The following is a 57,671-nucleotide window of genomic DNA, read 5'->3' as shown; positions in this document are numbered from 1 at the left end:
TATCAGCCAAATCTATGATGCCAAAGGCGACTACGACACCGCCTTGCGCTATTTGGAACAAAGTCTGGCCATTCAGCAGCAAATTGGCAACCGTAAAGGCGAGGGCGCGACTTTGAATAATATCAGCCAAATCTATGATGCCAAAGGCGACTACGACACCGCCTTGCGCTATTTGGAACAAAGTCTGGCCATAAAGCAGCAAATCGGCGACCGTAAAGGCGAGAGTGTTACCCTTAACAATATTAGCTCAATCCTTTACGCAAGAGGAAGAGTAGAAGAAGCAATGGCATTTTCATATCGAGATTTACAAATATGCCAAGAAATCGGGGATATCAATGGAATGGCCACAACTATGACCAATATGGGTGCAAGGTTTTTTGAACAAGAAGGCTATGAGGACGCAATACCACTTATGGTGCAAGCATATGGCATTTTTCAAAAAATAGGCTCACCAAATGTAAAAGCAACAGAGAGTTATTTGGCAGCCATCATCGAACGCATCGGTGAAGCCAAATTCCAAGAAATTTTATCACAACTCAATCAAGAATAACCTATGCCACTTTTAGAAACCGCCCTCGACTACATCTTCTCCATCATCACCGAAAACGAAGCCGTCAAAAAATTCCCCAAAGACTTCGTAACCGCCTCCACCCAATGGATCCGCTCCTGGTTTTTAATCGACGACCCCAAAACCGCCGCCAAACTAGCCGAGCCTACACGCAGCGACGAAAGTAAAAAGACTCTCATTGAAGGAAAATTGGAAGACTTGCTGGAGAATGCGGATTTTGTAAAAGAACTGGAGGAGCATTTGGCCGCTTTTGAACAGCACAAAAGCCGCCTCAAAAACGTAGTCACCAATGCAAATATTGATGCCCAGGGCAATGTCCACATCGGCGACAAAGGCCATTCATCCGGCGATAATTACGATCAAAAGAACGTCATCCAGGGTGGCACCATCAAAGCGGGCGGCGATTTTCGATTAGGAGATGATGTGGTAAGTGGCAATGAAAACGTACAGATTGTACACAACTACTTCGGCGGCGGCAAAGGGAAAGGGCCCCTCCCCTCCTCCCCCGAAGAGAATTTAAAAGCAGAACTAAAAAACCTGTTGCGCAAAGAAAAAACCGAGGAAGTGATTGAACGTTTGTTGGACCTCAGCGAAGGCAAGGATGAAGAATTGAACAACAAGGTCATGCTGCTCTCTGCTCGTTTTACCCGCATCAACAACCAGGAGCACAAGAACGTCATCAACAATGCCGAAGCGGGTATTGAGCGGAATAAAATCAATGAGGCTTTGGTCCGTTTGATTGATGAGTTGGGGAAATAAAAAAGACCTGGAAATTCCAAGCCCGCTGTCAAATAGCTTGAACATACCTGTATATTTGGAAGTAGATAAGATTCAACATAGTAGAGATGAGTGAAACATCCAAAAATATCAACCACGGAGAAATAAATGCAGGTGGCGCTGTAATTATAGGGGATAACAATGAAGTCAAAATCCAGCACATCCTCGGCAACCTACAAGACTACCAAAACCTGGAGCAAGAAATAGAAGAGGCCCGCGAAGTTTTTAATGCCATAGGCCTGGATAAACAGGAAGTCAGGCTGAAACTTTCTGGCACCCTCGAAGCAAAAAAGGAAAAGCTCGAAAACATCAAAAAAGCCATAGTGCAGGCTTTTGAATACATCAATAAACTTACCATCAGCACCGACCGATTGGACCAGGCAAAAGCCTTATTCCTGGAAGGGGATATTCCTGGGGCACTGGGAATCCTCAAAGACGAAGCCATTCAAGCGGATTATCAAGCCCTACAAACTGCCAAAAAAAGCGAAGAAGAGCGACACAGTCGCAGAATGGAGGAAATTGCCCAAAAGACCAAAGGCATTGCGGAGGAATGGAAAATGAAGGCGGTTTTGATGGCAACAAGGTATGAGGATGGGGAGTGGTTTGAGAAGACGAAAGGGTATTACGAAAAGGCGTTGGAGGTGGATAGGGGTGTGAAGCATATTTTTGCTTATGCATTTTTTTTGCATAAACACAATCAATACACAGAAGCTACGCCTTTATATCGTGAAGCCCTGCAAATCTATCGAACCTTAGCCCAAAGTAACCCGGAAGTATTCCTGCAGTATGTGGCTGGAACCCTGAACAATTTGGGGCTTTTACACCGTGCTAAAAATGAGTTAGAGCTAGCCCAAGGTGAATATGAAGAAGCCCTGCAAATCTATCGGACCTTAGCCAAAAGCAACCCAGAAGCTTTCCTGAAGTATATGGCTCAGACCCTGAACAATTTGGCTATCGTACACAGTGCTAAAAATGAGTTAGAGCTAGCCCAAGGTGAATATGAAGAAGCCCTGCAAATCTATCGGATCTTAACTAAAAACACACCTGATGCCTTCCTGCCGGATGTCGCTGGAACCCTGAACAATTTGGCACTTTTACACCATGCTAAAAATGAGTTAGAGCTAGCCCAAGGTGAATATGAAGAATCCCTGCAAATCAGAAGGACCTTAGCCAAAAAACCTGATGCCTTCCTGCCAGATGTGGCTCAGACCCTGAACAATTTGGCTAATTTGCACAGTGATAAAAATGAGTTAGAGCTAGCCCAAGGTGAATATGAAGAAGCCCTGCAAATCAGAAGGGCCTTAGCCAAAAGTAATCCTAATGCCTTCCTGCCAGATGTGGCGCATACAGCATCCAATATGGCATTATTTTATCAGGATAATCAACCTGATCGGGAACGGTCGCTGGAGTTGGTGAAGGAGGCATTGCGGGCGGCTATGCCTTTTGGGGGGTATTTGAAGTTTGCACAGGATAGTATTGAAAGTGCTAAGTTAGTTATTGAAGAATGGGGACTAGATGTGGAGGCGTTTTTAAAAGAACTGGAAAAAGAAAACAAATAACAAAATACTCTTAAATTACTCAAAAAACATAAAAATGGAACCCATCACCACCACCGCCATGATTGGCACCATTGTCGGCTATCTGGCCAAAACGATCAAAGACAACAAGTCGGTACAGGATTTTTTTAAGGATTTTACTATAGCATCAGTGCAATTGCTGTGGCATTTGTTCATCAAAAGCGTAAATGAGTATGAGAATATCATTGCATAATTAAGCAGCTCTCGATGACCAAATCTTGTCCATTAAGGTTAAACACGCACCGCTGATATGGATAATTCCAATGCCCTATTTGAAGTTTTGAGCTTCTCTGAGGATAACCTCGCAAAGGCATTTTCGAACGAGCATACCTCCATTGAGTACATCAAAGGAGGTAAATACCATTTCAATTTCCTGTTTGATTATTTAAAATATCGGAACAGGCCCAGTTATAAAGTGAAAACCATTCTCATTGAGCACAAGTACATTAGCCAAACTTACCTAAGTGATTTGCCTACTGAATTTATTTTCAGCTCACAGGATCAATCCAAGCTTTGTAAACGCGTCCATTTTTTTTCCAGGTCATTTATCACTGTTGAAGAACTCCTCGCTGATCCAGAAAATGCTAATACGAAAAAGCTTTGGGATAGTTATAAAGGTTTTGCCACAGTAAAACCACTACCCAAATCCAGATTGGGCCCGGTTATTTTGTCGCCTTATCCCTCTAGCGGTAGTGCTGATCGAAAGTTTACGGCAATTCGCCCCTATAATATAAATCTTTTGGGGCGAAGTATCCATCTCAATTCATTAGCATTTATGGAGCAGGATGGTATTCTACATGGCTGTGCAACGGTGGCTCTTTGGAGTGCCATTCATAGGTTGCACAGTATGTTTAATGTGGGTATGCTCCACCCTATGGCCATCAATACCCTTGCCAAATACACTACCCGCAGCCAACTGGGGGCCATAACGGGAGTTGAAATGAATTTGCATCAGATTTGTGGGGTGATCGAGCAAATGGGGTTAAAGGCAGAGTTGCGAACCATGATTGGCAGCCTGGAACACAATGTAAATCACGATGAGAAGGAAGAAATTGGATACAAAACCTTCGTTTGTAAATTTATTTATTCCTATCTTAAAATGGGACTTCCCATATTGCTTGGCTTGGAGTTTGAAGACGGAGGTAAACATTTGATCACACTTATTGGATACAAAGCCATAAATGATCAAAAAGCTAATTTTACTAAGCATAATGATTGGCCCATTGCTTATGCCGATCAAATTCAGACCTTATATGCACACGACGACCTTGTAGGGCCTTTTTCAAAGCTTACCCTGATGGAAAATGGAAGCAAAGTAAAAGTCATCCCCTTAAAAGACCCAACTGGTAAAATTGCTAGGAGTGAAAGCAATGTGCATAGTATCATTGTGCCTTTGCCAAAAGAGATTCGCCTAACGTTCGAAGACATTTACCAACAAACCCTTTATTTTGAATCTCTTTTTTACGAGCTTATCGAAACAGATCAGAACTTCGTTTGGGATATTTATCTTCTCCCGTCAAGCGAGTACCGCAGAGATATAGTTAAAACTGAAAATACCTATAGCCAGGCCCAAAAGACCGAATTGTTGACAAGATTTCTGCCTCCATACTTGTGGGTTGCTAGAGCCAATGTTACTGGCTATCCTGAAATGGAATTTATTTTTGATGCTACTGCCGCCTATCCTTACAACGATTTTTGCATCGATGTAATGTTTTTTGATGAAGTATTGGAGAGATTAATCAAAATGGCGCTCACTATTCCAGAGCAATACGAAATAGATACATATTCCTTGATCTACAACGTCTACAAATTCATTGATGGTAATTTTAATTCCGCTTATGTTTGGTCTATAATAAAAAATAAATTGATTGGCAAAACTAAATTTGAAGGAAATGAACCCAAAGAAGATGAAGTTCGCAAAGATGAAGTAGAAAAACCCCAAGAATCCTCCTCTGACATCAATATTCCTTTTGAAGAAAATCAAATTACGGATGTTGAAGAGCACCCTATACTTGAAAAACTAAAGGAAAATTGGGTGGAAATGATCTCAAAAGATGAAGTTCGCAAAGATGAAGTAGAAAAACCCCAAGAATCCTCCTCTGACATCAATATTCCTTTTGAAGAAAATCAAATTAGGGATGTTGAAGAGCACCCTACACTTGAAAAACTAAAGGAAAATTGGGTGGAAATGATATCGAAAGCGGATCTTGATACCCCCCTCAATGAAATCAAAGTTTACTGTAAGAAATCTATAGAATCAAGAACCCGCGAAATCGTTCTATTACAATTTAGACGCAATTCTCTCAGAGAACGCGATATAATTGGAACCTTAACTTTCAAATCCTATTTAACTGAAAACAATAGAATTGCAGCAGCCTTAGTCGATTTCATAAAATCTTTGTAAAATATCTTGGCAATGTAGATCTAATTTATAACAAAAATTTTACGTGTGAAGTAATTTTAGGACCAGACAGACGAAACTCAATTGGGCGAGCTAATTTTATTTCACCGCAAACGGGCTGGTTTATCCCGCGAAGCTTTCGCCTTATTGGCTGGAGTGGGCAAAACTGTGGTGTACGACCTGGAGCATGGCAAGGAGACCATTCGTATGGATACCTTGCTTAAGATACTACAGGTCCTCAACATCAAAATGCAATTCAATAGTCCATTAATGGAAGAATACAAGCAGAAGCAAAGCAAGTATCTTGATTCATGATCCGCTAGCCTAAACGCTCCTCCTCTAAATCACTCTCCAAACTGCTCCCGAATCATCCCGAATTTTTCAGAAAACATAAAGCAATATTTTTTTAGCACAAAAAACACAAAGGCAGCACAAAGGACACAGAGGTGAGACGTTGACGAGGCTTTACATCCAAAATAAAAAAAAGTTCAGGCGTATTGCTTTGTCAAAATCGCGTCTTTGTGTCCTTTGTGCTGCCATTGAGTTCTTTGTGCTCATTTTTTCATGGTGATACTTGTAAATTCGGGATGACGAACTGCTACAATCCGGGACCCTGGGAATTTTGACCCGCCCAGCAGTACAACTTTCCCCCAAATTCACCCCTCACCTCACTTCCCCAAAACACTCAATTGCACCCGACGATTCAACCTCTTATTCGCCTCCGAATCATTCGGCACCAGGGGCTTCTCTTCGCCAAAACCCACTACAACGAGTTGCGTACTACTTATCCCTTTCGACAAGAGAAAAGCGCTCACCGCTTGAGCTCTTTTCAGGGAGAGCTCCTGATTGAATTTACTTTCCCCATTGCTACAGGTGTAGCCCGCTAGTTCAACAACGGTATCCGGGAATGCCTTCAATTGTGTTGCCAACGCTTCCAATGCGCTTTGGCTTTCGGGGATGATGACGGAGGAGCCCAATGCAAAGGTCACCTTAGTAATGTTCAGTTCCGACAGCACTTTGGGCGTTGGAGCTACCAGCACGGGTACAGGCTCAGGTTTTGGAGCAGGTGTTTGAACCGGTTCTGGGGCTTTAGCGGTTTTGTCTTCTACTTCCTGCTCTGGTTCTTTGGCCACCGTAAGCTCTTTAACCGCAACGTCGTTTTTATCCCATTTTTTCTTTTCATCATCTGAAATCGTAATGGGAGCCGCATTGGCCTTTTCATCCAGCAGCACTTCCACATCGTCGATGTAGGCAAAGTAGTGGTTGTACACCCGCGACTCTACTTTTGTGTCCGCATCCGAAAAGAAGTTACCGATGACAAAATGTTGATAAGGTTTTACGGCAACGAATTTGCCTTCCACCTGTTCCCATCGGCCTTTTTTGTACTTGCACACCTCTTTTTGGAACGCAACGGGAGTCAGGGCCAGAATTTCCCCTCTTTTGGTGGTGCTGATCGGTTTTTCCAAAAAGGCAATCCCGATGTTGTTGGCGCCTTCACAGTGGTAATGCACCCAAAAAGAAAAGGTATAGGTTTTGCCGACAGTCAAGGGTACATTTAGGGCACCTTGAATGTACTCCCGCGTAGGGTAGTCTCCACCACCATAAACATTGATTCCAGCCACATTTTTTCCGTTGTGGGCCATAAACGGCCAGTTGCCGCCATTGGGGTCGTAAACTTCCTGGCCACTGGTCGTGTACAACAAAGAACCTCCGCTAGTGGGGTCACTCCAATGCTGAGCCCGATTGATGACGTTGCGCAAGTTTAAGGCGAGGCCGTCATTTGAAGTTTCAAAGCTAGGATTCTGGACAAGATTCGCCGAAAGATTTTCGGTTTGAGCAAATAAGTGGAAAGAAACAATAGAAAGAATTAAGCTCAACCAAGTGATCTTGGCCAAAGCTTTAACAGGATTTGGTTTCATGATAATAGCTGTGTTTAGTTGTTAAATGTATTTTGTGAATATAAATATATGAAATTTTTTCTTGTGTTTGTGTAAAAAAATACCTTCTAATTGGAATACAAAAAAAACGACTGTTTAGTTCCCGGTCATATCGGCACATTCCTTTTAAACGCACTCCCAAAATCCACCAGCGACTCCGTTTTAATCACCCCCTTAATGTGGTCTATCTTTTCATACAACAACTTCCGCATGTGCTCGCTGCTCCTGGCTACAATCCGAATGTACAAAGCGTAACTCCCGGTGATGTAATAACACTCCGTCACCTCCGGAATTTTTTTCAGTTCCTCGATGATTTGTTGCGAATCTGAGTCATCCCGCAGCACCAATCCCGTGAAGGCACTCCACTCGAAGCCCAGTTTTTTTTCATCCAAAATGATGCTCACCTGCTTCAGCACCCCCAGGTCTTTGAGGCGGGCTACCCGTTGGTGTACCATGGTGTTGGAGATACCCAGGTCCTGGGCAATTTGGGCGTAGGCCCGGCGGCCATCCTGCTCAAGGGCTTTGAGGATTTGGCGGTCGTGCTCATCGAGGTAGGGTAACTCGTGCATAGGGAGGTTGTTTTAGTTAAGAAACACAGAGCGACACAATTTTTTAGCACAAAGAACACAAAGGAAAGCACAAAGGGCACAAAGGTGAGACTTTGACAAAGTGATTCCCCCGAATTTTGGTTTCTATCAACCCGAATTTTGAGCATAGATCCCCATTAACGTCTCATCGTTGTGCCCTTTGTGCTTTCCTTTGTGTTCTTTGTGCAAATTTTTTATTTGTGATCCTTAAACTTCGGGATCTCCAAACTACCTATTAATCACATTCTTAAACTTCGGCCTTCTCGGCGTCACATCCCCCAAACGTTCCTTTTTCAAACGTTCAAAGTCCGAGTAGTTCCCTTCAAAGAACTCCACCGTAGAGTCGCCCTCAAAAGACAGGATATGCGTTGCCAGGCGGTCGATGAACCAGCGGTCGTGACTGATCACCAGCACGCAACCCGCGAAGTTGTCCAAACCATCTTCCAGGGCCCGGAGCGTATTGATGTCGATGTCGTTGGTCGGTTCGTCCAGCAGCAGTACGTTGCCGCCCTCGCGCAGGGTCATGGCCAGGTGCACGCGGTTGCGCTCCCCGCCGGAGAGGATGCCGAGTTTCTTTTGTTGGGCATCGCCACTGAAGTTGAAGCGGCTGATGTAGGCGCGGGAGTTGACCACGGCTTTGCCCACCGTGATGTTGTCGTTGCCTGCCGAGATGGCGTCGTACACGGTTTTATCTGCGTTTTGCAATTGCTCATGCGATTGATCCACATAAGACAATTGTACGGTATCCCCGATGGTCACCTCGCCGGCATCCGGCTTTTCTTTGCCCATAATGATTTTGAACAAAGTGGATTTACCCACCCCGTTGGGGCCAATGATGCCCACCACGGCGTTTTTGGGGATGGACAAGTTGAGGTTCTCAAACAAGATCCGGTCCCCAAATGACTTGCTCACGTTCTGCAAATCGATCACCACATCGCCCAGGCGTGGCCCAGGGGGGATGAACAATTCCAGACGGGCTTCTTTTTCTTTTACTTCCTCGTCGGCCAGCTTTTCGTAAGCACTCAAACGAGCCTTCCCCTTGGCCTGGCGGGCTTTGGGGGCCAGGCGAATCCATTCCAATTCCCGCTCCAAAGTTTTGCGGCGCTTGGATTCGGATTTTTCTTCCTGCTCCAGGCGTTTGGCTTTTTGCTCCAACCAAGAAGAGTAATTGCCTTGCCAGGGAATACCTTCGCCGCGGTCGAGCTCCAGAATCCAGCCTGCCACGTTGTCCAGGAAGTAACGGTCGTGCGTCACGGCGATAACGGTGCCGGGGAAGTTTTTCAGGTATTGCTCCAACCAGTCTACCGATTCGGCATCCAGGTGGTTGGTCGGTTCGTCGAGCAAGAGGATGTCGGGATTGCTCAGCAGCAGGCGGCACAGGGCCACCCGGCGACGTTCCCCACCCGAAAGCACCTTGATGGGCGTGTCACCCTCGGGGCAACGCAGGGCATCCATAGCGGTCTCCAGCTTGTGATCGAGTTCCCAGGCGTTGGCGTGGTCAAGGTATTCCATCAGTTCGCCCTGGCGTTCGATGAGGCGCATCATTTCGTCGTCGTCCATGGGCTCGGCGAGTTTGAGGTTGATCTCCTCATACTCGGCCATTTTGGTCACGACTTCACTCACGGCTTCTTCTACTATTTGGCGCACCGTTTTGGACTCGTCCAGGTTGGGTTCCTGCTCCAGGTAGCCAATTTTGTAGTTGCCATCAAAGGTAATGCGGCCCTGGTAGTTGGAATCGAGTCCGGCGATCAGCTTCAGCAAGGTCGACTTACCGGAACCGTTGAGACCCAATACGCCAATTTTAGCGCCATAAAAAAAGGAGAGCCAAATGTTCTTCAACACTTGTTTTGTAGGGGGGAAGATTTTACTGACCCCTTCCATGGAAAAGATGATCTTTTCGCCTGCCATAGCTTGTTGTGGTTAAATTTTGGAGTGTAAAGATGGGAAAATTTGAGGGAAAAATAGTCACCCCACCAAATCCTCATCCCGATACCCCCTTTGCAATCTCCGGATGTATTCATTCCGAAAAGGAAAGCCCCGCACTGCCCCAAACACAAATCCCCCGATATGCGCCCAATACGCGATCCCGTCGGTTTCGGCGGTTTCGATCTGAAAGCTGCCCAGGCCATTCTGGAATTGGGAAAAAATCCAGAAACCCAAAAACAAGAGGGCTGGTACCCGGAAAGGAAAAATCAGGAACAGAACCTTCACCTGTGATTGGGGGAACATGATCATGTACGCACCCATCACCGCCGCAATGGCACCACTGGCGCCAACGGTAGGAATGGGACTATCTACATTGAAAAAAATATGTGCAGCATGGGCCACCAGGCCACCCGCCAGGTAAAAAATCAGGAAGCGTACGTTGCCGATCACCGCTTCGATGTTGTCGGCAAAAATCCAGAGGAAAAGCATATTGCCCACGACATGCCCGATGCTGCCATGCAGGAACATGCTGGTAAAGAGGGTGTACAAACGTTCACCATGCGTGATTTCCACTGGAATGGCCCCGTAGGTCGCGATGAACTGCCCGAGCCGCTCACCCTGATTCATTTCCAGGATAAAAACCAATATATTCAATGCCAGAAAGGTATAGCTGACAATGGGATAATGTCCACCTTTTACATTGTCGTCGCCAATAGGGAAAAGCATAATTGTTATTTTTGTCGTATGATGAGTGCCCGGTTAAAATTAAGGGTGTTTAATTACAACCGAGGGCTTAGGCAAGGTAAAGCTTTTCCACAGGAACACTACACCAAAAATCGATTTAATACTACAAAAAATAGACCTCAATATGTGGAGTCAAAGGATTAGTTGGAGTGTGCTGGGTGTTTTGCTGCTGGTTTCTTCTTTGCATGCTCAAATGCCAACGGGGGTAGATACCCTTTACGGTGCGGAGTGGATTGTACCAGGGCAGGTTTATTACAAAATCAAGATTACGGAGGATGGTGTTTACCGCATCAGCTACAGCACCCTACAAACGGCGGGCATTCCACTAAACAGTCCGGGCAGCCAATTCCAGCTTTTTCAACAAGGCAAAGAAGTGCCGCTGTTCGTTTCCACGGGCGCTTCCCCACTACAAAGCAATGCCTATCTGGAGTTTGTAGCCCAAAAAAATCGGGGCGAGTTGGATCGTTTTTTATTTGAAACAGCCGAGAGCGATCAGTTTAATCCTCGCTACAGCCTGGTTTCCGATACCGCAGTGTATTTCTTGACCATTGCCAAAACGGGTGCTCCAACCTTGCGCTACACGAATCACCTCAACGATTGGAACAACCTGCCCAGCAAAATACTGAGCTGCCGCAAAGTCAATAGCACAGTATTTTCCGAACAATTCAACCATACCCGCTACGATTTTGAAAATCTGGTGGCCTATTCCAGCTACGACATGGGCGAGGGTTTTGGCTCCGCCTTTAGTGGCAATCGCGAAGTAGATTTTAATTTGGATAAATTGCCCGCCACAGGTGCCACACCTGCTCAGGTTCGCCTGCGCCTTTGCACCAATCAAGTCAGCGTAGCGCAGCCCATCCGCCTGCGTTCCATCCGCAATGACGCACCCAATAATGCCGATGGCCAATGGCTCCTCAACGATACCCTGGGGCGTTACGAGGTTGCGGCTTACAGTGGGGCAATCGCCAGCAATGCCCTGGCCCGCAGTATGAAAATCCGGGTTGAAAACCTGGCTGCGGCTTCGGGAGGGTCCTCTACCCTAGCCTTTGTAGAGCTGGAATATTCCGCCGATTTTAGTTTCAATCAAAACACTGCGGCCCGCTTTTGGGTAGAAGCGCAGGCTCAGCGCAGTTATTACGAAATCACCGATTTTGACGGTGGCGATGCCCCAATTGTATACCTCCAAAACCCCCAATTGCGGGTACCCCTGGAAGCCATCGGCAGTGGACAATACCGTTTTACTTTGCCAGCCCTGGCTCAAAAAACGGAACTTTGGCTCATCAACCCCAGTAAAGCAGTCAAAGAAATCACCCAAATCAGCCCCCGAATTTTTGAAGATTACCGCAATGCCCGAGCCAACTTCATCATCATTTCCCACCAAAACCTGCGCAAAGATGCTCAGGGCCGCGACAATGTGGAGGAATACGCGGCCTACCGCCGTTCGAGTACGGGTGGAGGATACCAGGTATTGGTTGCCGATGTGCAGCAGATTTTTGATCAATTTGGGTACGGTGTCGCTGATCACCCTCAAGCCTTGCGCAACTTTGGCGCTTTTTTGAAAAAACACAGTCAGCCCAAATACATCTTGCTCATCGGGCATGGCATCGAATACAACCTTTTGCGGCAGCGCAATGCCGAGATGCGCCCAGAGCATTTTATTCCCACTTTTGGCACGCCAGGCTCGGACAACCTGTTGTTTGCCCCCAATGGAAAACTGGCATCCTTTGTGCCTATCGGGCGACTCGCCGTATTGGAACCCGGCCAAATCCGCGATTACCTCAATAAGTTGAAAGAATACGACCAGGCCCTGGATGGCCCCCGCGATGCCCAATCCCTGGCCTGGCGCAAACGGGTATTGCACATCTCGGGGGGCAATGTCGGAGGCAATGAAATAAGCACCTTTCAGGCTCGGCTCCAGCGTTCGGGGGCAGTATTGAGCAACAACGATTTTGGGGCCATCGTCACCACGGTGAACAAACAAAGTGCCGAAACCGTGGTGACCTCTACGGCTGAAGAGGTCATCAATGCAGTCAATGCCGGGGTAGCCATCAAAGTTTTTTTGGGGCACGGCGCGGTCACCAACACTGACTTTGGGCTTGATGATCCTTTGCTATTCGACAACACGGGGCGTTACCCGCTGATTTTCTCCCTGGGTTGTCTCACTGGCAAATTGTACGATCGCCAGAATAGTTTGAGTGAACGTTTCATCCTGACCCCCAAACACGGTGGGATTGTCTACCTCGCCTCTTCCGGCTTTGCCAATGATGGAGCCCTGGAGTTTTTCCTGACCCAATTTTATCAAGCACTGGGCGGCCCCAACTACCTGGATGGCGTGGGCGACATCACCAACGTAGCGCGCCGAAGCCTGGAAGGCATCAATTCCTTCATTTTCCGCAGCATGGGTGAGCAACTGAGCTTTCACGGCGACCCAGCAGTGCGGCTCAATCGCTACAAAGGGCCGGATTTCACCCCGGATTTGAGCAGTTTTCGCCTGCAACCCAGCAACCCTACGGTGGATCAGGATTCGTTTTCGGTCACTTTTTCCATCCTCAACTTGGGCCAAAACTACCGCGATTCCCTGCGCGTCAACCTCAAACGGATTTTGCCCAGTGGGCAGGAGATTACCTATCCTTTTCGGCTGAACATCCAGGGTTTTGCCGACACCATTCAACTGCGTTTGCCGGTCTTGGGCAAAAGTGGCGAAGGCAAAAACCGCTTGTTGATCGAAATTGACCCCAGCAATCGGGTAGCCGAAGTGCCCAGTCCGGCTGCCGAAAACAACAACCGTTTGATCAGCAGCAGTGGCCAGGAGGGCCTGGAATTTGTGATTGTCGCCAATGATTTCGCCCCGCTTTCGCCGGGCAATTTTGGCATCTATACCCCCAGCCAGCGCCCACCGATTTTGTTTGCCAGAGCTGGCAACCAGGACCAATTGTACCGCATGGAGTTGGATACCAGCGCACTTTTTAACAGTCCGGCATTGTTGGCCAATTCCCGGCGCTCAGAGGCTGGCTTATTGGCCTGGTCGCCCCGGGCGGGTGCTTTCCAGGCGGGCCGGGTGTACTATTGGCGGGTTCGGCCCGATACAGCGACCAGTGCCGAAGCCTGGCGACAAAGTTCCTTTTTGTACCAACCCGGAGGAAAGGACGGCTGGAATCAATCGCATTATTTTCAGTTTTTGGGCAATTCCCTGCAACAACTCAACTGGAACGAAACCCAACGCAAACTGGAATTTCAGTCCAAACTCAACAACATCATCGCCGAATCGGTACCCTTCAACAACCAATTCAACAATGTCCCGACCCGCTATTTGTACAACAACAACCGCATTTTCCGGGCAGTATTTGTACAGGGTGTGGTCGTCGCGGTTTTTGATCCTTTCACGGGGCAGCCCTGGTTAAACTCCGATGGCCCCCAACGCTATGGGAGTATGAATGGCAACGATTGGGCTTTTGTTTTTGCTACCAATACCACCGAACAGCGCAAAAAAGTGATTCAATTTGTGGAGGAGGTGGTTCCCAAAGGGCATTATGTGCTTTTTATGACCGTTCACGATGAGGGACAATCCATCCAGGTAGACAAGTGGGCGGCCGATTCGCTTGTTTTTGGCAGCAACCTTTTTCAAGTTTTGGAAAAACAAGGGGCCAGAGTGATTCGCGACATGATTCCACTGGGCACCCGACCTTATACTTTTGCCTACGTCAAAGGTGGACCCGTGTTGGCCGAAGCCCTCAGCATTGACCCTCAGACTCCCGCTTTAATTCGGTTTGACCTACCAGAAAAACTGCGCCAGGGCAGCATCAGTTACCAGCGGATTGGGCCAGCAAAAAGTTGGCGAGAGGTGCTTTGGGTGGCTAAAAACGATTCTCCACGCGACAGCTTGATTTGGCAAATTTCGGCCCTGGATGCCAGTGGCAAAGTAGGCCGAGTGGTATACACCGGCAGCAATGCTCCCAACCCCATTGCTTTAAATGACCTGGATGCTGCTCAATATCCCTATTTGGAATTAAAGAGTATTTTTCAGGACAGCACCTTGCGTACCCCGGCCCAGCTGGATTATTGGCGGGTGCATTATGAAGGTTTGGGCGACGCAGTAGTCCGGCTGGGTAAGGCGGCTCTACCGGACACCATTGAGCAAGGCCAACCTTTGAATTTGCGTTTGCCCATTTACAACCTGGGCAATGGCCGGATGGATAGTGTCAATGTCTTGCTGACCTTGACCGATGCCCAAAACCGCAGCACCGTTCAGCGTTTCAAAACCGCAGGCATCGGTGCACTGGATTCCTTTTTGCTCAGTGCCAATCTCGAAACCCGCAATTTTCAGGGCCTGTATCAAGTGCAAATTGAATTGAATCCCGAACGCAATGTAGTCGAACTCAACTATCAGAACAACCTGGCACTTGGTTCCTTTTTTGTCCGCACCGATCGGGCTGCGCCATTGGTGGATGTCACTTTTGATGGCTTGCGGATTTTGCACAAGGACCTGGTCAGTGCCCAACCCTTCATCAACATCACACTGCGCGACGAGAACAAGTTTTTACTCCTGGAGGATACCAGCTTGTTTGAAGTCCGGGTTCTTCCGCCGCAGGGCTCGCCCATTGTATTGCGCTTCAACCAGGGCAATGTCCGCTTTATCCCAGCTGAAAAGGCGGGGCAATCGGCGCGTATTGAGTGGCAACCCCAGTTTGTGCTGGACGGCGACTACCAACTCCTCGTGCGTGCGCGCGATGCCAGTGGCAATCTGGCGGGTGGCAACCTATTTCAAGTGGCCTTCCGCATCGTGCAGGAGCAGAGTTTGAGCCAATTGTTGCCTTACCCCAACCCCTTTACAACTTCTTGTCGCTTCTTCTACACCTTGACGGGCAAAGAAGAGCCGGCCTATTTTTCCATCCAAATCCTGACCGTTTCCGGGCAGGTGGTGAAGGAGATCAGCCAAAATGAATTTGGAGTCATGCGGGTTGGCACTCATTTGTCGGACTTCGTGTGGGATGGCAAGGATCAATACGGCGATCAACTGGCCAATGGGGTGTACCTGTATCGAGTGGTGGCCAAAGACGCTCAGGGCAAATCGATCAAATTGTTCAGCTCCGCCGCAGATCCCTTTTTTGACAAAGGCTTTGGCAAAATTGTCTTGCTGCGGTGAGTGCGATCGAGGAATACCGAGTATGGGCGGCAACGTGTACCCACTTGCCCCTGTTTTTTCAGCCCTGGTGGCTGGATGCGGCTTGCGGTGATGCCTGGGCGGTAGCACTGGCCAAAGATGCCGAGGGAAAAATTATCGCTGTGATGCCCTACGTTTGGCAAAAAAGGTGGGGGCTGAAAGGAATTGACATGCCTACGCTGACGCCCTATCTGGGGCCTTGGTATGATTTCCCGGAAGGACTAAAAAAAGCCAATCGGTATGCCCTGGAGCATAAAGTACAAGCACAATTGTTGGCGCAAGTTCCCACGGCCCTGTTTTTTCGCCAAAGGTGGCATCCTCAGTTGCACAATGCCCTGGGCTTTCGTTGGCAAGGCTTTCAACTGGACATCAAGTATACCTATTGTATTGACGTTCAACAAGGGGATTTGAGCGATCATTTTACTACCGCTTTGCGCAACAAGATCCGCAACGCCCACAAGCTGTACCATATAGAAAAAGCGACTTCGACCGAAGGTTTTTATGCTATAAATCAATTGAGTTTTGCTGCGCAAAAAATGAAAATGCCCTATACTGCTGAACAATTTGAAAGGCTGTTTCAAGCTAGTCAAGCGCGGCAGGCTGGGATTCTATACTGGGCAGTTCAGGAACAGACCGGGGCAAAGGAGGCGGCCATTTGGGTACTGCGAGATCAACATTGGGCTTACCTCCTGGCGAGTGGGCGTAGCTCCGATGCCCACAATGGAGCCGTGGCTATGTTGATCGAACAAGCGATCCAGGATGCTGCGGCAAGCGGCTTGCAGGTTTTTGATTTTGAAGGCAGTAGTTTGAAAGGGGTGGAAGGTTTTTTCCGACAGTTTGGAGGGGAGTTGAAGGTAGGATTGGTGGTAAAAAAATGGCGGGTTATTCACAAATCCGCACATTGAATGCGAGAGGCTTAGGTAATCGATGAAAATTAGCCCCAAACTGCCCAAGCCGCTATTTGTAGAAATGCCTAACTTTACCCCCTTACCGATAATCCAAATTGATGAAAGCGGCCAGCGTAAAAGACTTAAAAAAGGAACTACAGCAGCGATCCCCTTACGAGCTGGTCGCATTGTGTTTGCGCTTGAGCAAGTTCAAAAAAGAGAACAAGGAGCTGCTCAGCTACCTGCTTTTTGACGCCGATGATGAAGACACATTCATTCGCCGGACTGAGGCGGAGATGCTGGAGCAGTTTTCAGCCATCAACACCAAATCCCAACTTTTTATCAAAAAAGGCGTAAGCAAAATCCTGCGTGGCGTAAAAACGACGATCCGTTATTCCACCAAAAAAGAAACGGAAGTAGAACTCTTGCTGTTCTTCTGCGCCCAGATGAAAGCAATCCGACCATCCATCAAGCGGATTACCGTACTGCAAAACCTTTATGATCGGCAATTGGACCGCATCCGTAAGGTGATTCCGCTCCTGCACGAAGACTTGCAGCACGACTACAGCGTGGAGTTGGAGCAGCTTTTATAAAAACCCTGAAAATTGCTCCAGCATTTGATATTGTTTTGCTTAACGAGATCTCTCTTCGTTTGAATCAGCTATATTTGTATCAATAGCCCACCACAAATCTTCAAACCATAAATCCCAATGCCTACCAACAATTACAATATCGCAGGCCTTAGCAGCAACCAGGTGCTGGAAGCCAGAAAAAAATTTGGAACGAACCAGTTAAACTTCAAAAAAGAAAATGGCTTTTGGGACGCTTTAAAAAGTTTGATCAAAGAGCCCATGCTCATTTTGTTGTTGGTGGCAGCCTCTATTTATTTCATCAGTGGAGATGTAGGGGATGGCTTCTTTATGGTCTTCGCCATTGTGCTGGTTGCCACCATCTCTTTGTATCAGGATTCCCGCAGCCGCAATGCCCTGGAGAAACTCAAAAACTTCACCCAGGCCAAATGCAAGGTCATTCGAAACGGCAGCACCGAAGAAATCAATAGTGAAGACTTGGTAATTGGCGATAGCCTGATTGTTGAGGAAGGAACCTCCATTGCTGCCGATGGCCTGATTGTACACTCCAACGATTTTTCGGTCAATGAATCCATCCTCACCGGCGAGTCGCTTTCGGTAAGCAAAGACAAAGACAGTGAGGACCATTTTGTGTACAAAGGCACCACTGTTGCCAGCGGTCTGGCCATTGTTCGCATCACCGCCATTGGCAATGAAACCAAGTTGGGTAAAATTGGTAAAAGCCTGGAAAGCATTGAGGAGGAAAAGACCCCCTTGGAGTTGCAGATCAACAATTTTGTGCAAAAAATGGTGCTGGCCGGGGCTGTAGTTTTTGTGCTGGTGTGGGTGATCAATTATTTTCAATCCCATCAATTGTTGGATAGTTTGTTAAAATCGCTCACCCTGGCCATGAGCATTTTGCCTGAAGAAATCCCGGTGGCCTTCACCACCTTTATGGCCCTGGGTGCCTGGCGTTTGATGAAGTTGGGGATTGTGGTGAAACAGATGAAAACCGTGGAGACCCTCGGCAGTGCCACCGTGATTTGTACCGACAAAACGGGCACCATCACCGAAAACAAAATGAGCCTTGCCAAACTGTTCCTGCTCGGCTCAGACGACCTCAGGGATGCCGAAAACACCATTGAAGATGCGGAAAAAGCCCTGCTCAGGCTCGCCATGTGGGCCAGTGAGCCCATTCCGTTTGATCCCATGGAAATTGCCCTGCACGACGCCTATTCCCAAAGCTACCTCGAAGACGAAAGGAAACACTACAAAATCATTCACGAGTATCCCCTGGATGGCAAGCCGCCGATGATGACCCACTTGTTTGAAGATGATGCTGGCCATCGCATCATTGCCGCCAAAGGTGCCCCCGAAGCCTTGATGAAAGTGTGCAACTTATCCGCCGAGGAAAAAGTCCAAATTGAAAATGCCATCGATAAGCTGGCTGTAGATGGCTACCGTTTATTGGCCGTTGCGGAAGCGGATTTTGCAGGCAATGATTTCCCCGCCACTCAGCAGGAATTCCAGTTCAACTTCAAGGGCATGGTGGCCTTTTATGACCCACCCAAAAAGAACATCAAGGCAGTACTCAAACGTTTTTACAAAGCCGGCATCACGGTCAAAATTGTTACTGGCGACAATGCTGCCACCACCACAGCCATTGCCAAACAAATTGGGTTCGAAGGCTATGAGAAGAGCATCAGTGGTGAGGAATTGATGCAATTGTCGGATGAAGCCTTGAATGCTACGGTGCTCGACACCCAGGTTTTTACCCGGATGTTTCCCGAAGCAAAGCTAAAAATCATCGAAGCCCTGAAAGCGCAGCATGAAATTGTAGCCATGACTGGCGACGGCGTAAACGATGGCCCCGCCCTAAAAGCCGCCCACATTGGCATTGCGATGGGCAAAAAGGGCACCGAGATTGCCAAACAAGCTGCTTCGCTGATTTTGGTGAACGATAATTTTTCCAAAATGGTGAATGCAGTGGCCATGGGCCGAAAGATTTATGCCAATTTGAAGAAGGCCATCCAGTACATCATTTCCATTCACATCCCCATCATTCTGACGGTGTTTATTCCACTGGTGCTGGGCTGGATTTACCCCAACATTTTTTCGCCTGTACACATCATTTTCCTGGAATTGATCATGGGGCCAACCTGCTCGATCATTTATGAAAACGAGCCCATGGAAGCCAATACCATGAAGCAAAAACCCCGCCCTTTCACCACTACTTTTTTCAACTGGAAAGAGTTGACCACCAGCATCATCCAAGGCTTGTTGATTACGGCGGGAACCTTATTCGCTTATCAATATGCTGTTTATCTGGGCTTCCCGGAATCGACCACCCGAAGCATGGTTTTCACTGTGCTGGTGGCTGCCAATATCTTTCTGACCTTGGTCAACCGTTCTTTTTATTATTCCATCCTGACCACTCTGAAGTACAAAAATAACCTGGTGCTGCTCATCATCGGCGTGACCGTTGCAATCACTGGTTTGCTGTTGTATGTGCCACCATTTGCCCGTTTCTTTTTGTTTACGCCATTGGATTTGCTGCAAATTGCTACTTGTATTGGTATTGGATTTGTGTCGGTGATTTGGTATGAATTGATCAAATGGCGGAAGCGGAGAAAGGACAAACATCCGGAGGCTGTGCAATGAAAATTGTGGTCATCCTCCAACGTGTCTTGGCTCAAAACAGTCTATAGGGAATAAAACAGGTTATGAAAAATTCCCTGGTTCTTTTTCTGGCATTGGTCTGGCTACTCAGTTCCTGTATAAAAGACGATAGCGGGCTTAGCTTGGTGCTTCCGGCAAAGACCCAATCAGGGCAACACACCTTTGGATTTCTTTTAAACACTGGGGTCTGGACCAATTATGGAAGGGTTTGTTTCCCATTCGCGGGGGGCTGTCGGGAAAACTTGAACGGTAGGTACTATCCCAGCGACGGCGACATTTCCATCACGGCAGATAAGGTTTTGTATAAAAACAATGCCTGGAATACTCAGGAAAACATCGAATTAAATCTGAGCACCAACTTTCGGGGCGCAGGAACCTATAGCACCCTTACGAATGACACCATTGGCGTTGCTTATTCATTCTCCGAGATCCGGCAGCCGGATAATACCTATTTGCTTTCAGCAAGCAATCCAGTTTTCACAATTGTCATTACCAAAATTGACCTGCTCTCAAAAACAATGTCAGGGGAGTTCTCAGGCAAATTATTCCGAAGAATCAGCGAAGCGTCTTTTGTCACCTCAACTACCGATTCCATTGTGATAAGCGAAGGTAGATTTGATATCAGGCTCAAATAAGCAGGGAGTAGAGTCAATTACTTTTCTACGCATGAAGTAGCATTTTCCTTTAAAGCGGTTGTCAAAAGGAGCTACAATTTCTTCACCCTTAATCTTTTCGGTTTTCCCCTCAAACGCGAATCTGGAATAATAAAGAAAGGGTTTTTTCCAAAAGTAAACAGACTTGGTTCTAGCGGGTACTATTTTTTGTAAACTAGTGTAAAGGAGAGGTAAAAGATCAGATTTGACTTATACAGGGATAGATTTGAGCACGAATACCTTGGAGCAGTTGTAGACCTTTGCCTCAACAAAAAATGAAAAATGAAAAAAATCTTAGTGACAGGTGCTAGCGGGATTTTGGGGACTACGGTCATCGAAACATTGTTGAAGCAGGTTTTGGCTCAGGAGATCAATGTGCTATCGCGCAAAGAGGAAAAACTGGCAGCGATGCAGACGAAGGGATTCAACACCCATCATGGCGATTACGACGACATCAAGGCCCTTGAAAAAGCAATGATTGGCGTGGATACCGTTTTGCTCATTTCGGCAGGTGATGAAGGCGACCGGATGCAACAACACCGCAATGTGGTGGACGCAGCTAAAAAAGCAGGAGTAAGCTGTATTGCCTATACAAGCAGGTCTTTGCGCGACAGAACAACGCTGGTAAACAAGCTGATGTTTGACCATTTTGACACAGAAGACTACATTAAAGCGAGCGGGCTGGGATACACCATTTTTCGAAATGCCTTGTATATGGACGTTATCCCGTTGTTTGTTGGCAAACAAGTATTTGACACAGGCATTTTTCAGCCAGCAGGCGACGGCAAAGTTGCTTTTGCCTTGAGAAAAGACATGGGTGAAGCAATGGCAAACGTGTTATTGAACGAGCATTGCGAAAACATAACGTATACATTTACAGGCAATGCAAGCTATTCATTTTATGACGTAGCCGCTGTACTGACCGAACTTTCGGATAAAGAAATAAAATATACACCAGTCGAAATTCCTGCATTTGAGGCAATGATGCTCGGAAAAGGACTGCCCCAAGTGATGGTTAAAAAAATCATTGATTTTAACACCGACATAAAAAACAACCAGGAGGCCGGAATCAGCAATGACCTAGAAAACAAATTGGGCCGCCAAGTGACTTCGCTCAAAGCAGGTTTAAAAACCTTATTCGGTTTATAAAGGATACCTTTGTGCCATGAGTTCATCAACACCACATCACATCAAAACCATTGCTGAATACCACCGGTTTATGGAATTGCCAAAACCGGAACACCCCTTGGTTAGTGTAGTGAAATTTGATGACATAAAACGCCAGCCAGGCAATGGCCCCAAGAGTATCATGCACAACTTCTATTCTGTTGCATTGAAGCGAAACTTTACTGCAAAAATGAGATATGGGCAACAGGAATTTGATTTTGATGAGGGAGTGATGCACTTTATGGCCCCAAAACAAATTTTATCTATTCAAACCGCAGCAGATGAAGAATTTAGCCATTCGGGGTGGTTATTGCTTATCCATCCAGATTTTCTTTGGAACAGCCCACTGTCAACAAAAATAAAACAGTACGAATATTTTAGCTACAACGTAAACGAAGCACTGCATCTTTCCGAAAAAGAAGAAACTTTGGTTACGGACATCATCCAAAATATCGCCCAAGAATACCACAGCAATATCGACAATTTCAGCCAAGCGGTAATCATTGCTCAAATAGAGCTGCTGCTCACCTATGCCGAACGCTTTTACCAGCGACAATTCATCACCCGAAAAATAGCCAACCATAAGCTATTGAATCAATTAGAAGTTTTACTAAATACCTATTTCAATAGTGATCAATTGGCCAATAAAGGAATGCCTACGGTACAGTTCATTGCCGAAAACTTGCACGTTTCTGCCAATTATCTTAGCCGTTTGCTGCAACTGTTGACCGGGCAAAGCACCAAACAATTCATCCATGATAAATTGATTGAGTTGGCAAAAGAAAAGTTATCAACTACCAACTTATCTGTAAACGAAATTGCATACAGCTTAGGTTTTGAACATCCACAATCATTCAGCAAATTATTCAAGAGCAAGACAAACCTTTCACCTTTGGAATTTAGACAGACTTTTAATTGACACCAGAAATTGGCTGATCGTGTCCCTTTTTTGACCGGAGCCAGCAGCATAAGGCCATTACTTTTGGTGGGTAACAACTACCTTATTCCTGCCTTATGTCTAGAAAAATAGTACTATCTGCGAGTTTCCTGCTTTGCTCAGCCATCACTTTGCTGACTCAAAACACCTTACCTACCACTTCGCCCATCGACATCAGCCATTACAAAATTGAGCTTCAATTTGACTGGACAAAAAAGCAGGCCAGCGCCGACGTGATCATCTCCCTGGCCTTTACTCAAGCGGCCCGATCCATCCAACTGGCAGCGCATGATTTGCTGATCCAATCTGTACATACAGCAGCAAAAAAGGAGCTCACTTTTACCCTGGATACCCTGGCCCATCGCCTGAATGTGTCTTTGGATAAAAACTACCAGCCCGGCGAAAAACTGGAGCTCAGCATTGCCTACACAACCCGACACCACAACGAACCCGACCCCAATGCCATCGGCGGCAGTTTTGGCAAAGGCATTCGTTTTTTCCAACCCACCCAGGCAAACCCCATTAAGCGAAAACAATTGTGGTCGCAAAGCGAGCTGCAAAACACGGCTTACTGGTTGCCGTGTAGCCCCAATTGGGCCGATCTCAGTACCACAGAATTTATTGCTACACTGGAGCCGGGGCTTACCTTTGTTGCCAATGGTACCTTGTTGGAGAAAAAAGCGAATGTGGATGGTAGTGTTACTTTTCACTACCAAACAAAAAAAGCCTATCCGGTTTACCTCGCCGCATTTGCGGCAGGCAATTACGCCGATCTAGTTCAAACTGTACGTGGCATTCCCCTGCACACCTTCTGTTACCCGGATGAGCAGGAAGCTGCCAGCGCCACCACGGTGCGTTTGCCCGATATGTTGCAGTTTTTGGAAAACAAAACGGGTTTCGCTTATCCCTACCCACAATATGCACAAGTGATGGTGCAGGATTACCCCTTCCCGAGTTTGATTGGGCAAAACAGCTGCAGCATCATTTCGGACAACATGATCGATGATTACGGAACCCACCAGGATTATTTGTACCTCTGGGATGGAGTGGAGTTCAATGCCCTGGCGAGCCAGTGGTTTGGGAACCTCATCATGCCCAAAACGGTGGCAGACCTCTGGCTAGCCAAAGGCTTTGCCCAATATTTTGAAGGGCTGTATGCCATAGCGGAAAATGGCATTGAAGAATACCTCTTGTGGGGCTATCCTTGGGAGATTGGGAGTGTGTTTGGCGATTGGAACAATGGAAACCGCCATCCCATCGTACCTGAAAAAGTGGAGGATCCAGAAAATTTTGCAGCCGACAGCTACGCCAAATACCGGGGCGCGCTGGTGTTGCGCATGTTGCGCAAAGAATTAGGCGACGAAGTCTTTTTTAAAGCGATCCAAACCTTTATCCGGGAAAAAGCTTTCGCGTTGGCTACAACCCAGGATTTTCAACATGCCATAAAAAAAGCCAGCGGAAAAGACCTGCAATGGTTCTTTGAGCAATGGATTTACCAAACCGGGCACCCGATTTTTGAACTAAGCAGTACTTTTGATGCAAAAACCAAACTGTATCATTTGCACGTCAAACAAATTCAGCAAAAGGATTCCATGGCCACCTACCCACAAGTAAACTTTTTTCAGGGCAAATTGGAAATTGAAATCGACGGTAAAAAGGAAGTAATTCAGTTGAAGCCACAGCGCGACAACCATTTTACTTTTCGCCTGCCTGGCCCGCCCAAAATGTTGAACTTTGACGTGGAGCAAACCTGGATCAAAGAGCTTCAATGGGAAAAAAGCGGGGAAGAATGGCTGCACTTGTTCCTGCACAGCAAAGACATGTCTGCCCGCAATACTGCCCTGACTGAATTGGCCCAAATTGCCAAAGATAAAAACACCCCGGCTTCGGAGCGCAATCGCATCATCCAGGCCTTTCAACAGGTGATCCAAAGTCAGGCCTATTGGCGCTTTCGGTTCAACGTCATCGGGCAATTGAGAGCTATCCAAACTCCGCCCTACGATCAAACCACTACTCAATTGTTGATTGCTCTGGTTAAAAAGGAAAAATCCTGGGTCAAAGCGGCGGCGCTGAGCAGTTTGGGCATGACCAACGATCCGCAATACGCCGATTTGTATGTCTCCTGCCTGGCCGATACCAGCGACCGCGTAGTGAATGCCGCCGCTGTCGCCCTCGGGAAAACAAAAAGTCCGCAAGCTTTTGAAGCGCTGGTAAAATTGAAGGATCGGCCATCCTGGAAAAACCAAAGTTTGATGCACTGCCTGGCCGGTTTGGCGCAATTGGGGGATGCCCGTGCAGAGGCGATTGCCGTGGCCGCACTGGCCGACAATCAGTCTCCACGCTGGTTTTTGGGCAATGTTTGGGATTATCCTTTTGTGGCAGCCCAAACCTTGGCAACTTTGGGTAAAACCGAAAAAGCCTACCCGATCCTGCTAGAACGCTTCAACCAGGCAATGCAAGAAAACAACCGCGACGATATTTTCCATCAAGTGCTGCTGATTGTCACTTTGGGGGGTCCGCAAGGGCTGGAAATTTTTGCACCGCTGAAAAGCAGATACCAAAATGATGAAAATACCATGGGTGCCATCCAAGCTTTTGAGGAACAGTTAAAAGCCGACCTGGCAAAAAAGTAAATGCAATTCAAGTAAGTGTAGCACCCAAATGCAATAAGAGCAATGGTTTTCGTTTTGCATGTAAGAATTTACCAGCAAATCACAACACCTTAGGTATGGCCAAACCATTGTCTCCAGAACAGCGCGAAACGCTATTCAACACAGTAAAAGCCCGCTTTGAAAAAAATCCAAACCGCCACCAGAGCCTTGACTGGGCAGCGATACAAACCAAACTGGAAGCCAATCCGACAAAGCTGCGCTCACTTTACGAAATGGAAGAAACGGGCGGCGAGCCAGACGTAGTTGGACTGGACACTCAAACCGGCGAATACCTTTTTTACGATTGTGCAGCCGAAAGCCCCAAAGGCCGCCGCAGTGTTTGTTTCGACCACGAAGCGCTGGAATCTCGAAAAGAACACAAACCGGACGATAGCGCCGTCGGAATGGCCGCCGACATGGGCATTGAACTGCTAAACGAAGAACAATACCGGGCTTTGCAGCAATTTGGAAAATTCGATACCAAAACCTCAAGCTGGATCCTCACCCCGCCGGATATCCGAAAACTGGGCGGTGCCCTCTTTTGTGATTTCCGTTATGGCCATGTTTTTGTGTACCACAATGGTGCAGAGTCTTATTATGGGGCGAGGGGATTTCGGGGGTGCTTGAGGGTGTGAGGGATGCTAAATTACTGATCATTTGAAGACTCACAATTGAATGACCATGCTGAAAAACCTGTCAATAATTGGATTACTTGGTTTGACCTTAGGAGTTTATGGACAGACCCAAAATGCAGAACAGCAATTTACCCAATATTTTCAGCAACTAGAGTCTTCAAAAATTGATACCATCTTAATACTCAAATCTGGTTGTATCGGTTGTGAGGTCATTTACACAGATACAGCAAAAAGCACCAGGGGTGGACAAACCATTTATGCACTGACCCAGGAAAATGGACAATTTAAACTTGCACTGTTTGACGATGTACATGATCCAAAATATTTCACTATAGATTCCTGTTCTCTTTTTAGAAAAATCGACCTATACAAGCCCTTGTTTAAATTAAAAGATCCATTTTATAAAAAGGAACTTGCAAAACTTAAGCGCTCTAAGTTTTTTCCGCCCCGGCCAATTCATTATTCATTTGAAGAGCTAATCATTCAACTCCCAGACTTTAAATATGACTTCGTCATCAAAGGAAAAGATACAGACTATTTAGGCATTAATCGTGAAAGTGAAAATTGGTTTAGGGTAAGCAAAGCAATTATTGAAACGTTCATTAGCTATTCTCAATCGATTAAAATTTGACCACTTAAAACAGTAATCAACTGAATGGCAATGCTGAAAATGAAGAAAAATAAACGGTTTAAACATACGATTATGGTTTACGAATATTCGAGCGATGACGGTAGAAACATTCAAACCATTTGGGCAAACTTGGACAGCACAAAAGTTTTGTGAGGGATATTTTCGACTAAATGAATTATGTAGACAGGAAATCTGAATAATCATGCTTGTTTCACAACCCTTTTTTGCACGTTCATTCAGCCAAATTTTCCCTCATAAACCTCTAAAGCATGAGTTCGGAGATTTTAAAAAGAGTTGAATACAAATTTATCCTCCAAGCATAAGCACTAACCACATATAACATCTTGTAACCGCCCGTTTCAACGGGTGGATCTAAGCGCCCCCCGATAAAGCGGAGGGTTACAAGATGATAGATGGATTTGAGCGATAAATTACCAGATTTAGTTTAATATTAGTAATTGTTTTGGGAACTTCCCAAAGCCACACCCCGTTAGCACTCATACCAATCAACACCTTAAAACCACTATAACCAAACACCATGACCAACCAAGTAAATGACAATTGGTACGAAGATTTCTTTCAGGGGATCAATTGTGAGCTTTGGGAAAATGCCATTCCAATTGAAGCGACCAAACAAGAGGTCGATTTTTTATTGAGCGAATTAAACCTCCAAAAAGGGCAGCACATCCTGGACGTGCCGTGTGGCTTTGGCCGACATGCCATCGAATTTTCAAACCTGGGCCTGAACGTCACCGCCATTGACATCTCCGAAACCTTCATGAGTGGATTCAACTCAAAAATCCAGGCAGAAAAATTAAACATTACTGCGATTACCGGCGACATCCTGCATACGGAAATCGTCGGGAAATTTTCAGGAGCCGTCTGTTTGGGCAACAGTTTTGGCTACTTCAACATGGACAAAATGAAGGTCTTTGTTGGAAAAGTAGCCGCCGCACTTGAGCCCGGGGCAAAATTCATCATTAATTCCGGCATGATTGCCGAAAGTATTTTGCCCAACCTCCAGAAATATGGGGAGGATAACGTCTACACCGTTGGAAACATCCGAATGGAAATCACCAATACCTATCACGTTGAAGACAGTTTTATGGTGAGCGAGTTGCTTTTTACCAAGGAAGGTGAGAGCAAACAAGATGCCTTTAAACACTACGTATTTACCCTGGGGGAAGTAAAAAGGCTGTTGAAATCGCTGGGTTTGAGCATTGTTTCAACCTATAGTTCGATTGCAAAAGATGCCTATAAGTTTGGCGACCCACAGGCTTATATTGTGGCTCAAAAAGACTAAGTTTTCCCATTACTCTCCTTGAGTCGTTTTTTTATTTTGCTCAAAAATTCAGCCGAAATCCCGAGGTAGGAGGCTACAAGGCGTTGCGGAATCCGCAATTCAATCTTCGGGTATTTCTGCTGAAAAGCCAGATAGCGGTCTTCTGCTGTCATGCTGATGTTTTGCACAACCCGTTGCTGGAACGCTACAAAAGCACGCTGGGTCACAATTCTGAAGTAACGCTCCAGCTTGGGAATTTGCTCGTACAGCAGCTCTAGGCTTTCAAAGGGCAATTCCAAAATCACACTATCCTCAATGGCCTGCACATTAAACGTGGCGGGCACCTGCAGGATAAAACTGTTCAAGTCACTGATCCACCAGCCTTCAATGGCAAACTGCACAATGTGTTCCTGGCCATTCAGGTCAATAAAATAGGTGCGTACACTGCCCTCATTCACGAAGTTGGTGCAACGACTTACCGCTCCCTCATGCACCAGAAATTGCCCCTTCTTCACCTTGCGCTCCCGCAAACAAGCGATGATCAGTTGCTGATCCCGATCGCTGAGGGGAATGTATTGCTGCAGACTTGTAATCAATAGGTCACTTCTCATCTTGAACCAGTTCAATGCAATTTGATAATGTAGTTCATTTTACAGGTTTTACTTCCGCTGCACCTTTGCAGTATCAAAACCAAAAGTAAAATATGAAAAAGTTATTGACACTCGCACTTGCCATGCAAGCTATCCTGGCGATGAGCCAAAACAAAGAAGAAGTAGGGATCAGCCCTTGGGGCAAAGCGGATGAAATCGGCACCCTCAACATGATGACCGATGCCTCCAAACTCGCCATCCTCAGCAAAGTCAAATCAGGCAAAACCTACGACCTGAGTGTAGAGTACTTTGTGGGTATGCCCAGTTTTCATGCCCTGGGCGATCCAGCCTACCAATATTGGTTGACGCATACACCTCGCGGTACAGTGGTCGACAATCCGAATGGACTGGGGAATGCCATGAATGAAAAGGTCAGCTACACCGGTGATGCCATCTCCATGTACACGCATATGGGCACCCACATCGACGCGCTCAACCATTTTGGCTTGAATGGAAAAATCTGGAATGGCTTTTCTGCCGATGAACACCTAGGCGACAAAGGTTGGAAAAAAACGGGCGCCGAAACCATCCCCGCCATTATTGCCCGTGGGGTGATGATTGACATTCCTGCTTCGAAAAATGTAGAAAGCTTGTCCGCCAACTACCGCATCAATGCCGCCGACTTGCAGGAAGCATTGCGCAAACAAAAAATCAGCCTACAAAAAGGAGATGTGGTGCTCATTCGCACTGGCCAGGCAAAACATTACGAAGACGCACATAAATTCCTGGATCAATATCCCGGCATCAACCTGGAGGCGGTCAAATGGCTGATCGAAGACCAGCAAGTCATGTTACTAGGAGCCGACAACCTAAGTTTTGAAGCTTTCCCACCCGAAAGGGCCGACAATTGGGTGCCTGTACACACTTATTTGTTGGCAGAAAAAGGGGTGATGTTCATCGAGCAGATGTTTTTGGAAGACCTGGCCAAAGACAAAGTCTACGAGTTTGCCTTTATTGCCTCGTCGTTAAAATTGAGAGGGGCCAGTGCGGCACCGATGCGCCCCATTGCATTGCCTATTTTTATGAAGTAGTTTTGAAGCACTATTCTCTAACCCAAATCATCCTATTCGACATGAACCAATTCCATTTATTCGCCTTGATCGCCGGATTGTTGCTGCCCCTACAAATTGCTTTCAACAACAAACTAACCCTGTTTTCCGGCAACCCGACTACCTCCTCCCTGATTTCATTTTCAGTAGGTACCTTGGCATTGATTGTGTATAGTTTGGCCAACCCTACAGCTTTTCAAAAATCACTACAGCAGCTCAGCCAGGCCCCGCTTTACGCCTGGCTGGGCGGCCTGGTAGGTGCGTTCTACATCATCAGCTCCATCGTTGCGTCGCCCAAAATAGGCATTGCTACCTTTTTGGCGCTCATCATCGGCGGGCAGATGGTAACGTCGCTGGTATTAGAGCATTTTGCTTTGCTGGGAACAGCAGTCAGGTCTATAAGTTGGGCCAAAGTGCTGGGTTTGGCTTTGATTTTGGTTGGAATCATTCTGGTGAAAAAAATGTAAAGTCCAGCTTAGAACTGCACAGAGCCAAAGGCGGGCATTAACAATCAAACTCCAAAGCAGCCTGCCATGAACCAAGAAAGCTGATTTGAAGTTTAAAAGTAAAAACCTAACAATGGAAAACCTAAAAAAAATCCTGACCATTGGCGCAATACTGTTCGCTACAAACTTGTCTGCGCAGCAGTTGGCAGTGGGTGATAAAGCAATTAAAATAGAGGAGCTTCCTGAATACATTGTCATTAATTGTGACAATTTTACTTCAATTGCAGGCGGAACAATAGGAATCGCTATTCAATCCAAAAAATCTGATTATGAGAAACTGCTCACCGATTTGCGAGACGTGTTGGAAGAAAATAAGTACCTGGGCATCAGGAACCAAACCGATTTACTGAATGCCATGTCCAAACTTGGATTTGATTACGTTAATGCCTATCCTCAAAGTTCACCTGAAACTGTCAGCTTTAGTAGATCAGGTTTTGTTTTTAGGAAAAAAGAAAAGTTCAGAAATTGACTGTCGAAGAATTTAAACTTATCAACAAGCCACTGCTGTCCGGTGGAATTAATTGGCAACAAGGTTTTGATCTATGGAACGGCGCTGATTGTATTGGAAGGGAAGCTAATCGGGGATTAGGGGCGATAAAAAAGATTAGATTTGTACTATGGCGAACAATACCTCTCCACACATCTTAAGTACAGCTGGAAACCTCCTGGGCTTTTGCCTAGTCGTGATCACCTCTCTCCACATCTCGAATCAGATTGAAAGTCAATTCATTGATGAATTGACAGCTATTGTGGCCATTCTGCTCACCTTATCTTGCATTTTTTCATTTAGCTCTATCCGTACCAGCATCGAAAAAAAAGAAAAGCGATTTGAAACCATCGCTGATTATTTATTCATTGCCGCACTCGTCGGGATATTGATCATTATTTTGCTCATTACGCTCAATTTTTTAAGCTAAGACACGATGAACGCCTTTCATCCCCAAAAGTAAACCAACCACACCCTACCACAGATTTTTGTCTTTTTTACAATTATTCTTTGCAGAGATAGCCTCAAAATCTTCTAAATTTACCACTCTGCATCACCTATCCAAGCTCTGTGCTAGATAGCCTTCAAACAATTTGACTATGGCATTCAGAAAAACATTTAGAAAAAAAATCCCCCTTTTGGGCGTACTCACCCTGCTGGTCATTTCCTGTATGAAACTGCCGGATACCATCAGCGTACAAGAAACTTCGGCCAGAGCCCAACAAAAGGCCCTGGAGCTGAAAGATAAAACCACCATCAAACTGGCCGATGGGGTTCAACTCAGCCTCTGGGCGACCGACTCCCTGGCACCCGACCCGGTAGCCATGGATGTTGACCACCTCGGGCGCGTGTACCTCACGAGGACCAATCGCCAGAAAAACTCGGAATTTGACATCCGGGGGCACCGCGACTGGATGACCGAGTCGATTGGCCTACAAAGCGTGGAAGACCGTCGGGCCTTTTTGCATAAAACCTTCGCCCCCGAGCGCAGCAAAGAAAACGAATGGCTCAAAGACCTCAACAATGACGGCTCCCACGACTGGAAGGATCTCGCAGTTGAACGCGACGAAATCTGGCGGCTTGAAGACACTGACGGCGACGGCATGGCCGATAAATCCACCCGTATCCTCAGCGATTTTCACGATGAAGTAACCGACGTAGCGGGTGGGATCATGGTCGCAAGAGACAATGTCTACGTTGCCATTGCTCCAGATTTATGGAAAATACAATACAAAAACGGCGTATTGGGCAAAAAGACCTCCCTTGCCACGGGCTATGCTGTACACATCGGATTTAGTGGACACGGTATGTCTGGTGTAACCGAAGGCCCAGATGGGCGTATTTATTGGAACATTGGCGACATTGGCTCCAACGTGACCACCGTGGATGGCAAAAAATGGCCCAATCCCAACTCCGGCACCATTGCCCGTTGTAACCCCGACGGCAGCGATTTTGAAATTTTTGCCACTGGTTTGCGCAACACCCACGAGTTTGCCTTTGACGAGTACGGCAACCTCATTTCCTCCGACAACGACGGCGACCACCCCGGTGAAAGTGAACGCCTCGTGCACGTCGTCGAAGGTTCGGATGCAGGCTGGCGTTCCAACTGGCAGTATGGCAAATACACCGACCCCAAAAACAACCGCTACAACGTATGGATGGAGGAAAAACTGTACAAGCCCCGTTGGGAAGGCCAGGCTGCCTACATCATTCCTCCGATCATGAACTACCACAACGGCCCCACCGGGATGGTATACAACCCCGGTACTGCTTTGGGCTCGGCCTGGAAGAACAAATTTTTCCTGGTGGAGTTCGTCGGTACACCTACTCGCTCGCCTATCTGGGCTTTCGACTTGAAACCCAAGGGAGCAACTTTTGAGTTAAAAAGTGAAACCAATCTGGTCAGCGGTATTCTACCTACGGGCATCGAATTCGGCCCCGATGGTGCCTTGTACATTGCCGACTGGGTGAATGGTTGGGGAACCAAAAACTTCGGTCGGGTTTGGAAGCTCGACGTTACTGCGGATAAAAATGACCTCGCCGATGAGCGTCGGGAGACCAAACGTTTGATGGAGCTGGACTACAGCGCACAAGCAAGCGCCAAACTGTTGGAATTGCTGGGATATAGCGACATGCGGATCCGCCAAAGAGCCCAATTTGAACTGGTGCGCCGGGGCAGCAAGGGATTGCCTTCTTTGCAGCAAGCTATTGCCCAGCGGGAAAACCAATTGGCGCGTGTACACGGCATTTGGGGCGTTGGGCAGTTGGCTCGGGCCGATCAAAAACAAGGCGCGCAGTTGCTGCCTCTGCTGAAAGATGCTGATTCCGAAATCATCGTACAAGCCATCAAAATGTTGGGCGATGCCAAAATTGCCGCAGCAGGCCCAGACTTGCTTCCACTCCTGAAGCACGAGAACCCTCGGGTGCGTTTTTACAGCGCTGAAGCCCTGGGGCAATTGGCCTATGCACCAGCCGTAGAACCCTTGATCGCACAGTTGAAAGACAACAACGATGAAGACCTGTACATTCGCCACGCAGCGGTATTGGCCTTGTCGCGTATCGGCCAGGCAGAGCCGATGATTGCTTTGGCTAACAATCCAAGCAAGGCGCTGCGCACTGCCGCAGTGTTGGTGTTGAGAAAATTGAAAAGTGACAAAGTTGCTTTATTCCTGAATGATTCCGACGAGTACATCGTGACAGAAGCTGCTCGGGCCATCAACGATGACTTGTCGATTCCAGCAGCATTGCCTGCATTGGCGGCTACATTGAAGGAGAAACGGTTTACCGCTGAGCCACTCTTGCGCCGCGCCATCAATGCGGCCTTGCGGGTAGGGACTGCCACTGAATTGGACCTTCTGATCGGCTTTGCCAATCGCAGCGACATTACCGACATCATCAAGGCGGAAGCACTGGCAACCATTGGCTCTTGGGGCAATCCTTCCTTGACCGACCGGGTAGATGGCCGTTATAGGGGCAAACTGGAGCGGGATGCCAATTTGGCCCGGACCAAAATCAAACCTTTTGTCAACAACTTCCTGGAACAGACCAATCCTGAAACCCTGATTGCGGTTGCGGGTATGTTGGCCAACCTGGAGTTGAGTGATGCCAACGATGCACTGGCGAAAATTTACTACAACAACAGCAATGTCAAAGTTCGGGCTGCTGTATTGCCTGCCTTGAATCTGTTGAAATACAAAGAGATTGATACCGCCATCAAAGCAGGTATGGAGGATAAAGAAGAGAGCCTGCGCACCGTGGCACTGGGCTTGTTGAACAACAGTAACGTAACCAAAGCAAGTTTGCCAGCCATCGTGCAAGCTGTTTTTGGCAAAGGGAGCACCCGTGAACAGCAGCAATTGTTGGTTGTAATGGGTAAACTGGATTTGGCTAAAACCGAAAGTATTCTCGGCGATCTGGTCCAACAAATGGAAGATAAAAAACTGTCGCCCAATTTGAGACTGGAACTAAAAGAAGCCATCGACGCCTCTGGTTCCGCCAGCCTCAAAGCCAAAATGGCCGCTTTAAAACCAGGTACCACCCTGATGGATGAATTTGCGGAAGCACTATATGGGGGCAACTGGGCGCAAGGGCGCAACATCTTCAACAACAATGCCACCGCACAATGTACACGTTGCCATGCCGTGCGTGGAGTAGGAGGTACTGCTGGGCCATCACTCACCGAAATTGGCAGCACGCTGACTCGTGAGCAATTGTTACAGGCATTAATCGAGCCGAGTGCCAGGTTATCGCCCGGTTTTGGTACCGTAACCCTCAAGTTGAAAGATGGCCAGGAAATCTTTGGAACCTTGCTCAAAGAAACTGAAGAAGCGGTCACCTTGAATGTAACCAATGCCGAGCCGCTGGTGATTCCTGTTTCGCGCATTGCCTCCCGCGACAACACGCCATCGAGTATGCCTCCAGTAGGCGCATCGTTGTCCAAGCGAGAAATCCGGGATTTGGTGGAGTATTTGGGGACGCTGAAGAAGTAGAGCGATGGCTGAAATGTTGTTCCGCCTAAAGCTATCATTTTATGCTTACGACCAGCGGCGCTAGCCGCGAAACGTCTGTAGCAAAGGGAACGGAGGGAGGATTTTAAGGTGCGTAGCACCGAAACCGCTTGATTGTTCCGGTGCTACGCACCTTAAAGGCTTATTGTGGCCTGGATGCTACAGACGTTTCGCGGCTAGCGCCGCTGGTCGTTTCAACCTGGCGCTGTAGCTGGTTATAAACTTTTGCCCATTTAATTTGATAATACTTAGCTTTGGTCGTTGACTCCCTCAACCTTATTGATCAATAAACACAATCTCCACCCGCTGATTGGCCAGCCTTCCCGCTGGAGTGCCATTGGTGGCGATAGGTTGTTCTTTCCCGGAGCCCCTTGCCCTAATCCGTTCAATTGGCACCTGATCCAACACCAATAAATCGGCAATTCTTTCTGCCCGGCGATTGGTCAGTTCTGTAGCAAAGTTGTAGGTACAATGGTTATTGGTATGTGCAACGATTTCGATGGCCAGATCAGGATTTTCTTTCAAAAATGTCGCCAGGCGGTGTATCTCTGCATAAGCTGAAGAGTCCAATTCACTTTGATTGGGGAGGAACACTATGTTTTCCAGCACAATGGTTTTTTCCACGATAGGATTAAAAAGCTGGATGTCCTGCTCCAATTCATTTCCAGCAATAACCATAAAGGTATCCAACATCATGGTTGATCCTTCTAAAGAGGGGCGGTTACTGGGACGGTATTGAAAACCTCTTTCGATGCGCAGTTGACCCTCTATTTTGATGCGAATTTGCTGGTTCATCGCGGCTGATTGCGCGGAAAGCATGCGCATGTCGAGTAAGGTTCGCAGATAGTTTCGCACATCCGTTTTGATTTGGGTGGTCAACTCATTTTGGTTTTTTTGCAAAATGTAATTGGAAATATTGCGCGAAGCCTCCTCTTGCCATTCAAAACAAGGACTAAAAATTGCTCGCCATTTGGCCAGATCCGCTTCTGGCAGCAATAACAAGGTTGGATTCTCCAGGATTTGCTTTTTTTGCTCCCGCCAAATGGCCCTTTCATCGGGTTTGACTTTTTTGTCTTGCCTTTTGACTTCCTCGTTCAACATTTGTAAAATCAGAGATTGAGCTGTAGCTGGCAAAATTTCCCAACGTTGTTGAATTTCAATGACCCTTACAAAATCCTCAAAGGTGGTTGGTATTAAGGTTTCAAAGGTGCTTAATTGATCAATTGGCTTGGCCTGGCCATCGTGAAATTTCAGCAAAGCTTGCTGCTTTTGAGTAGCTAGGTATTCTTCACGTAGTTTACTTAGCCCGGATTCCAGGGTTTTGGTAAAGCTAATCGAGGCAGTATCATTCCATTGTTGCAAAATTGAATTTACATATCCTTGCCGTTCTTTATTCAGGTTTTTGATGGCTACCAGGTGTTGGTTATACGCCAATTGTAATGCTTCGATCTCTTCCTCCACTTGCCGATAATTAGGGTTGGCGGCCAGGATGGCATTCATCTTGTCGTCGTTGTCCTCACGTTCGATGGCAGCAGGTCCTTTGCGGAGCAAGTTGTAAGTGGGCGAAAAAAGCTGACCTGATAAGGCATTGATGGTCATTTCCGCATTGCGGGGCAAAAGCAACTGATATTTCCCTTGTTGGTTGCTGATGCCTTGCCGGAGGACCCGGGTATTGCGTTGAGGATCAAAGTAATTTAGGCTCACCGTGACGTTGCTTGCCGGGTTTTTGGATTGAGGCAAATAGACCTGTCCTTTCACCAAAATCACCGCTTGAGCCCTTAAAGAAGCAGAAATATTGGCGCTGAGGATGCGGGGAGCTTTGGCTTCTGTGCGGGTCCACCAGGCTTTTTCACCAATGACGGAAGTATAAAAGCCCCATTCATCGTGTTCGGAATTAAAATTTGAGCCCAGATTGATGGGTGTGCTCCATTCAGTCCAGGAATTGGCGGCTCGCCGGCTCATGTACAAGTCCAGCCCCCCAAAACCGAGGCGGCCATTGGTAGCAAAATAAAGGGTTTGACCATCAGCTGCCAAAAAAGCACTCCGTTCATTTCCCGAAGTGTTGATGGTAGGCCCAAGGCTTTGCAGGTTCTTCCACAAAAGGTCTCCCTCGCGTTGGGCTACATAAATATCACTTCGACGCTGGGTGCTATCGGAATGGGTAAGGCACAACAATAAGGTTTGGCCATCATTGCTGACAAAACCGTGCTGGATTTGAAAGGCAGAATCCCAGGGCTCGATCAGCATATTTTGTGGAGTAGACCAACTACGGAAACTGAGTTTTGATTGAGCTATACTCTTTTTCCCATTTTCGTCCTCCAACAGCAAATACATTTCATTTTCATCCAGATTAATGGCCAGGCATTGGTCGTTTTTGTCGGAATTGATGGGTATCCCGGCATTGACTGGACGGCTCCATTGATTTTCCCCCAAATATTGACAAATCCAAATGTCAGCCAGATCGGCTTGCCCGTAATTGGCGTGATTCCCTGCTTCACTGTACAGCAATAGGCTGCCATCTGGACTCAGGATAGGAGCATAATGTGGAAAGTGTTGCCGATCACTGACCCCTATACGCCTGGTATCCTGCGCTTGTAGCCCGGATTGACCGAGCCACAGCCACAGGAAGAGCGCCAGGATATAGGTGTAAAAAGGCATACATTGTTTTTAAACATCGTAGGTGATTTCCACTTCCGTAGAGGTTGGATGTGACTGACAGGTCAGAATAAAACCTTTGCTGACTTCATCATCATCAAGGGCATAACATGCATCCATTTTTACCGAGCCCTTGATCACCTTGGCCATACAACTCGAACAAGCCCCCGAAGTACAGGAATAAGGTGGATCCAGCTTTTGATCCAACAGGGCATCGAGAATGGTCTTGTTAGGAGCTACAGAAACGGTGTGGGTCTGGCCATTGAGTATAGCGATGACCTGAGCGCCACTTACCCCGTTGACATGAGGCGCGTTGGGGTCAATATTGGCGGTAAAATGCTCAATATGGATGTGCTTCTTATCAATGTTTTGTTGCTGTAAAGCGTGTTCCACTACATTGATCATCGGCCCGGGACCACAGATAAAATACTGAGCTTCGCGAGTATTGCTGGCATTTTCTGATAAAAAGCGGCTGATCAAAGCGTTGTCGATGCGACCAGTCAAACCCTCCCAGGAAATGCTGCCTTTGGCAAAAAGCCCCGAAAGGCCTTTGGGTTTTTCCCGTTTGGGCTGGCTGAGGGTATGGGTTACGCTCAATTGCCCGTCGTAACGTTTTTTCAATTGCTCCAGCTGATCGTAGAACAAAATTGACTCTTCACTGCGGTTGCCGTACAGGAGATGCACCTTACTTTGGGGTTCTTCCTCCAGGATGGTTTTGAGTATCGCCATCAATGGGGTAATGCCACTTCCCGCGCCGAAGAGGTAATACGTTTTGCGCTGGTCCCCATCAAGACTAGGCGAAAAACGGCCATCGGGTTGCATTACCTCCACTTTTTCGCCTACCGCTAGTTTGTCGGCAATGTAGTTGGAAACCAGCCCTTTTTTTACTCTCTTTACAGTTACTGCAATGTCCTTCTCCAGAGGGCTACTGCACATGGAATACGCACGACGGGCTTCTTTGCCGTTAATGGAAAATTTCAACGTCAGGTATTGGCCTGCTTTGTACGCAAACTCAGGTTTTATATCTTCGGGAATACCAAATACTACGGTAACGGCATCGGCTGTCTCCGGGCGGATTTCTTTCACCGTTAGGGTAAAAAATTTCTTGCTCATATCTTTGTGGTTGAGGAGTTGAGAAAGTTGAGAAGTTGAGAAGTTGAGGTTACCACAGGGACATAGACAATGGAAATGTCCACACTGCTGCGGTAGCCTCAACTTCTCAACTCCTCAACTTCTCAACTCTAACACAGTTTCAAGTTTTCAGTTTTGAGGAGGCAAAAATAATTAAATGTTTGGGAGTTCCTGAGGAACTATGTCATTCAATCCGCTACATAAAAACATTTACCGATGAAATGGAGTGATTTGAAGTACCTGATTGCCTATACTGCTCCTTTCGCGACCCTTTGGGGCTTGTATGAGCAAGGCCATTGGTCCTTTGCGGGCATTTATGTCGGCTTTGTGCTCATTCCATTGTTGGAGCTGATTAGCCCGGCTTCTGCATATAATTTGTCGCCGCAGGAAGAGGATCAAAAACTCAGCATGTGGTTCTTTGACCTCTTGTTGTACCTCAATATTCCTTTGCTGTACTTCATTTTGCATGTGTATTTTCAGCAAGTTTATGCAGGCAACAGTGCGGGCTATGAACTAGTGGGGATGACCTGTAGTGTAGGTCTGATTGTGGGTACCATTGGCATCAATGTAGCCCATGAATTGGGGCACCGCAGTAAAAAGAGTGAACAAACAATGGCCAAAATTTTACTGTTAAGTGCCTTGTACATGCATTTTTTCATCGAGCACAACCGGGGGCACCACAAACATGTCAGCACCGATGCCGATCCGGCCTCTGCACGTTATGGGGAAAACCTGTATACTTTTTGGCTGCGTTCAGTATTGGGCTCCTGGCGCAATGCCTGGAAATTGGAGGCTGAACGTTTACAAAAAATGGGGCTTTCCGCGTTTTCCTGGCAAAATGAGATGCTGCGCTTTCAGGTTTTCCAATTAGGGTATTTGCTCTGCATTGGATGGGTTTACGGCTGGGGGATGCTCGCTTATGCGCTAGCAGTGGCCGTATTTGGCTTTTTATTGCTGGAGTCGGTGAATTACATCGAGCATTATGGTTTGCGCCGAAAAACCTTGGCGAATGGCCGTCCCGAACCTGTCCAGGCCTGGCATTCCTGGAATTCGGATCACGAGCTGGGACGCATTTTTTTATATGAATTGACACGACATTCGGATCACCATTTTAAGGCTAGCCGCAAATATCAGATCTTGCGGCACTTTGACGAAAGTCCACAATTGCCTTTTGGGTATCCAACTTCTATCATCATTGCTTTGTTTCCGCCCTTTTGGTTTAAACTCATGAATCCCAGGGTAAAACAAGAACAACTACGGCTCTCGACGCCAACCACATAACGATGCAACAAACTGGTAAACTGTATTTGATTCCGGTGCCCTTGGGGGAAACTGCGCACCATACCATCCCGCAATACGTCAAAGAATGCCTTTGGCAACTCGACTATTTTATTGTGGAACGTGCCAAAACCGCCCGCCATTTTATCAAGGCTGCCCAACATCCCCGCCCACTCCCAGAATTGGAAATGGTAGAACTCAGCGAGCATACCAAGGAGGCAGAGTACCGCTCCTTTTTGGCTCCAGCACTGAGTGGCCGTAATATCGGGCTGATGTCGGAGGCAGGCTGCCCGGGGGTAGCCGATCCAGGTGCGGTAGTAGTGGAGCTGGCGCATCGGCAAGGCATTCCAGTCGTTCCACTCGTGGGGCCTTCATCTATTTTGCTGGCACTGATGGGTTCCGGGATGAACGGCCAAAAGTTTTGTTTTCAAGGGTATTTGAGTGCCAAAAAACAGGACCTCGGGCAACAGCTCAAACGTCTGGAACAATTGGCCCAACGTGATCAGTGTACCCAGATTTTTATTGAAGCCCCTTATCGCAATCAGCAGATTGTCGCAGCAGCGCTTCAGCACTTAGCTCCTCAAACCCGTTTGTGTATTGCCGTAGATTTGACCATGCCTACCGAATACATTGTAACCCGGAAGGTGGAAGAATGGAAGCGGAACCCTCCTGCGGATTTGCACAAACGGCCAGCAATATTTTTGTTGGGATAGCCTAGGGGCGATAAAAAAATAAATGTTCATTTTGCCAGGGGATTATATAAGTAAACGGTTCAATTTAAGTGCCTTATCTAATCCTATGGCTCAGGAAAAATGAACATTTATTTTTGCCCACTACTTAAGTACAATAGTTTGCATAAATAAAGGGTTTTATCGTTCTTTGAGCCATCAGGTGTTTCCATCTGGAAACATCGAACCAAGCAATTTGATCATGCTTTTTATCGACGAAAAAACCATCGACCTCGCCATTGACGCCATCAGTGATTCTGATGAGCGCTACGATGCTGCATTGGCATCCATTGAAAGCCAACAGGCTGAAATGATGTCTTATCTGTTTGCAGAAGACGAGGCTACCTTCAATGAAGACGAGAAGGATTTCCTTTTGTACCTGCTCCTGATCATTTGGGAAGCAGTGCGGACCAAGGTTGAAAACATCAAGCCTGTCCCAGCCTCGGCTATTTCCGATGCGGAAGAAGCCAGTTGGGAGACGTTGGAAGCCAGTGTGGGCAAAAAATTCCGCGATCGACTCGATCCTTTTTTTGAAGCCACCAAACAAGAAGATTTGTTGGCTTTTGTGGAGGATGCGCTTCTGGATGACGACGATACCCCGGTCACCAAAGAAGGCCGCGAGCCGATGTTTGTGACCTTGAAGGCAGTGATTGATTGTTTGGATCAGTTCAATTAGACGCAGGAAAAAATCGAACAATTACGGATGTTGCCAGACGGTAGAGACGCACGGCGGTGCGTCTCCTGAATGATTCAGAATAGCAGAGACGCACGGCCGTGCGTCTCTACAGTGCGTTGCGCCTCAACCTTTACTGGCATTCCACCTTCCCCAAATAGGTACCAATCTTTGCATTGGCGGGGTCTTTTATTACTAATTTCCCGCCGGGGCCTTCGGTGAGTTCTCCGGTCATTTCGCCTACTGCATCAGCTTCAATGACGAAGATTTTTTGCTCGGCTTGTTCACTGCCCTCAATTACGTAGTCCCAATCGGCGGTTACTTTGTTGCCTTCGAGGGTGCCAGAGAGGTTGCCACGGGCACCATCTTTTTCCCAGGGTTCCCAGGCCATGTAACCCGTTACTTTGGTGCCTTCAACTGTTAAAGTCAGGTACGTAGAATCCTGCCCTTCAGTATACAGGTAACAGGTTGTTCCGTCTTCGACAGTGAATTCGCCTTCTGTGCTGGTTTCTTCCTCGGTGCTTGGTTTGGCTTTAGGTTGGCAAGCCACAAAAGTGATTGCCAAAGTCAGGCAAGCGCATAATCTGAGCATGTTGAGCATGGTATAGAAGTTTTTGATGTTTTATAGCATTAAGGTAACAAGGCTTGGGAAAATACTTGGTCAAATCTGCTGTATTTTTCCTAAAAGCCCCTAATTTGAACACCTAATGCACTTTTAGTAGATGGATTTTTTCAATACCTTATTGCTCACACTACGCCTGGCTGGTGTCACCACCGTCATTTTGCTGGTTTTGGGCATTCCCATTGCCTACCGTTTGGCGTACACCCGCAGTTTTTTAAAACCCGTTTTTGAGGCCCTGGTTAGTTTACCATTGGTGTTGCCACCTACGGTGATTGGGTTTTATTTGTTGCTGGCCTTTAGTCCCAATAGTGCTTTGGGGGAGTGGCTGCAAAACAACCTGGATGTTCGGATGGTGTTTACTTTTGAAGGTCTGGTCTTGGGCTCAGTCATTTACAGTTTTCCCTTCATGGTACAACCATTGCAATCGGGATTTGAACATTTACCGCCGCATTTGGCGGAGGCTTCCTATACCCTGGGCAAATCGACCTGGGTCACCTTGTGGCGGGTGTTGTTGCCCAACATTCGCTCAGCCTTGCTGAGTGGGATCGTATTGTCTTTTGCGCATACAGTAGGGGAGTTTGGGGTGGTATTGATGATTGGGGGGAATATTCCTTCAGTTACGCGGGTGGCGTCGATTGCCATCTATGACGAAGTGGAAGCGCTCAATTTTGCTGCTGCCAATCAGTATGCCCTCAGTATGGTTGTGCTCACTTTTGTTTTTTTGGTGCTATTTTTCCGTTTCAATCGCCGCTCACAACAATGGATCACTCGATAAGCAGCCTCAATTGTAGTTTACAGCTGAAGGATTCCCAACGCTCCTTCCACCTGGAGGTCGATTTGCAGCTTTACCAAAGGGAGCTACTGGCTTTGACCGGGCCATCAGGCAGCGGTAAAACGACGATTCTGCGCATCCTGGCCGGACTGGAGAAAAGAGCCAAAGGGCGTTTGATGGTGCAAGGTGAGTTGTGGCAGGATTCCGCACAAGGTGTTTTTTTAGCTCCTCAGCAGCGTTCGATTGGGGTGGTATTCCAGGATTATGCACTTTTTCCCAACATGAGTGTGTTGCAAAATTTGCGGTTTGCCTTGCCTAAAACCGAAAATCAGACCCTGATTGAGGAATTGTTGGAGGTGATGGATTTGTTGGAATTAAAAACGGCTTACCCTAGGGAATTATCCGGCGGCCAACAACAACGGGTTGCCCTCGCTCGTGCACTTGTGCGTCGCCCCAAATTGCTGTTGCTCGACGAACCCCTTTCAGCGCTGGATGCCCAAATGCGGGAGCATTTGCAAGCCTTTATCCGCCTGCTTCATGAGCGGTATGCACTGACGACACTATTAATTAGCCACCATCCCGAAGAAATTCAACGCCTGGCTGATCGGGTACTTGTATTGGAAAAAGGAAAGATCATTGATGGAAATTTGACTCAGGAAGCGAAGCCTACGGGTTTGTTGCTGCGTGCCATCTGGTTGGAGCCGCAAAATGGCTTGATCCGGGTGCAATTGGGGGATAATGAGTTGGCGACGCCGCAGCCTGCGAAAGTGTTTGCGGACTATTCCCCCGGGCAGGAGGTGTGGATTCGGATGGTGTCGGCGGAGCGGTTTGAAGTGTGTGAGGAGGAAAAATTCAACACATAATGAACAACTTGTACCGAAAAAAACACCGGACACTGTACCTTTGCGCCAATTTTTATCGTTCCTAATGCAAAATTAAGACTGTGCATACTATGATTCTGAGTGGAAAGCCGTTTTTGCGGATTGTTTTTGGTGCTATTTTCAGCTTGTTTCTGGTTACAACTTGGGCCCAAAAAGGCTGGGAAGCCGGTGTTTGGCTGGGAACAGCCTATTATTTTGGCGACCTGAATACCAGCTACAACCTGAGTGATCCCCGGCCAGCAGGAGGGATCATTGCCCGATACAATTTCAACAATCGCATCTGTTTCAAAATGGGGGGAGGGTATGGCGTCGTCAGTGGTGATGATGCTCGTTCGAATAATCCTTTTGAAAAGGCGAGAAACCTTAGTTTTCGCTCGGAAATTTTTGATGTGAGTGGCCAACTGGAAGTCAACTTTTTGCCCTACATGCACGGCAGCCGCACAGAGTTTTTTACCCCATACCTTTTTGCAGGCTTTTCGGCTTTTTCCTACAATCCTACGGCGGAGTTGGACGGTACGCGTTACAACTTGCGCGAATTGGGTACCGAAGGGCAATTCAAAGGCGAAGAATACTACAGCGTGAGCGGCAGTTTTGTATACGGTGGTGGGTTGAAAATTGACGTGAGCAAAACCTGGAGCCTGAACCTGGAGCTGGGTGCCCGGGCTGCCTTCACCGACTACATCGATGACGTGAGTACAGTTTATGCAGATAAAAAAGACATCCTGCGCAGCCGGGGTGAAGTAGCCGCTGCACTTGCTGATCGCTCCATCATGATTCCCGGTGTCGACAGCAGCCAATTGGGCAAGGAAGGCTCCCAACGGGGGAATAGCAAAAACAAGGATAATTTGGTGTTTATACAGATTGGGATTGTGAGGTATTTTGGAAATTTGGCTTGTCCGAAGCCGTAATGCTTGTCTAAATTTAAGTTGGAATAAATAAAAATAACCTCGTGACCAAGAAAAAAACCTACCCACGCCTACTCTGGAGTTTAGCCATCGCCCTCTTAATAATTGGCCTCCAATCCTGTCGAACCGGCTGTGGTTGCCCCATGGCCCAAACAGAAAGAGGATTCCAGGTTACCCCAGAATCCTCTCCCATAACCCACAAATTCATTCGTGGGAATAAGGATGCATCATCACATGGCATTTAGCCTGATTTCGTCGTCGTTGTCGTCAAAGAAACGGTATTTGCCCAGGTGGTAGGTACCATCCGCTGCGATGTCGACCCGCCGGAAGTATTGTTTGAACCACTTCCATTGGTAGCTGCTGAACCAACCCTTGGTCAGGTAAGCTTGCAGGTAAGGGTGTACCACCAGCTTGATTTTTGATTTGGGGTGAGTAGACTGGATGTAAGCCAGATCGCGTTCAATATCGCTCACCATCAGGATGGAGGCATTTGTTTTACCGGTACCATCACAAGTAGGACAAACCTCAGTGGTGTCGATCTTCACTTCAGGCCGAACCCTTTGGCGGGTAATTTGCATCAAGCCAAATTTGCTCAAGGGCAAAATGGTGTGTTGCGCCCGGTCTTTTTTCATGGCGTTCTTCATCTCTTTGACCAAATCCTTCTTGTATTCCGGATTTTTCATGTCGATGAAGTCGATGATAATGATGCCCCCGATGTCGCGCAGGCGCAACTGGCGGGCGATCTCTTCCACCGCTTCCATGTTGACCTTCGACACCGCCTCTTCGGCGTTGGTGCTGGACATCTTGTGGCCACTGTTCACGTCGATGACGTGCATGGCTTCCGTTGATTCGATCACCAGGTAAGCCCCGCTGGACATCGTAGCTGTTTTGCCAAAAGATGCCTGAATCTGACGGGTAACTCCGTGGGTCTCAAAAATTGACTTGGTACCTTTGTAATGGCTCACAATATTGACCTGATCCGGGGCGATGGAGCCCAGGTAACTCTTGATATTGAGGTACAACTCCTTGTCGTTGACTACGATGCGGCTAAAGGAATCACTCAACAAATCGCGCAGGATGCTGGAGGTTTTGTCCAGCTCGCTGAGTAATTTGGCGGGGCCGTCCGTTTTGTACATGGATTTGTACATCTCCTCCCACTTTTCCATCATGTAGGAGAGCTCTTCGTGCAGGTCCGCTACTTTTTTACCTTCCGCTGCCGTACGCACGATGACGCCAAAATTTTTAGGCTTGATGCTTTCGATGAGCACCTTCAAACGTTTGCGTTCTTCGTTGTTGGCAATTTTTTTGGAAACAGCCACCACGTCGGTGAAAGGAGTCAGAACCAGGTACCGGCCAGGAATGGTGATTTCACAACTCAGGCGTGGGCCTTTGGTGGAAATGGGTTCTTTGAGTACTTGTACGAGTACATTCTGGCGCTTGTTGAGCACCTGATCGATTTTGCCATTTTTATTGATCTCTGGTTCAATGGCAAAATTGTCCAAACTAAAGGAGTTGGATTGTCCGTTGGAAACTTGTTGGGTGAATTTCAACAAGGAACGGAGTTTCGGTCCTAAGTCGGTGTAATGTAGGAAGGCATCTTTTTTGTGCCCAATGTCTACAAAAGCCGCATTAAGTCCCGGCATCAAACGCCGGACTTTGCCCAGGAAAATATCACCTACGGTGAAATTGTTGTTGGTTTTCTGGTAGTGTATCTCCACCAGTTTGCCATCTTCCAAAAGGGCAATTTCGACTTCTGTGGGAGTTGAATTAATAATAAGATCTTTTTCCACAGACTGCCAATTTAAGGCAACCCGGACTGCATGGAGCGTACAAATGCGGTCGTGAAGCGTAAACTAGAATAATCGGGCAGTACCTATGGTCATTAGCTCTTATGGAAATCAAAAATAAGAGGAATCTTTTTCTGTATTGTTGGGGCTGAACAAGGAGACGAAAAAAAGTACATCAACATTAAAAAGCTCACAACTGCTCTTATCTTGACCGGTTCCGTCCAAGCTGGACATAAAAAATGGTAATGCCGTCTTTTTAATTTTCGAGTAGGCCATATGCACATAATCCAGATTGTGGGCAACATGGCCTACAATCTGGATTTTCCGGCAGATGACAAACTTGATGACTAATGCCGCAAGATGCCCCTCTACAAATTCCGGAGCCACTTTATAAAAATAAGTTGATCAATGAAATATGCTGCGTATGCATGCGAGTCAGGCTAATTTCAATAGCCAGAACTCCGCATTACCATACGCATCAGCACAGTTCACTATCTGTTCTTCTTCTTATGACGGTTCTTACGCAAACGCTTCTTGCGCTTGTGCGTGGCAATCTTATGTCTTTTACGTTTTTTACCGCAAGGCATAGTATGACCTTTTAAAGGTGAATAAATTTATTTCCTGATTACCTAATATTGACGCACGACTTTGGGTCCTGCGTCTCTACTGGGTACACTTTTCTGCAAACGAATTTGCTTTGGCCTTGTCGCCTAACGCATTATATGCATCGGCAAGCATACAGGCTGCTTCAGTAAGGCTTGGGTCGAGTTCGAAAGCCCGCCCCAAACGCTCTACGGCACGATCAAATTGATTCGTACGCATAGCCAAACGTCCCAATTGCACCAAAATTGCCGGATTATCGGGGTTGCTGTCGTTCAATTCACGGAGCATCAGGATCCCTTTCATGGGGTTGTCCTGTGGTGGATTGTCGGTGTAGACCAAAGCCAGATTGATTTTATGCGACAACTCTTCAGGATTGAGAGAGATGGCATTTTCAAAAGCTTTGCTAGCACGCGAAGCAGCGAAGTCTCTTACCGCTGGATCACTCAACCTTGGTAGTGCAAGGGCAAAGGTAGTTCCAGCAATCGACCAACTTTCCTCAGTATTGAGCAATTCGGCAATTTGTTGGGCATAATACCCCGAAATAACCGCGTTGCCCAAACTGTACCACTCACCCGCCAGGCGTTTGAGTACCGCAACTTTTGCGGTATCACTGCTTTGACGGGCCAATTCACCCTCCAATGCTTCTACCAATGCTACGTCGTTCGCCTCGAGGCTATCTTTTGCAGCAGGAAGGAGCACGTTGATGTCCGTGTTTTGTGCCACCAGTGACCGGGACTTTTCCAGGCCTTTCATCTTTGGTGCTTTGGTTTCACAACCGAAGCGGAGAACCAGCAACAGCAATAAAGCGGCTGCTATTACAGCATATTGCAATTTTGTCATAGGTGCTGGTTATTACGTAGGCTTAGTCTTCGTCCTCGTCTTCGTCGTAGCTGTCTTTCGGCAAAGAGTCTACGTTGGCTTTTACTTGCTCAACGAACACTTTAGCTGGTTTGAAAGACGGAATAAAGTGCTCAGGAATCTCAATCGCTACATTTTTCTTGATGTGGCGACCAATCTTCTTGGCGCGTCTTTTGATCACAAAACTACCGAACCCGCGAATGTACACATTCTCCCCTTCGGCTAAAGAGCCTTTTACTTCTTTGAAGAAAGTCTCCAACGTTACCAGTACATCAACTTTTGGTACACCTGTCTTCTCAGATATTGCTGCAACTAGATCAGCTTTTCTCATCGGTATATACTTGGTTTATAGTAAGTTATAAATGTTTCCGTCTTATTCGGAAAGCGAGTCGCAAATTTCGTAATTTTCTTCCTTATTTAAAAACTAAAAGCGCTTTTATTTCTTTAGTTTTCTTTAATTTTCAATTCATTATCTTTGCCCCTCACCTAGCACCCTCGGACTTTGTACGAGGAATGTATACTTTCAACTCTATGTTATTATCGATGACGGGCTATGGTAGGGTAAGCCGCAACTACCGCGACAAGACGATTATTGTAGAGATTCGGTCGCTGAACAGCAAATTCACTGACCTCAGGCTAAAGGCTCCCCAGCATTACAAAGAAAAGGAACCAGATATTCGGAAAATTTTGACCGAACGCCTGGAACGTGGTAAAATCGACTTTACCCTGGAAATCAATTCTTCCACGGGAGAAGACGGCTTTGCACTCAATATTCCGTTATTCAAGCGGTATGTAACGGAGTTGCGGCAGCTCAGTGCAGAATTGAAAGTAGAAACGGGTGATTTGTTGCAGGCCGTTTTGCGTTTGCCCAATGTAGTGGCCACCGCCAACGACGAGATTGAAGAACAAGAGTGGGAAAACGTTTATTCGGCCATTAAGGAAGCCATCGAGCAATTTGAGCAGTTCCGTGCCTCGGAAGGCAAGGTTCTGCAAGAGGAATTGCGCAGCCGGATTGTACTGATTCAGGAGAACCTTGAAAAAGTAGGCCCTCTGGAAGGCGAGCGGGTTGTGCGGATGCGCCAACGTTTGCACCAAAACCTGGAAGAATCACTGGGCAAGGAAAAAATTGATGAAAACCGCTTTGAGCAGGAAATCATCCACTACCTTGAAAAACTGGACATCACCGAAGAAAAGGTACGCTTGGCTCAACATTGCAAGTACTTCATTGAAGAACTTACCCAACCCGGAACCCAGAAAGGCCGCAAACTCAGTTTCATCAGCCAGGAAATTGGCCGGGAGATCAATACCTTGGGAGCTAAAGCCTATTCATCCGAAATTCAACGCCTCGTGGTTGTGATGAAAGATGAATTGGAAAAAATCAAAGAGCAGGTCGCTAACTGTTTGTAAAATGAGCAAGCTCATCATCTTGACTGCACCTTCGGGAGCAGGTAAAACGACCATTGTAGGGCACTTGTTGAATACCATGCCCGAGTTGGCATTTTCCATCTCGGCAACTACCCGCAAGCGCCGGCCAAATGAAGTGGAAGGAAAAGATTACTATTATATAGGTGTACCCGAGTTTAAAAAACTGATTGCTGAAGATGCTTTTGCCGAATGGCAAGAGGTTTACCCTGATCAGTTTTATGGAACCCTGCGCCGGGAAATGGATCGAATTTGGGCGGAAGGCAAACACATCGTTTTTGACATTGATGTAAAAGGGGCAGTCAACCTGAAAAAGGCCTACCCCGATCAGTCATTGGCCATTTTTGTAAAACCACCTTCCAAGGAAGCTTTATTTGAAAGATTGCGCCGACGCAAGACAGAAAATGAAGAAAGCTTGCGCAAGCGTTTGGCAAAAGCCGAAGAAGAGCTTACATTTGAAAACAAATTTGACCATGTTTTGGTTAACGATGTACTGGAAGATGCACTCGACGAAGCCCAAATGGTGGTTCGCCGATTTATCCATACCTAAAATGAGCTCTTAGCTAGCATACGTTATGGACACACTCATTACCAATGGTATTAAAATTTCGGTAGAAACTTTTTACCAACCCAGCTATTCGAATCCGGTGGAGGCTAAATTCATTCATGCCTATCGGATTACGATTGAAAACCTGAGCGACATGACGGTGCAGCTCATGCGGCGTCATTGGGTCATCACTGATTCGGATGGCATCGTGCGGGAAGTGGAAGGTGAAGGGGTGATTGGCCGACAGCCCGTGTTGGAGCCCAATGAATCGCATCAATATGTATCCTGGTGCAACTTGCACACCGGGATGGGGCGTATGGTGGGATCGTACGAGATGCAAAACATTCATTCAGGGGACCTGTTCCAAGTGGACATTCCCGCTTTTCAATTGATTGCACCTTTCCAACTCAACTAAATTTTTTTTTCCACAATAAAAAGAAAGCCGGATTGTAGCGACCTACAACCCGGCTTTCTTTTTGTGGTAGAGACGCACGGCTGTGCGTCTTTGCCTAAGTGGAGACGCACGGCTGTGCGTCTCTACTGCTGATTATTGCTTGGTGATTTGGAGCAGAGGAGCCATATCTGGATCTGCTACTACATCAGATCTGCGGTTGGCAGCTTTGCCTTCTTTGGTGCTGTTGTCAGCTTTAGGCATGGTTTCGCCACGGCCAACAGTAGCCACTTGTGCAGGGCTAACACCATTTTTGATCAACTCGCGGCAAATCGCCAAAGAACGCTTGGAAGACAGTTCCCAGTTGTCTTGGTAAGCACCACCACCACGTACTTTATCAGTATCGGTGTGACCTTCAACCAAAATTTTCAACTTTGGATCGCTCTTCAGTTTTCCTGCCAATTCAGCAACTGCAGCGCGCTGTGCTTTAGACAGAGAGTAAGAACCAGTCTTATAGTCCATTGGCGCACTGGTCATCAAGTACAAACGGCCATTTCTTTCTTCGGCAGTCAAGCCGCTGCCTTTGTAAGCAGAGAAAATTCCGTTAACCTCGTTCTTGATTTTGGTGAGTTCAGCCTGACTCATGTCCAATTTTTGCTGAACTGCGCTGATTTGACCCTTAGTGGCATCAAGATCTTTGCGCAAGTTTGCGATTTCGCCGTTTAAGCGTGCTTTTTCAGCTTCCAATTGGGCTTTCAGGTCAGCGTTTTCTTTCTCCAGGTTGGCTACTTTTGTCTGTGTTTCAGCCAAAGCCTTGTCTGCTGCTTCTTTGCTGGCGAGCAGTTCATCGAACTTTTTCTTAGAAACACAAGATTGCATAGAACCTAGCGCAAGAACAACTACTAGTAAGTTGAGTACTAGACGCATGTTTTTCTGTTTAATTTGAAAATGAATAGTTTCGTAACCATGATGGCGCTCTCGCCAGTCAAGCTTAGAGCAGTTTTAACATGCTCTTAGAAATAGGAACGCCCTAATCCCCGCTTTTATCTTGCAAAACAAGGCATATTTTGTGAATAAAACAAAACAACCCTTAAATTTATTAGCAATGTAAGCCTGCTAAATGTCAGTTTTGGGTCTGAAATGGAGTCTTAAAGAAAGAAGATGATGCCAAACTGCAAATCAAAGCTTAAATTCACCACCCTAAGTAATGACGCAAAAAATTACTTCCCGATTTTTTTTGAGGCTTTTGAATAGGAAGCTCACTTGAAATGAAGCGTTCGTCTGCCTATTCAAAACCCAAATCGGGAACTTAATTTTTCTGCGTTGCTAAACTGCATTTTATGAAGAAGCTACTAGTCCTGCTTTGTACTATTTTTGGATTTGCTTCCATTTCCTTTGCTCAAGCCCGGTTGGATACCAATGTGTTTATCTTCAGCCGGCTTCTCCCGGTCAGTCCTACGCGGGTAGTCACGGTTCAACAAAACTGGAGCAGCACCGGAGCCCCCTTGCAATTGTATTTTCAAAGCATTTCCAATATCTCTGCGGCTAAAGCTGAAAAATTGGTTTCCCTAAAAATGGGCCCCTTCAAAGCCCAGGTGAAGGATATTTTTATCTGGAATGGCGCGTTGAACCTGCTGACCTCAGTTTACTATCCTGGACCAGGCCGCAGCAATTTTTTGTTGCAGCAGTTCGATCCCAAAACGCTCGTGGAAAAACAAAGCAAACTCATTGATGCGGTGGCAACCCCCCGACCCAGCAGTGGTTCCAGCTACCAGGGGTATTGCATTTCTCCGGATAGTAGCCACATCGGGTTTTATAGTTGGATTTACGCTTATTCCGAAGATTCGGTGCGGCTCAATGTACAAGTCTACAACCGTTCGCTGGAAAAACAATGGTCGAAGCAATACACCTTACCTTACCTCAACAATCGGTTTTTGATCAACAACTGCGCTTTGCGCAACAATGGTGAATTTTTCCTTTTTGCTGAAAATTATGCTGGTCGGATTGGGGCTGCAACGGTCATCAAAGCCAATCTGATCGAACACATGGCCGTTCAGTTGCGCAAGGATTTGGATACAGCCAGGGTATTGCGTACCCAACTGGCTAAAGGTGCCCACTTCTCCAGTTTGAAATTTGGGCTTGCTTCAGACGAAACACTTTATGGGATCGGTATTTGGCAAGTGCCTCGTTTTACGGTAGAGACTGGCCTTTATATCTTAAAGATGCCTTTAGGCGCGGCGACTTACACCCAAAACATCGAAGAGTTTCCCAAAGCATTGTATCAAAACGCTGAACGTTTGACTCGGCAAGATTCTGTGCTGGGGAAACATTATACTCCCACTGGTTTTTTCAATTACAACATTTATAAACTGTATCTTCAAGCTACCGGGCAAATGTACCTCCTGGCTACTAGTGGCGATGCCAACATGCTGATCCGCTTCGATGATCAGGCCAAGGCTAAGTACATCAGCATTATCCCCCGACTGAGGTATAGTTTTTTGGATAAAATATACGACGCAAACCTATTCATTAAAGGTGATTCGGCCTATTTCCTCCAAACTCAAATTGAAGATATATTTGGTTCCCCTTATAAACTCATCCGGATTGGGGAAAAAGGAGAACTGATTCACAGCTTGGTGCAATCCAGGATTACCGGTCGGAGGCCCCAATTTATGCTGAATGCCTATTATTGTGAACAAATTGGCGACCGCCACATCATCTTGACTGCCACCGACAATCAAATCCCTTATGACGCACCGCGCACCCTGACCTTCCGCATCGAAGAGATCGATCAGGTGTTTAAAGATAACTGATCAACGCGCGGTATAAAACTTGAAATACTTGCACTCAGCCACAATTCGGGCATAAAACTGGGTATCGGCGTAATCCCGTTTGAGGATCTCGAAATTTTCGTAAGTGCGGGTCCCTCCACGCCAGTAAAAATTATTCTGCTCACAGCGCGCCGCCATGAAGGTAGCCCGGGCAGCTATTTCGCGGCTGCCCGTAAACTGTCGGGCCATATTGAAATAGTTCAAGGCCTGGGTGCAATCAAAATGCTCCCGATTGCCAAGGGCAAAACGTTCGTCGGGCACCAGGTTGGGATCTTGAGCATTTTTGCGTCGCTTCAAACTGCTCCCACTGCGAAAATTGTCCATTACCTGCCAGGCTGAACCAAAATAACTCATGTTGTAATAGGCCAGCCCCATTTGGTAAAAAAAGACCCCACCCTCGAGTCGATTGGCCAAAGCGCGGTATTCCAAATCCAGCATCCGCTCAATGATCTCCCCCCGGTTCAAAAATGTAACCGTATCCCGAATGGGGCAATTTACACAATCATGAAAACGCTCTACAAAAGGTGCCCATACCCCATAGTCGGTCCAGGCATTGCGGTCAATTTTTTTCATTTCCTCCAAAGCAGCAGCAAGTTGGTATTGATCCAGCAGTACCGTGGCTTTGAGCATGTGGATATCATTGACGGTAAGCAAGGTATCCCCTTGTTTGAGCAAATTGCGTTCCATGCGATTGAGCCGCCGTTGTTGCAACATGGCCAGGAGGTCGTTGAGTTCGGTTTCCCGGGGATTGACCCTTAAATCGCGGAAGGGGTAATACGACAAAAAGGCTTTGCCCGGCATGTTGTAGCGTTTGTACAACCACCCCAGTTTATCGCGGGTATAGGGCATAAATTTGGACGGAAAGCGGAGGAAAAATTCATTGCTCCGCATCATGGTGGCTATGTCATCTTCCATGTCATCGTCAACTTCCTGATAGGCCCCAATTTGGGCTCCTAACTTGAAAATCCTCAATTGTTCCTGTAAAGCCTCGTCTTTGATCCCGTCTTCAATGCGCTCAAAAGACTTTATGGCCGCATAAAAATCACCGGAAACCATTTCCAGGTAGCCTTCGGCAATGGCCCAGAGTTCCGGGTTGGTGGTTTTTTTTTCGAGGTTGATTTTTTGGACAAATTCCTGTACCTGAATCAAATAATCATCGATACCGGGTTGGGGGATTTTATGGTAGCGTTTGTTCTGTTCACGGTTTTTATTGAATTCCAGACCCAGCAACTGTTTTTCCAAACGCCGCATTTCCCGCACCAGCAACACATCCAAGTACTCAATTTTGGGATCAAGTTCGTAGATGAGTTTCATTTCTTCTAGCGCCCGGCTTCGGTCGAGGTAAGCCCGCATGGCGTAGAGCGTGGCGCGCTCCTGGTCGCTTCTGCACAAGGTATAGGTCGCCTTCCATTCTTCATCACTGCTGATGCGGAAACTTTGCAGGGCCGATTCCCGTTTGCTGGGGCAATGCAAAAAAACCTTGGCGTAGTCGTAAGCCGCTTCAGGATAACGCCCCAAGGCTTGTAGCGCACCAGCCCGATGCCCCAAAATCCAATATTCGATCAAACTGGGATCGTTGTCCACTTTGGGCATCAACCAGTCGTACAACTCAATGGTACGGTTGTACTGCCGGGAATAATGCGCCAAACGAATGATTTGAAAAGCATAACGCAAGCGGATGTAGTGGGAAGCGCAATTCATAAACTCATCCCGCCCCCGCAAAATCAGGCTATTGATGATGGCCAGATTGCTGGGCCGGTCCTCCCAGGGGTCGGTACTGGTCACGTGGGGCTCCACATCGCGGGTGTATTGCAGGTAGCGCAGGGTTTCGGTGCAGCCGTAGCGATACAAATAGGCGGCAAAGGTATTTTCGCGCAAATAAGGACTCAGCCCATAATTTTTAACCGTGATGCCATTGATCACTTCTTCGAGGTCACTTTTCGGCCAGTCGTACACCACCGCATAAATGTCAGCTTTTTCGGCCTTGGCGCAGTAACGGCTGTGCCACTCGTCGAGGTTGTCCTGCATCATGTTGGTCTTTTGTACCCCGTAACGTTCGTACAACACATCGAAACCCAATACATAGGGCGCACCCGCCGTGGCCCCATTGATGATGGTGGAGCGTAGGAAAGAAAAACCTTTAAATTCCTGCAAATTGGGGCCGCAGTCAGCACTCAGAATGATCGGCCAAAAACACAGGCAACCCCATACTATAGCCTTAAAATTATTCAACAAGTACATAAATAAAGTTTTTTATCGCCCTTAGGAGCATGTTTGACGCTTATTTTAGGCCTCTATTTACGCGGATAAACCTTTCCATCATTCTTCAAGGTGCTACCCGCCTCCACAAAACCCCGCACCGGACATAAGGGGTAAATCACCGCACCACGCCCAACAATGGTGCCCGGAAACAGCACTGCATTGCACCCAATTTCAGCATGATCCCCGAGCAATGCACCAAATTTATTCAGGCCAGTGCCCATTTTTTTGCCTTCCAGGTACACGTTGATCTCATCCCCAGTGGATTTGAAGTTGGACAAAATGGCCCCCGCGCCCAAATGAGCACGATGCCCGAGGATAGAATCGCCCACATAATTGAAATGAGGGACTTGTGCCCCATCAAACAGGATGGCATTTTTGAGCTCGGTGGAATTGCCGACCACTACTTCATCCCCAATGATCACTTGTTCCCGGATGAAGGCAGCGTGGCGAATCTGGCAATTGCGGCCAATGATGGCCGGGCCTTGTATCAGCGCCGTTTTTTCAATGTAGGTGCCCTCTCCTACCCAGACTTGTGGAGCAATTTGTACGTAATCTCCCGGCAATTGGGTCGCCAACTCCTGTAGGTACGCCCCAATCAAGGGCAAGGCCTGCCAGGGGGAGTATACCCGCTTTAGCAAGGGGACAGCGAGGCTGTGTTGGAGGTCGAATAGTTGGGCGGTTAATGGGTGCATGGTATTTTTTTGGGTTACGCGGTTACCTTGGCGACCACAGAGGGTCGCCGCTACTGGTATTTTCTGATTTTGATACAGGATGGACTTGGAATGCCCTCGGTCACACTCATTTTGGTCAACAACCCAGTTTGTACATCCCGCTTGAACACCACAATGCTGTTGCTATTCATGTTGGCGACGAGCAGGAATTTACCCGTTGGATCCAGGGTGAAGTTGCGGGGGTGGTTGCCCAAGGTCGGCTGATAACCCACATTGCTCAAAGTCCCTTTGCTGCGGTGAATCGCATAAATGACCAGGTTGTTTTCGTTGCCCCGGTTTGATACGTACAAAAATCGGCCATCGGGGGAAGTATGGATGTCGGCACCACTAAAGCCAGATTGGAGCTCCTGGGGATGCGCTGAAATATTTTGAATGGAACTGAGTTTCCCTTTTTTATACCGATAGGCACTCACCGTACCACTCAACTCTTCAACACAATAAGCGAATTTTTGATTGGGATGAAAGCTGAAATGCCGTGGCCCTTTACCCGCAGGTGAGGCGACCCCGGCGAGTTCGCTTAGCGGTTGGGTGGCTTGGGCATCAAATTGATACATCCGGATTTTATCGGCCCCTAAATCCGGCACAATCAGTTGGTCGTATTTGGGTGAAAAAACGCAAGAATGGGTGTGCGCAGCAGCCTGCCGATCTTTGACCACATTGCTGCCTTCTTTGTATTCAAACAATTGTGCAGCAGGATTCAAACTGCCATCCGCATTTACGCTGTACGCCGTTACACTCGCATCGGTATAATTGGTATTCACCACCCATTTTCCACTGCGGTGAACATTTACATAAACCGGGTTTTCGCCGCCACTTTTTTGCTTGTTGATAAAAGTGAGTTTGCCGCTGAGGCTATCAAAAGCGAAGCTGCTCAAATTGCCATCTTTAAGCACCCGTGCTTCGGTGCAGGCGTAAAGGTTTTTTCCATTCGGGCTCAAATTGAGGTAGGTAGGGTTGAGTAGGTCAGGGCAAAGGCTTTTGTGCTTCAATTCGCCGCTCAGGGTATCCAGCACATATACATTGATCCCCTGATCGGGCGCTTTGGGCACATAGGCTCCCACAAAAACATAATACGTTTGTGCCTGCAAGAACAAACTCACAATGAAAAACAAAGAGAATAGGGTGGATTTTAGCATGGTGCGCAGTGTTTTTTGTTTGTACAGCAAGTATAGGATAAAATCTGCTGAGTATGCGGAAAGTTTTTGGTACAAAAACGGACAGCGGGTGTATCAAAATCGGACAAAACATGGTTTTATTTAGGTATATTATTTTGATAACTAAAGTATTATTTTTTTGGCATAAAAATAGCGCCGTTTTTACATCACGCTTAATGCTTTAATGCATTTTGAAAAATTCATAAGGTAATCGTATACCAAAATCCTGCACCAATGAATAGACAATTATTTGGCATACTGTTATTCTGCCTGGTCGTACTTTCGGCCAATTGCCAGAAAAATCAAAGTAGCTCCTACAATATTTCCAATTCTGGGGATGGCAAACTCAGCACCCACCACATGACCATCAACAACGATGGCACCTCACTTGAAATCAAATACGCAGGCGAAGTTCGTTTCAATGACGACGAAACTGCGATCCAAAGCCTTGATCCCAAAGGTGGTTTGTTGTACCGAAAAAATGATCAAAAACTGATCGCTGAAACCGATAACAAAGGCAACATCGTGTACGAAATGTACGATGGCGGCACCAAACTGTCCATCGAAACCGCAGCAGGCAAACAATTTTTAGCCAACATCATCAAAGACTTGGTCAATCATGGCATTGACGCCAAGGGCAGTGTGGAGCGTTTGTATAAAAAAGGAGGCAGCTCGGCAGTGTTGAATCGGGTCGAAACTTTAAAAAGTGACTACGCCAAAGGCATTTATTTGGACCATTTGTTGCAGCAGCCTTCGCTTGCTTCAGCAGAACTAAGCACAATTGCTGAAAAAGCGGGAACTTTGATGAGCTCCGATTATGAAAAAGCCAAGGTGCTTAGCAAATCCACTGAGCGTTTCATGGCCGAGCCCAAAGCTGCTCAAGCCTACTTTGCTGCCGCCAAAACCATCAATTCAGATTACGAAAAAGCCAAAGTCCTCAAAGGAGTTTTGGCCCATAACCTGAGCATCGAG

General features: G+C 47.0%; 48 protein-coding genes (2 of these 48 running past the window's edge). 33 read left to right on the top strand and 15 right to left on the bottom strand.

Annotated features, from left to right (window positions below; all coding sequences use genetic code 11):
* The 6 genes from ACO08K_RS17465 to ACO08K_RS17440 form a co-directional block, all read left to right on the top strand.
* Positions 1 to 550 carry the 3' portion of a tetratricopeptide repeat protein gene (locus tag ACO08K_RS17465; protein ID WP_421797698.1) on the top strand. It extends 3,119 nt beyond the left edge of the window, so only the last 550 of its 3,669 coding nucleotides appear in the window; the start codon falls outside the window, past its left edge; it ends in the stop codon at positions 548 to 550.
* Between the two features lie 3 nt (positions 551 to 553).
* Positions 554 to 1,327: a hypothetical protein gene (locus ACO08K_RS17460; RefSeq protein ID WP_421797697.1), complete on the top strand. Its 774-nt coding sequence runs from the start codon at positions 554 to 556 to the stop codon at positions 1,325 to 1,327.
* An 86-nt stretch (positions 1,328 to 1,413) separates the two neighbouring features.
* Positions 1,414 to 2,904 (top strand): tetratricopeptide repeat protein, encoded by a 1,491-nt coding sequence (locus tag ACO08K_RS17455; RefSeq protein ID WP_421797696.1) that lies wholly within the window; start codon positions 1,414 to 1,416, stop codon positions 2,902 to 2,904.
* A 34-nt stretch (positions 2,905 to 2,938) separates the two neighbouring features.
* Positions 2,939 to 3,115 carry a hypothetical protein gene (locus ACO08K_RS17450; protein WP_421797695.1) on the top strand — a complete coding sequence of 59 codons (177 nt, stop codon included), beginning with the start codon at positions 2,939 to 2,941 and terminating at the stop codon, positions 3,113 to 3,115.
* A 57-nt stretch (positions 3,116 to 3,172) separates the two neighbouring features.
* Positions 3,173 to 5,326, top strand: coding sequence for a hypothetical protein (locus tag ACO08K_RS17445; RefSeq protein WP_421797694.1), 2,154 nt, complete (start codon positions 3,173 to 3,175; stop codon positions 5,324 to 5,326).
* Positions 5,327 to 5,407: 81 nt separating this feature from the next.
* Positions 5,408 to 5,638 carry a helix-turn-helix domain-containing protein gene (locus tag ACO08K_RS17440; protein ID WP_421797693.1) on the top strand — a complete coding sequence of 77 codons (231 nt, stop codon included), beginning with the start codon at positions 5,408 to 5,410 and terminating at the stop codon, positions 5,636 to 5,638.
* A gap of 353 nt (positions 5,639 to 5,991) precedes the next feature.
* Here ACO08K_RS17440 and ACO08K_RS17435 read toward each other — a convergent pair whose 3' ends face one another.
* From ACO08K_RS17435 to ACO08K_RS17420, 4 genes are all read right to left on the bottom strand, one after another.
* A complete protein-coding gene (locus tag ACO08K_RS17435; protein WP_421797692.1) occupies positions 5,992 to 7,242 on the bottom strand; it encodes an OmpA family protein in 1,251 nt (416 codons plus the stop codon).
* A gap of 125 nt (positions 7,243 to 7,367) precedes the next feature.
* Entirely contained in the window at positions 7,368 to 7,829 is a 462-nt protein-coding gene (locus ACO08K_RS17430) for an Lrp/AsnC family transcriptional regulator (RefSeq protein WP_373548201.1), read from the bottom strand.
* A 246-nt stretch (positions 7,830 to 8,075) separates the two neighbouring features.
* On the bottom strand, positions 8,076 to 9,755 hold the full coding sequence (ettA, locus tag ACO08K_RS17425) for an energy-dependent translational throttle protein EttA (RefSeq protein WP_421797691.1): 1,680 nt from the start codon (positions 9,753 to 9,755) through the stop codon (positions 8,076 to 8,078).
* A gap of 57 nt (positions 9,756 to 9,812) precedes the next feature.
* Positions 9,813 to 10,499 carry a rhomboid family intramembrane serine protease gene (locus ACO08K_RS17420; RefSeq protein ID WP_421797690.1) on the bottom strand — a complete coding sequence of 229 codons (687 nt, stop codon included), beginning with the start codon at positions 10,497 to 10,499 and terminating at the stop codon, positions 9,813 to 9,815.
* Between the two features lie 142 nt (positions 10,500 to 10,641).
* Between ACO08K_RS17420 and ACO08K_RS17415 the strand changes: the two genes are divergently transcribed.
* The 11 genes from ACO08K_RS17415 (at position 10,642) to ACO08K_RS17365 (ending at position 27,790) form a co-directional block, all read left to right on the top strand.
* On the top strand, positions 10,642 to 15,660 hold the full coding sequence (locus tag ACO08K_RS17415) for a C25 family cysteine peptidase (protein WP_421797689.1): 5,019 nt from the start codon (positions 10,642 to 10,644) through the stop codon (positions 15,658 to 15,660).
* Positions 15,657 to 16,583 (top strand): GNAT family N-acetyltransferase, encoded by a 927-nt coding sequence (locus ACO08K_RS17410; RefSeq protein WP_421797688.1) that lies wholly within the window; start codon positions 15,657 to 15,659, stop codon positions 16,581 to 16,583. Before ACO08K_RS17415 ends, ACO08K_RS17410 begins: the two co-directional genes overlap by 4 nt.
* Positions 16,584 to 16,684: 101 nt before the next feature.
* Positions 16,685 to 17,158: a hypothetical protein gene (locus tag ACO08K_RS17405; RefSeq protein WP_421797687.1), complete on the top strand. Its 474-nt coding sequence runs from the start codon at positions 16,685 to 16,687 to the stop codon at positions 17,156 to 17,158.
* A 117-nt stretch (positions 17,159 to 17,275) separates the two neighbouring features.
* The gene (locus tag ACO08K_RS17400) at positions 17,276 to 19,795 is read left to right on the top strand and encodes a cation-translocating P-type ATPase (protein ID WP_421797686.1); all 2,520 of its coding nucleotides are present in this window, start codon (positions 17,276 to 17,278) and stop codon (positions 19,793 to 19,795) included.
* A gap of 62 nt (positions 19,796 to 19,857) precedes the next feature.
* Positions 19,858 to 20,448, top strand: a complete 591-nt coding sequence (locus tag ACO08K_RS17395; protein ID WP_421797685.1) for a hypothetical protein — start codon at positions 19,858 to 19,860, stop codon at positions 20,446 to 20,448.
* Between the two features lie 300 nt (positions 20,449 to 20,748).
* The gene (locus ACO08K_RS17390; RefSeq protein WP_421797684.1) at positions 20,749 to 21,615 is read left to right on the top strand and encodes an SDR family oxidoreductase; all 867 of its coding nucleotides are present in this window, start codon (positions 20,749 to 20,751) and stop codon (positions 21,613 to 21,615) included.
* A 16-nt stretch (positions 21,616 to 21,631) separates the two neighbouring features.
* Entirely contained in the window at positions 21,632 to 22,552 is a 921-nt protein-coding gene (locus tag ACO08K_RS17385) for a helix-turn-helix domain-containing protein (RefSeq protein ID WP_421797683.1), read from the top strand.
* A gap of 95 nt (positions 22,553 to 22,647) precedes the next feature.
* Positions 22,648 to 25,203, top strand: coding sequence for a M1 family aminopeptidase (locus tag ACO08K_RS17380; RefSeq protein WP_421797682.1), 2,556 nt, complete (start codon positions 22,648 to 22,650; stop codon positions 25,201 to 25,203).
* A 95-nt stretch (positions 25,204 to 25,298) separates the two neighbouring features.
* Positions 25,299 to 25,856 (top strand): DUF4256 domain-containing protein, encoded by a 558-nt coding sequence (locus ACO08K_RS17375; protein ID WP_421797681.1) that lies wholly within the window; start codon positions 25,299 to 25,301, stop codon positions 25,854 to 25,856.
* A 46-nt stretch (positions 25,857 to 25,902) separates the two neighbouring features.
* Complete coding sequence (locus ACO08K_RS17370) at positions 25,903 to 26,487, top strand: hypothetical protein (protein ID WP_421797680.1); 585 nt, start codon at positions 25,903 to 25,905, stop codon at positions 26,485 to 26,487.
* 538 nt (positions 26,488 to 27,025) lie between these two features.
* The gene (locus ACO08K_RS17365) at positions 27,026 to 27,790 is read left to right on the top strand and encodes an SAM-dependent methyltransferase (RefSeq protein WP_421797679.1); all 765 of its coding nucleotides are present in this window, start codon (positions 27,026 to 27,028) and stop codon (positions 27,788 to 27,790) included.
* On the opposite strand, the gene ACO08K_RS17360 is transcribed toward ACO08K_RS17365, so the two are convergent.
* Complete coding sequence (locus ACO08K_RS17360) at positions 27,787 to 28,380, bottom strand: Crp/Fnr family transcriptional regulator (protein WP_421797678.1); 594 nt, start codon at positions 28,378 to 28,380, stop codon at positions 27,787 to 27,789. The two genes, ACO08K_RS17365 and ACO08K_RS17360, sit on opposite strands and share 4 nt — an antisense overlap.
* A gap of 92 nt (positions 28,381 to 28,472) precedes the next feature.
* On the opposite strand from ACO08K_RS17360, the gene ACO08K_RS17355 reads away from it, so the two are divergent.
* The 5 genes from ACO08K_RS17355 to ACO08K_RS17335 all read left to right on the top strand — a co-directional run bounded on the left by ACO08K_RS17355 (position 28,473) and on the right by ACO08K_RS17335 (position 34,450).
* The gene (locus tag ACO08K_RS17355; RefSeq protein ID WP_421797677.1) at positions 28,473 to 29,450 is read left to right on the top strand and encodes a cyclase family protein; all 978 of its coding nucleotides are present in this window, start codon (positions 28,473 to 28,475) and stop codon (positions 29,448 to 29,450) included.
* A 41-nt stretch (positions 29,451 to 29,491) separates the two neighbouring features.
* Positions 29,492 to 29,935 carry a DMT family transporter gene (locus ACO08K_RS17350; protein ID WP_421797676.1) on the top strand — a complete coding sequence of 148 codons (444 nt, stop codon included), beginning with the start codon at positions 29,492 to 29,494 and terminating at the stop codon, positions 29,933 to 29,935.
* A gap of 112 nt (positions 29,936 to 30,047) precedes the next feature.
* Positions 30,048 to 30,443 carry a hypothetical protein gene (locus tag ACO08K_RS17345; protein WP_421797675.1) on the top strand — a complete coding sequence of 132 codons (396 nt, stop codon included), beginning with the start codon at positions 30,048 to 30,050 and terminating at the stop codon, positions 30,441 to 30,443.
* A 148-nt stretch (positions 30,444 to 30,591) separates the two neighbouring features.
* Entirely contained in the window at positions 30,592 to 30,891 is a 300-nt protein-coding gene (locus ACO08K_RS17340) for a hypothetical protein (protein ID WP_421797674.1), read from the top strand.
* Between the two features lie 169 nt (positions 30,892 to 31,060).
* Entirely contained in the window at positions 31,061 to 34,450 is a 3,390-nt protein-coding gene (locus tag ACO08K_RS17335) for a PVC-type heme-binding CxxCH protein (RefSeq protein ID WP_421797673.1), read from the top strand.
* A gap of 294 nt (positions 34,451 to 34,744) precedes the next feature.
* On the opposite strand, the gene ACO08K_RS17330 is transcribed toward ACO08K_RS17335, so the two are convergent.
* Both ACO08K_RS17330 and ACO08K_RS17325 read right to left on the bottom strand, forming a co-directional pair.
* Entirely contained in the window at positions 34,745 to 37,126 is a 2,382-nt protein-coding gene (locus ACO08K_RS17330) for an OmpA family protein (RefSeq protein WP_421797672.1), read from the bottom strand.
* 9 nt (positions 37,127 to 37,135) lie between these two features.
* Positions 37,136 to 38,236 (bottom strand): 2Fe-2S iron-sulfur cluster-binding protein, encoded by a 1,101-nt coding sequence (locus tag ACO08K_RS17325; protein WP_421797671.1) that lies wholly within the window; start codon positions 38,234 to 38,236, stop codon positions 37,136 to 37,138.
* A gap of 234 nt (positions 38,237 to 38,470) precedes the next feature.
* Between ACO08K_RS17325 and ACO08K_RS17320 the strand changes: the two genes are divergently transcribed.
* The 3 genes from ACO08K_RS17320 to ACO08K_RS17310 all read left to right on the top strand — a co-directional run bounded on the left by ACO08K_RS17320 (position 38,471) and on the right by ACO08K_RS17310 (position 40,936).
* Entirely contained in the window at positions 38,471 to 39,535 is a 1,065-nt protein-coding gene (locus tag ACO08K_RS17320; RefSeq protein ID WP_421797670.1) for an alkane 1-monooxygenase, read from the top strand.
* A gap of 2 nt (positions 39,536 to 39,537) precedes the next feature.
* Positions 39,538 to 40,245, top strand: coding sequence for an SAM-dependent methyltransferase (locus tag ACO08K_RS17315; RefSeq protein ID WP_421797669.1), 708 nt, complete (start codon positions 39,538 to 39,540; stop codon positions 40,243 to 40,245).
* Positions 40,246 to 40,462: 217 nt separating this feature from the next.
* Positions 40,463 to 40,936 (top strand): hypothetical protein, encoded by a 474-nt coding sequence (locus ACO08K_RS17310; protein WP_421797668.1) that lies wholly within the window; start codon positions 40,463 to 40,465, stop codon positions 40,934 to 40,936.
* 130 nt (positions 40,937 to 41,066) lie between these two features.
* Here ACO08K_RS17310 and ACO08K_RS17305 read toward each other — a convergent pair whose 3' ends face one another.
* Positions 41,067 to 41,534 carry a hypothetical protein gene (locus ACO08K_RS17305; RefSeq protein WP_421797667.1) on the bottom strand — a complete coding sequence of 156 codons (468 nt, stop codon included), beginning with the start codon at positions 41,532 to 41,534 and terminating at the stop codon, positions 41,067 to 41,069.
* A gap of 121 nt (positions 41,535 to 41,655) precedes the next feature.
* On the opposite strand from ACO08K_RS17305, the gene modB reads away from it, so the two are divergent.
* The 3 genes from modB to ACO08K_RS17290 all read left to right on the top strand — a co-directional run bounded on the left by modB (position 41,656) and on the right by ACO08K_RS17290 (position 44,116).
* On the top strand, positions 41,656 to 42,330 hold the full coding sequence (gene modB, locus ACO08K_RS17300) for a molybdate ABC transporter permease subunit (protein WP_421797666.1): 675 nt from the start codon (positions 41,656 to 41,658) through the stop codon (positions 42,328 to 42,330).
* Positions 42,315 to 43,190: an ABC transporter ATP-binding protein gene (locus ACO08K_RS17295; RefSeq protein WP_421797665.1), complete on the top strand. Its 876-nt coding sequence runs from the start codon at positions 42,315 to 42,317 to the stop codon at positions 43,188 to 43,190. The genes modB and ACO08K_RS17295 overlap by 16 nt, the downstream gene beginning before the upstream one ends.
* 89 nt (positions 43,191 to 43,279) lie before the next feature.
* Positions 43,280 to 44,116 (top strand): DUF6089 family protein, encoded by an 837-nt coding sequence (locus ACO08K_RS17290; RefSeq protein WP_421798320.1) that lies wholly within the window; start codon positions 43,280 to 43,282, stop codon positions 44,114 to 44,116.
* Between the two features lie 227 nt (positions 44,117 to 44,343).
* On the opposite strand, the gene ACO08K_RS17285 is transcribed toward ACO08K_RS17290, so the two are convergent.
* The 3 genes from ACO08K_RS17285 to ACO08K_RS17275 form a co-directional block, all read right to left on the bottom strand.
* Entirely contained in the window at positions 44,344 to 45,903 is a 1,560-nt protein-coding gene (locus ACO08K_RS17285) for an Rne/Rng family ribonuclease (protein ID WP_421797664.1), read from the bottom strand.
* A 660-nt stretch (positions 45,904 to 46,563) separates the two neighbouring features.
* The gene (locus ACO08K_RS17280; RefSeq protein ID WP_421797663.1) at positions 46,564 to 47,343 is read right to left on the bottom strand and encodes a tetratricopeptide repeat protein; all 780 of its coding nucleotides are present in this window, start codon (positions 47,341 to 47,343) and stop codon (positions 46,564 to 46,566) included.
* 22 nt (positions 47,344 to 47,365) lie between these two features.
* Entirely contained in the window at positions 47,366 to 47,692 is a 327-nt protein-coding gene (locus ACO08K_RS17275; protein ID WP_320031856.1) for an HU family DNA-binding protein, read from the bottom strand.
* 200 nt (positions 47,693 to 47,892) lie between these two features.
* Between ACO08K_RS17275 and ACO08K_RS17270 the strand changes: the two genes are divergently transcribed.
* Genes ACO08K_RS17270 through apaG form a run of 3 tightly spaced genes read left to right on the top strand, consistent with a single transcriptional unit; the run spans position 47,893 to position 49,745 of the window.
* Positions 47,893 to 48,768 (top strand): YicC/YloC family endoribonuclease, encoded by an 876-nt coding sequence (locus ACO08K_RS17270; protein ID WP_421797662.1) that lies wholly within the window; start codon positions 47,893 to 47,895, stop codon positions 48,766 to 48,768.
* Between the two features lies 1 nt (position 48,769).
* Positions 48,770 to 49,333: a guanylate kinase gene (gmk, locus tag ACO08K_RS17265; RefSeq protein WP_421797661.1), complete on the top strand. Its 564-nt coding sequence runs from the start codon at positions 48,770 to 48,772 to the stop codon at positions 49,331 to 49,333.
* A 25-nt stretch (positions 49,334 to 49,358) separates the two neighbouring features.
* The gene (apaG, locus tag ACO08K_RS17260; protein WP_320031853.1) at positions 49,359 to 49,745 is read left to right on the top strand and encodes a Co2+/Mg2+ efflux protein ApaG; all 387 of its coding nucleotides are present in this window, start codon (positions 49,359 to 49,361) and stop codon (positions 49,743 to 49,745) included.
* Between the two features lie 132 nt (positions 49,746 to 49,877).
* Here apaG and ACO08K_RS17255 read toward each other — a convergent pair whose 3' ends face one another.
* Positions 49,878 to 50,648, bottom strand: coding sequence for an OmpA family protein (locus tag ACO08K_RS17255; RefSeq protein WP_421797660.1), 771 nt, complete (start codon positions 50,646 to 50,648; stop codon positions 49,878 to 49,880).
* Positions 50,649 to 51,061: 413 nt separating this feature from the next.
* On the opposite strand from ACO08K_RS17255, the gene ACO08K_RS17250 reads away from it, so the two are divergent.
* Positions 51,062 to 52,534, top strand: a complete 1,473-nt coding sequence (locus ACO08K_RS17250; protein ID WP_421797659.1) for a hypothetical protein — start codon at positions 51,062 to 51,064, stop codon at positions 52,532 to 52,534.
* On the opposite strand, the gene ACO08K_RS17245 is transcribed toward ACO08K_RS17250, so the two are convergent.
* From ACO08K_RS17245 to ACO08K_RS17235, 3 genes are read right to left on the bottom strand one after another with little or no spacing between them, the layout of a single operon-like run.
* Entirely contained in the window at positions 52,535 to 54,793 is a 2,259-nt protein-coding gene (locus ACO08K_RS17245) for a hypothetical protein (RefSeq protein ID WP_421797658.1), read from the bottom strand.
* A 53-nt stretch (positions 54,794 to 54,846) separates the two neighbouring features.
* A complete protein-coding gene (locus ACO08K_RS17240; protein WP_421797657.1) occupies positions 54,847 to 55,506 on the bottom strand; it encodes a UDP-N-acetylglucosamine pyrophosphorylase in 660 nt (219 codons plus the stop codon).
* 50 nt (positions 55,507 to 55,556) lie between these two features.
* Entirely contained in the window at positions 55,557 to 56,681 is a 1,125-nt protein-coding gene (locus ACO08K_RS17235) for a lactonase family protein (RefSeq protein ID WP_421797656.1), read from the bottom strand.
* A gap of 252 nt (positions 56,682 to 56,933) precedes the next feature.
* On the opposite strand from ACO08K_RS17235, the gene ACO08K_RS17230 reads away from it, so the two are divergent.
* Positions 56,934 to 57,671, top strand: partial view of a hypothetical protein gene (locus ACO08K_RS17230; protein ID WP_421797655.1) — the 5' portion only. The gene runs 588 nt beyond the window's last position; 738 of the gene's 1,326 nt are visible here — the first part of the coding sequence; its start codon is at positions 56,934 to 56,936; its stop codon lies off the right edge, out of view.

Origin of the sequence: Haliscomenobacter sp. (genome assembly GCF_965225875.1) — a bacterium.
In the GTDB taxonomy this organism is placed as follows: Bacteria; Bacteroidota; Bacteroidia; order Chitinophagales; family Saprospiraceae; genus Haliscomenobacter.
The sequence above is the reverse complement of the archived record's forward strand: the minus strand, read 5'-3'. Positions and strand labels throughout refer to the sequence as shown.

What these genes read in the sequence shown, in the direction of transcription:
- ACO08K_RS17460 (WP_421797697.1), top strand. Translation starts at nt 554, where the DNA reads ATGCCACTTTTAGAAACCGCCCTCGACTACATCTTCTCCATCATCACC.
- ACO08K_RS17335 (WP_421797673.1), top strand. Translation starts at nt 31,061, where the DNA reads ATGGCATTCAGAAAAACATTTAGAAAAAAAATCCCCCTTTTGGGCGTA.
- ACO08K_RS17430 (WP_373548201.1), bottom strand. Translation starts at nt 7,829, where the DNA reads ATGCACGAGTTACCCTACCTCGATGAGCACGACCGCCAAATCCTCAAA.
- gmk (WP_421797661.1), top strand. Translation starts at nt 48,770, where the DNA reads ATGAGCAAGCTCATCATCTTGACTGCACCTTCGGGAGCAGGTAAAACG.
- ACO08K_RS17380 (WP_421797682.1), top strand. Translation starts at nt 22,648, where the DNA reads ATGTCTAGAAAAATAGTACTATCTGCGAGTTTCCTGCTTTGCTCAGCC.
- ACO08K_RS17290 (WP_421798320.1), top strand. Translation starts at nt 43,280, where the DNA reads ATGATTCTGAGTGGAAAGCCGTTTTTGCGGATTGTTTTTGGTGCTATT.
- ACO08K_RS17365 (WP_421797679.1), top strand. Translation starts at nt 27,026, where the DNA reads ATGACCAACCAAGTAAATGACAATTGGTACGAAGATTTCTTTCAGGGG.
- ACO08K_RS17400 (WP_421797686.1), top strand. Translation starts at nt 17,276, where the DNA reads ATGCCTACCAACAATTACAATATCGCAGGCCTTAGCAGCAACCAGGTG.
- modB (WP_421797666.1), top strand. Translation starts at nt 41,656, where the DNA reads ATGGATTTTTTCAATACCTTATTGCTCACACTACGCCTGGCTGGTGTC.
- ACO08K_RS17320 (WP_421797670.1), top strand. Translation starts at nt 38,471, where the DNA reads ATGAAATGGAGTGATTTGAAGTACCTGATTGCCTATACTGCTCCTTTC.
- ACO08K_RS17455 (WP_421797696.1), top strand. Translation starts at nt 1,414, where the DNA reads ATGAGTGAAACATCCAAAAATATCAACCACGGAGAAATAAATGCAGGT.
- ACO08K_RS17345 (WP_421797675.1), top strand. Translation starts at nt 30,048, where the DNA reads ATGGAAAACCTAAAAAAAATCCTGACCATTGGCGCAATACTGTTCGCT.
- apaG (WP_320031853.1), top strand. Translation starts at nt 49,359, where the DNA reads ATGGACACACTCATTACCAATGGTATTAAAATTTCGGTAGAAACTTTT.
- ACO08K_RS17435 (WP_421797692.1), bottom strand. Translation starts at nt 7,242, where the DNA reads ATGAAACCAAATCCTGTTAAAGCTTTGGCCAAGATCACTTGGTTGAGC.
- ACO08K_RS17405 (WP_421797687.1), top strand. Translation starts at nt 16,685, where the DNA reads ATGAAAGCGGCCAGCGTAAAAGACTTAAAAAAGGAACTACAGCAGCGA.
- ACO08K_RS17350 (WP_421797676.1), top strand. Translation starts at nt 29,492, where the DNA reads ATGAACCAATTCCATTTATTCGCCTTGATCGCCGGATTGTTGCTGCCC.
- ACO08K_RS17280 (WP_421797663.1), bottom strand. Translation starts at nt 47,343, where the DNA reads ATGACAAAATTGCAATATGCTGTAATAGCAGCCGCTTTATTGCTGTTG.
- ettA (WP_421797691.1), bottom strand. Translation starts at nt 9,755, where the DNA reads ATGGCAGGCGAAAAGATCATCTTTTCCATGGAAGGGGTCAGTAAAATC.
- ACO08K_RS17255 (WP_421797660.1), bottom strand. Translation starts at nt 50,648, where the DNA reads ATGCGTCTAGTACTCAACTTACTAGTAGTTGTTCTTGCGCTAGGTTCT.
- ACO08K_RS17250 (WP_421797659.1), top strand. Translation starts at nt 51,062, where the DNA reads ATGAAGAAGCTACTAGTCCTGCTTTGTACTATTTTTGGATTTGCTTCC.
- ACO08K_RS17270 (WP_421797662.1), top strand. Translation starts at nt 47,893, where the DNA reads ATGTTATTATCGATGACGGGCTATGGTAGGGTAAGCCGCAACTACCGC.
- ACO08K_RS17330 (WP_421797672.1), bottom strand. Translation starts at nt 37,126, where the DNA reads ATGCCTTTTTACACCTATATCCTGGCGCTCTTCCTGTGGCTGTGGCTC.
- ACO08K_RS17415 (WP_421797689.1), top strand. Translation starts at nt 10,642, where the DNA reads ATGTGGAGTCAAAGGATTAGTTGGAGTGTGCTGGGTGTTTTGCTGCTG.
- ACO08K_RS17240 (WP_421797657.1), bottom strand. Translation starts at nt 55,506, where the DNA reads ATGCACCCATTAACCGCCCAACTATTCGACCTCCAACACAGCCTCGCT.
- ACO08K_RS17450 (WP_421797695.1), top strand. Translation starts at nt 2,939, where the DNA reads ATGGAACCCATCACCACCACCGCCATGATTGGCACCATTGTCGGCTAT.
- ACO08K_RS17390 (WP_421797684.1), top strand. Translation starts at nt 20,749, where the DNA reads ATGAAAAAAATCTTAGTGACAGGTGCTAGCGGGATTTTGGGGACTACG.
- ACO08K_RS17315 (WP_421797669.1), top strand. Translation starts at nt 39,538, where the DNA reads ATGCAACAAACTGGTAAACTGTATTTGATTCCGGTGCCCTTGGGGGAA.
- ACO08K_RS17305 (WP_421797667.1), bottom strand. Translation starts at nt 41,534, where the DNA reads ATGCTCAACATGCTCAGATTATGCGCTTGCCTGACTTTGGCAATCACT.
- ACO08K_RS17375 (WP_421797681.1), top strand. Translation starts at nt 25,299, where the DNA reads ATGGCCAAACCATTGTCTCCAGAACAGCGCGAAACGCTATTCAACACA.
- ACO08K_RS17340 (WP_421797674.1), top strand. Translation starts at nt 30,592, where the DNA reads ATGGCGAACAATACCTCTCCACACATCTTAAGTACAGCTGGAAACCTC.
- ACO08K_RS17310 (WP_421797668.1), top strand. Translation starts at nt 40,463, where the DNA reads ATGCTTTTTATCGACGAAAAAACCATCGACCTCGCCATTGACGCCATC.
- ACO08K_RS17235 (WP_421797656.1), bottom strand. Translation starts at nt 56,681, where the DNA reads ATGCTAAAATCCACCCTATTCTCTTTGTTTTTCATTGTGAGTTTGTTC.
- ACO08K_RS17245 (WP_421797658.1), bottom strand. Translation starts at nt 54,793, where the DNA reads ATGTACTTGTTGAATAATTTTAAGGCTATAGTATGGGGTTGCCTGTGT.
- ACO08K_RS17360 (WP_421797678.1), bottom strand. Translation starts at nt 28,380, where the DNA reads ATGAGAAGTGACCTATTGATTACAAGTCTGCAGCAATACATTCCCCTC.
- ACO08K_RS17445 (WP_421797694.1), top strand. Translation starts at nt 3,173, where the DNA reads ATGGATAATTCCAATGCCCTATTTGAAGTTTTGAGCTTCTCTGAGGAT.
- ACO08K_RS17370 (WP_421797680.1), top strand. Translation starts at nt 25,903, where the DNA reads ATGCTGAAAAACCTGTCAATAATTGGATTACTTGGTTTGACCTTAGGA.
- ACO08K_RS17275 (WP_320031856.1), bottom strand. Translation starts at nt 47,692, where the DNA reads ATGAGAAAAGCTGATCTAGTTGCAGCAATATCTGAGAAGACAGGTGTA.
- ACO08K_RS17395 (WP_421797685.1), top strand. Translation starts at nt 19,858, where the DNA reads ATGAAAAATTCCCTGGTTCTTTTTCTGGCATTGGTCTGGCTACTCAGT.
- ACO08K_RS17420 (WP_421797690.1), bottom strand. Translation starts at nt 10,499, where the DNA reads ATGCTTTTCCCTATTGGCGACGACAATGTAAAAGGTGGACATTATCCC.
- ACO08K_RS17355 (WP_421797677.1), top strand. Translation starts at nt 28,473, where the DNA reads ATGAAAAAGTTATTGACACTCGCACTTGCCATGCAAGCTATCCTGGCG.
- ACO08K_RS17325 (WP_421797671.1), bottom strand. Translation starts at nt 38,236, where the DNA reads ATGAGCAAGAAATTTTTTACCCTAACGGTGAAAGAAATCCGCCCGGAG.
- ACO08K_RS17295 (WP_421797665.1), top strand. Translation starts at nt 42,315, where the DNA reads ATGGATCACTCGATAAGCAGCCTCAATTGTAGTTTACAGCTGAAGGAT.
- ACO08K_RS17385 (WP_421797683.1), top strand. Translation starts at nt 21,632, where the DNA reads ATGAGTTCATCAACACCACATCACATCAAAACCATTGCTGAATACCAC.